Source organism: Paenibacillus humicola, assembly GCF_028826105.1.
In the GTDB taxonomy this organism is placed as follows: Bacteria; Bacillota; Bacilli; order Paenibacillales; family Paenibacillaceae; genus Paenibacillus_Z; species Paenibacillus_Z humicola.
This window is the reverse complement of the sequence record NZ_JAQGPL010000001.1, coordinates 1,060,199-1,117,254: the sequence shown is the minus strand read 5'-3', so window position 1 is coordinate 1,117,254 and position 57,056 is coordinate 1,060,199. Positions and strand designations below refer to the sequence as shown.

55 protein-coding genes, 2 riboswitches and 1 other annotated feature (2 of these 58 running past the window's edge) are annotated in these 57,056 nt (G+C 60.4%); of the genes, 16 read left to right on the top strand and 39 right to left on the bottom strand.

From position 1 onward, the window contains the following. From PD282_RS05390 to PD282_RS05375, 4 genes are all read right to left on the bottom strand, one after another. Positions 1-552, bottom strand: partial view of a Cof-type HAD-IIB family hydrolase gene (locus PD282_RS05390; protein ID WP_274649315.1) — the 5' portion only. 222 nt of this gene lie to the left of the window's left edge; only the first 552 of its 774 coding nucleotides appear in the window; its start codon is at positions 550-552; its stop codon lies beyond the left edge, outside the window. Between the two features lie 294 nt (positions 553-846). Next, the gene (locus PD282_RS05385) at positions 847-1,122 is read right to left on the bottom strand and encodes a MoaD/ThiS family protein (RefSeq protein ID WP_274649314.1); all 276 of its coding nucleotides are present in this window, start codon (positions 1,120-1,122) and stop codon (positions 847-849) included. After that, entirely contained in the window at positions 1,119-2,222 is a 1,104-nt protein-coding gene (locus PD282_RS05380) for a WD40/YVTN/BNR-like repeat-containing protein (RefSeq protein ID WP_274649313.1), read from the bottom strand. Before PD282_RS05380 ends, PD282_RS05385 begins: the two co-directional genes overlap by 4 nt. Positions 2,223-2,431: 209 nt before the next feature. Beyond that, positions 2,432-3,382 carry a LysR family transcriptional regulator gene (locus PD282_RS05375; protein ID WP_274649312.1) on the bottom strand — a complete coding sequence of 317 codons (951 nt, stop codon included), beginning with the start codon at positions 3,380-3,382 and terminating at the stop codon, positions 2,432-2,434. 105 nt (positions 3,383-3,487) lie between these two features. Here PD282_RS05375 and PD282_RS05370 point away from each other — a divergent pair, with 105 nt between their 5' ends. After that, positions 3,488-3,859 carry a CidA/LrgA family protein gene (locus PD282_RS05370; RefSeq protein ID WP_274649311.1) on the top strand — a complete coding sequence of 124 codons (372 nt, stop codon included), beginning with the start codon at positions 3,488-3,490 and terminating at the stop codon, positions 3,857-3,859. After that, complete coding sequence (locus PD282_RS05365) at positions 3,860-4,540, top strand: LrgB family protein (RefSeq protein WP_274649310.1); 681 nt, start codon at positions 3,860-3,862, stop codon at positions 4,538-4,540. A 35-nt stretch (positions 4,541-4,575) separates the two neighbouring features. Here PD282_RS05365 and PD282_RS05360 read toward each other — a convergent pair whose 3' ends face one another. From PD282_RS05360 to PD282_RS05350, 3 genes are all read right to left on the bottom strand, one after another. Next, on the bottom strand, positions 4,576-5,847 hold the full coding sequence (locus PD282_RS05360) for a multidrug effflux MFS transporter (protein ID WP_274649309.1): 1,272 nt from the start codon (positions 5,845-5,847) through the stop codon (positions 4,576-4,578). Between the two features lie 141 nt (positions 5,848-5,988). Then, complete coding sequence (locus tag PD282_RS05355; RefSeq protein WP_274649308.1) at positions 5,989-6,732, bottom strand: SDR family oxidoreductase; 744 nt, start codon at positions 6,730-6,732, stop codon at positions 5,989-5,991. A gap of 338 nt (positions 6,733-7,070) precedes the next feature. Further along, positions 7,071-7,673 carry a TetR/AcrR family transcriptional regulator gene (locus PD282_RS05350; protein WP_274649307.1) on the bottom strand — a complete coding sequence of 201 codons (603 nt, stop codon included), beginning with the start codon at positions 7,671-7,673 and terminating at the stop codon, positions 7,071-7,073. 196 nt (positions 7,674-7,869) lie between these two features. Here PD282_RS05350 and PD282_RS05345 point away from each other — a divergent pair, with 196 nt between their 5' ends. Together PD282_RS05345 and PD282_RS05340 are read left to right on the top strand one after the other, a co-directional pair. Further along, a complete protein-coding gene (locus tag PD282_RS05345; protein ID WP_274649306.1) occupies positions 7,870-8,967 on the top strand; it encodes a citrate/2-methylcitrate synthase in 1,098 nt (365 codons plus the stop codon). Between the two features lie 404 nt (positions 8,968-9,371). Then, positions 9,372-10,346 carry an aldo/keto reductase family protein gene (locus PD282_RS05340; RefSeq protein WP_274649305.1) on the top strand — a complete coding sequence of 325 codons (975 nt, stop codon included), beginning with the start codon at positions 9,372-9,374 and terminating at the stop codon, positions 10,344-10,346. A gap of 175 nt (positions 10,347-10,521) precedes the next feature. Here PD282_RS05340 and PD282_RS05335 read toward each other — a convergent pair whose 3' ends face one another. The 5 genes from PD282_RS05335 to PD282_RS05315 all read right to left on the bottom strand — a co-directional run bounded on the left by PD282_RS05335 (position 10,522) and on the right by PD282_RS05315 (position 18,561). Then, a complete protein-coding gene (locus PD282_RS05335; protein ID WP_274649304.1) occupies positions 10,522-11,148 on the bottom strand; it encodes a hypothetical protein in 627 nt (208 codons plus the stop codon). Positions 11,149-11,312: 164 nt separating this feature from the next. Then, positions 11,313-13,082: an allophanate hydrolase gene (gene atzF, locus PD282_RS05330; protein WP_274649303.1), complete on the bottom strand. Its 1,770-nt coding sequence runs from the start codon at positions 13,080-13,082 to the stop codon at positions 11,313-11,315. Next, positions 13,045-16,920, bottom strand: coding sequence for an ATP-binding protein (locus tag PD282_RS05325; RefSeq protein WP_274649302.1), 3,876 nt, complete (start codon positions 16,918-16,920; stop codon positions 13,045-13,047). The genes atzF and PD282_RS05325 overlap by 38 nt, the downstream gene beginning before the upstream one ends. A 200-nt stretch (positions 16,921-17,120) precedes the next feature. Next, positions 17,121-17,774 carry an urea amidolyase associated protein UAAP2 gene (locus tag PD282_RS05320; RefSeq protein ID WP_274649301.1) on the bottom strand — a complete coding sequence of 218 codons (654 nt, stop codon included), beginning with the start codon at positions 17,772-17,774 and terminating at the stop codon, positions 17,121-17,123. Positions 17,775-17,844: 70 nt separating this feature from the next. Then, positions 17,845-18,561 carry an urea amidolyase associated protein UAAP1 gene (locus PD282_RS05315; RefSeq protein ID WP_274649300.1) on the bottom strand — a complete coding sequence of 239 codons (717 nt, stop codon included), beginning with the start codon at positions 18,559-18,561 and terminating at the stop codon, positions 17,845-17,847. Positions 18,562-18,634: 73 nt separating this feature from the next. Continuing rightward, positions 18,635-18,761: riboswitch (guanidine-I (ykkC/yxkD leader) on the bottom strand. A gap of 156 nt (positions 18,762-18,917) precedes the next feature. Next, positions 18,918-19,018: riboswitch (guanidine-I (ykkC/yxkD leader) on the top strand. Between the two features lie 91 nt (positions 19,019-19,109). Between PD282_RS05315 and PD282_RS05310 the strand changes: the two genes are divergently transcribed. Then, positions 19,110-20,447, top strand: a complete 1,338-nt coding sequence (locus tag PD282_RS05310; RefSeq protein WP_274649299.1) for an APC family permease — start codon at positions 19,110-19,112, stop codon at positions 20,445-20,447. Between the two features lie 36 nt (positions 20,448-20,483). Here the strand turns inward: PD282_RS05310 and PD282_RS05305 are convergent, their stop codons facing one another. The 14 genes from PD282_RS05305 to ilvB all read right to left on the bottom strand — a co-directional run bounded on the left by PD282_RS05305 (position 20,484) and on the right by ilvB (position 38,152). Continuing rightward, on the bottom strand, positions 20,484-22,523 hold the full coding sequence (locus tag PD282_RS05305; RefSeq protein WP_274649298.1) for a molybdopterin-containing oxidoreductase family protein: 2,040 nt from the start codon (positions 22,521-22,523) through the stop codon (positions 20,484-20,486). Positions 22,524-22,771: 248 nt separating this feature from the next. Further along, positions 22,772-23,536, bottom strand: coding sequence for a sulfite exporter TauE/SafE family protein (locus tag PD282_RS05300; protein ID WP_274655054.1), 765 nt, complete (start codon positions 23,534-23,536; stop codon positions 22,772-22,774). A 333-nt stretch (positions 23,537-23,869) separates the two neighbouring features. Continuing rightward, on the bottom strand, positions 23,870-24,640 hold the full coding sequence (locus PD282_RS05295; RefSeq protein WP_274649296.1) for a hydroxypyruvate isomerase family protein: 771 nt from the start codon (positions 24,638-24,640) through the stop codon (positions 23,870-23,872). Between the two features lie 372 nt (positions 24,641-25,012). Beyond that, positions 25,013-25,588, bottom strand: coding sequence for a sulfite oxidase-like oxidoreductase (locus tag PD282_RS05290; RefSeq protein WP_420832273.1), 576 nt, complete (start codon positions 25,586-25,588; stop codon positions 25,013-25,015). 215 nt (positions 25,589-25,803) lie between these two features. Beyond that, entirely contained in the window at positions 25,804-27,321 is a 1,518-nt protein-coding gene (locus tag PD282_RS05285) for a leucyl aminopeptidase (RefSeq protein WP_274649294.1), read from the bottom strand. A gap of 60 nt (positions 27,322-27,381) precedes the next feature. Beyond that, positions 27,382-28,755, bottom strand: coding sequence for an ATP-binding protein (locus PD282_RS05280; RefSeq protein ID WP_274649293.1), 1,374 nt, complete (start codon positions 28,753-28,755; stop codon positions 27,382-27,384). A 382-nt stretch (positions 28,756-29,137) separates the two neighbouring features. Next, positions 29,138-30,934, bottom strand: coding sequence for an anti-sigma factor domain-containing protein (locus PD282_RS05275; protein ID WP_274649292.1), 1,797 nt, complete (start codon positions 30,932-30,934; stop codon positions 29,138-29,140). Continuing rightward, a complete protein-coding gene (gene sigI / locus PD282_RS05270; protein ID WP_338045160.1) occupies positions 30,931-31,821 on the bottom strand; it encodes an RNA polymerase sigma factor SigI in 891 nt (296 codons plus the stop codon). Before sigI ends, PD282_RS05275 begins: the two co-directional genes overlap by 4 nt. Positions 31,822-31,854: 33 nt before the next feature. Next, a complete protein-coding gene (locus PD282_RS05265; RefSeq protein WP_274649290.1) occupies positions 31,855-32,280 on the bottom strand; it encodes a hypothetical protein in 426 nt (141 codons plus the stop codon). A gap of 164 nt (positions 32,281-32,444) precedes the next feature. After that, complete coding sequence (locus PD282_RS05260; RefSeq protein ID WP_274649288.1) at positions 32,445-32,993, bottom strand: peroxiredoxin; 549 nt, start codon at positions 32,991-32,993, stop codon at positions 32,445-32,447. A gap of 236 nt (positions 32,994-33,229) precedes the next feature. After that, on the bottom strand, positions 33,230-34,309 hold the full coding sequence (gene leuB, locus PD282_RS05255) for a 3-isopropylmalate dehydrogenase (RefSeq protein ID WP_274649287.1): 1,080 nt from the start codon (positions 34,307-34,309) through the stop codon (positions 33,230-33,232). 261 nt (positions 34,310-34,570) lie between these two features. Next, positions 34,571-35,563 (bottom strand): ketol-acid reductoisomerase, encoded by a 993-nt coding sequence (gene ilvC / locus PD282_RS05250; RefSeq protein ID WP_274649286.1) that lies wholly within the window; start codon positions 35,561-35,563, stop codon positions 34,571-34,573. Positions 35,564-35,918: 355 nt separating this feature from the next. Then, complete coding sequence (gene ilvN / locus PD282_RS05245; RefSeq protein WP_274649285.1) at positions 35,919-36,410, bottom strand: acetolactate synthase small subunit; 492 nt, start codon at positions 36,408-36,410, stop codon at positions 35,919-35,921. Continuing rightward, positions 36,407-38,152 (bottom strand): biosynthetic-type acetolactate synthase large subunit, encoded by a 1,746-nt coding sequence (gene ilvB / locus PD282_RS05240; RefSeq protein WP_274649284.1) that lies wholly within the window; start codon positions 38,150-38,152, stop codon positions 36,407-36,409. The genes ilvN and ilvB overlap by 4 nt, the downstream gene beginning before the upstream one ends. A gap of 705 nt (positions 38,153-38,857) precedes the next feature. Here ilvB and PD282_RS05235 point away from each other — a divergent pair. Continuing rightward, the gene (locus PD282_RS05235) at positions 38,858-39,334 is read left to right on the top strand and encodes a GNAT family N-acetyltransferase (protein WP_274649283.1); all 477 of its coding nucleotides are present in this window, start codon (positions 38,858-38,860) and stop codon (positions 39,332-39,334) included. On the opposite strand, the gene PD282_RS05230 is transcribed toward PD282_RS05235, so the two are convergent. The 7 genes from PD282_RS05230 to PD282_RS05205 form a co-directional block, all read right to left on the bottom strand. Next, positions 39,328-39,696: a hypothetical protein gene (locus PD282_RS05230; protein WP_274649282.1), complete on the bottom strand. Its 369-nt coding sequence runs from the start codon at positions 39,694-39,696 to the stop codon at positions 39,328-39,330. The two genes, PD282_RS05235 and PD282_RS05230, sit on opposite strands and share 7 nt — an antisense overlap. Before the next feature lie 220 nt (positions 39,697-39,916). Continuing rightward, the gene (rplT, locus tag PD282_RS05225) at positions 39,917-40,276 is read right to left on the bottom strand and encodes a 50S ribosomal protein L20 (RefSeq protein WP_274649281.1); all 360 of its coding nucleotides are present in this window, start codon (positions 40,274-40,276) and stop codon (positions 39,917-39,919) included. A gap of 46 nt (positions 40,277-40,322) precedes the next feature. Then, the gene (gene rpmI / locus PD282_RS05220; protein ID WP_274649280.1) at positions 40,323-40,523 is read right to left on the bottom strand and encodes a 50S ribosomal protein L35; all 201 of its coding nucleotides are present in this window, start codon (positions 40,521-40,523) and stop codon (positions 40,323-40,325) included. Positions 40,524-40,551: 28 nt separating this feature from the next. After that, positions 40,552-41,046 (bottom strand): translation initiation factor IF-3, encoded by a 495-nt coding sequence (infC, locus tag PD282_RS05215; protein ID WP_274655050.1) that lies wholly within the window; start codon positions 41,044-41,046, stop codon positions 40,552-40,554. A gap of 68 nt (positions 41,047-41,114) precedes the next feature. Beyond that, positions 41,115-41,285: a sequence feature (ribosomal protein L20 leader region), on the bottom strand. A 97-nt stretch (positions 41,286-41,382) separates the two neighbouring features. Further along, positions 41,383-42,621, bottom strand: a complete 1,239-nt coding sequence (locus PD282_RS05210; RefSeq protein WP_274649279.1) for a glycosyltransferase family 2 protein — start codon at positions 42,619-42,621, stop codon at positions 41,383-41,385. Positions 42,622-43,450: 829 nt separating this feature from the next. Further along, on the bottom strand, positions 43,451-43,879 hold the full coding sequence (locus tag PD282_RS27440; RefSeq protein ID WP_476703959.1) for a glycosyltransferase: 429 nt from the start codon (positions 43,877-43,879) through the stop codon (positions 43,451-43,453). 10 nt (positions 43,880-43,889) lie between these two features. After that, positions 43,890-44,138, bottom strand: a complete 249-nt coding sequence (locus tag PD282_RS05205; protein WP_274655489.1) for a hypothetical protein — start codon at positions 44,136-44,138, stop codon at positions 43,890-43,892. Here PD282_RS05205 and PD282_RS05200 point away from each other — a divergent pair. After that, positions 44,086-44,265, top strand: coding sequence for a phosphatase PAP2 family protein (locus tag PD282_RS05200; protein ID WP_274655048.1), 180 nt, complete (start codon positions 44,086-44,088; stop codon positions 44,263-44,265). The genes PD282_RS05205 and PD282_RS05200 overlap by 53 nt on opposite strands. On the opposite strand, the gene trmB is transcribed toward PD282_RS05200, so the two are convergent. Both trmB and PD282_RS05190 read right to left on the bottom strand, forming a co-directional pair. After that, on the bottom strand, positions 44,184-44,969 hold the full coding sequence (gene trmB, locus PD282_RS05195; RefSeq protein WP_274649278.1) for a tRNA (guanosine(46)-N7)-methyltransferase TrmB: 786 nt from the start codon (positions 44,967-44,969) through the stop codon (positions 44,184-44,186). The genes PD282_RS05200 and trmB overlap by 82 nt on opposite strands. 225 nt (positions 44,970-45,194) lie before the next feature. Then, complete coding sequence (locus tag PD282_RS05190) at positions 45,195-45,398, bottom strand: hypothetical protein (protein WP_274649277.1); 204 nt, start codon at positions 45,396-45,398, stop codon at positions 45,195-45,197. Between the two features lie 318 nt (positions 45,399-45,716). On the opposite strand from PD282_RS05190, the gene mnmL reads away from it, so the two are divergent. From mnmL to PD282_RS05170, 4 genes are all read left to right on the top strand, one after another. Continuing rightward, the gene (mnmL, locus tag PD282_RS05185) at positions 45,717-46,682 is read left to right on the top strand and encodes a tRNA modification radical SAM protein MnmL/YtqA (protein ID WP_274655047.1); all 966 of its coding nucleotides are present in this window, start codon (positions 45,717-45,719) and stop codon (positions 46,680-46,682) included. Between the two features lie 3 nt (positions 46,683-46,685). Further along, positions 46,686-47,291, top strand: coding sequence for a tRNA 5-(aminomethyl)-2-thiouridylate-methyltransferase MnmM (gene mnmM, locus PD282_RS05180; RefSeq protein WP_274649276.1), 606 nt, complete (start codon positions 46,686-46,688; stop codon positions 47,289-47,291). 222 nt (positions 47,292-47,513) lie between these two features. Further along, the gene (locus PD282_RS05175) at positions 47,514-47,906 is read left to right on the top strand and encodes a VOC family protein (protein WP_274649275.1); all 393 of its coding nucleotides are present in this window, start codon (positions 47,514-47,516) and stop codon (positions 47,904-47,906) included. 46 nt (positions 47,907-47,952) lie between these two features. Beyond that, positions 47,953-48,921 carry a type I phosphomannose isomerase catalytic subunit gene (locus tag PD282_RS05170; RefSeq protein ID WP_274649274.1) on the top strand — a complete coding sequence of 323 codons (969 nt, stop codon included), beginning with the start codon at positions 47,953-47,955 and terminating at the stop codon, positions 48,919-48,921. 121 nt (positions 48,922-49,042) lie between these two features. On the opposite strand, the gene PD282_RS05165 is transcribed toward PD282_RS05170, so the two are convergent. After that, positions 49,043-50,326 carry a glycosyltransferase family 39 protein gene (locus PD282_RS05165; RefSeq protein WP_274649273.1) on the bottom strand — a complete coding sequence of 428 codons (1,284 nt, stop codon included), beginning with the start codon at positions 50,324-50,326 and terminating at the stop codon, positions 49,043-49,045. 208 nt (positions 50,327-50,534) lie between these two features. Between PD282_RS05165 and PD282_RS05160 the strand changes: the two genes are divergently transcribed. The 3 genes from PD282_RS05160 to PD282_RS05150 are packed head-to-tail and all read left to right on the top strand — an operon-like array spanning position 50,535 to position 52,003. Further along, entirely contained in the window at positions 50,535-51,248 is a 714-nt protein-coding gene (locus PD282_RS05160) for a glycosyltransferase family 2 protein (RefSeq protein ID WP_274649272.1), read from the top strand. Between the two features lie 18 nt (positions 51,249-51,266). Next, positions 51,267-51,629, top strand: coding sequence for a DUF2304 domain-containing protein (locus PD282_RS05155; RefSeq protein WP_274649271.1), 363 nt, complete (start codon positions 51,267-51,269; stop codon positions 51,627-51,629). Next, positions 51,626-52,003 carry an EamA family transporter gene (locus tag PD282_RS05150; RefSeq protein WP_274649270.1) on the top strand — a complete coding sequence of 126 codons (378 nt, stop codon included), beginning with the start codon at positions 51,626-51,628 and terminating at the stop codon, positions 52,001-52,003. The genes PD282_RS05155 and PD282_RS05150 overlap by 4 nt, the downstream gene beginning before the upstream one ends. Before the next feature lie 78 nt (positions 52,004-52,081). Here the strand turns inward: PD282_RS05150 and PD282_RS05145 are convergent, their stop codons facing one another. Together PD282_RS05145 and mgrA are read right to left on the bottom strand one after the other, a co-directional pair. Continuing rightward, positions 52,082-52,885, bottom strand: coding sequence for a LysM peptidoglycan-binding domain-containing protein (locus PD282_RS05145; RefSeq protein WP_274649268.1), 804 nt, complete (start codon positions 52,883-52,885; stop codon positions 52,082-52,084). A gap of 188 nt (positions 52,886-53,073) precedes the next feature. After that, the gene (gene mgrA / locus PD282_RS05140) at positions 53,074-54,063 is read right to left on the bottom strand and encodes an L-glyceraldehyde 3-phosphate reductase (RefSeq protein WP_274655045.1); all 990 of its coding nucleotides are present in this window, start codon (positions 54,061-54,063) and stop codon (positions 53,074-53,076) included. Between the two features lie 256 nt (positions 54,064-54,319). On the opposite strand from mgrA, the gene PD282_RS05135 reads away from it, so the two are divergent. Together PD282_RS05135 and PD282_RS05130 are read left to right on the top strand one after the other, a co-directional pair. After that, the gene (locus PD282_RS05135) at positions 54,320-54,481 is read left to right on the top strand and encodes a hypothetical protein (RefSeq protein ID WP_274649267.1); all 162 of its coding nucleotides are present in this window, start codon (positions 54,320-54,322) and stop codon (positions 54,479-54,481) included. After that, a complete protein-coding gene (locus PD282_RS05130) occupies positions 54,478-55,785 on the top strand; it encodes an MFS transporter (protein ID WP_274649266.1) in 1,308 nt (435 codons plus the stop codon). The genes PD282_RS05135 and PD282_RS05130 overlap by 4 nt, the downstream gene beginning before the upstream one ends. 13 nt (positions 55,786-55,798) lie before the next feature. Here PD282_RS05130 and PD282_RS05125 read toward each other — a convergent pair whose 3' ends face one another. Then, positions 55,799-57,056 carry the 3' portion of a B12-binding domain-containing radical SAM protein gene (locus tag PD282_RS05125; RefSeq protein WP_274649265.1) on the bottom strand. It continues 569 nt past the right edge of the window, so 1,258 of the gene's 1,827 nt are visible here — the last part of the coding sequence; the start codon falls outside the window, past its right edge; the stop codon is at positions 55,799-55,801.

Below are 57,056 nucleotides of genomic sequence, written 5' to 3'. Positions count from 1 at the left end.
CTTCGAGCCGTCCTTCGGCATGACGTCCATCGAGACGGGATGCCAGCGGACGAAGCGGAGAACGCCGTATTTTTGCCTGTATGCCGCTTCTTCCGCTTCGGTGCAGAACAGCAGCGTCTGGTAAATGTCCCTGCCCTGCCCGTACGCCGGATCGAATTCGGGCAGCCCCATCCGCAGCGAATGGAAGCCCTGGTCGATCCGGTCGTGACGGGGCACGTTCGCCCGCATCCCGTGCTCGTCCTGGTAGACGAGCGGATGGCCTGATGCGGCGGCATCTTCTGTTATCGCCCGCAGCACATCGGGCGGAATCGGGTTCCGGTGAAACGGCTCGTTCCGGAACACCGCGTACTGCCCGTTCAGGCTGACGAAGGAGTCGATCCCCAGCTCGTCCCGCAGCGCTTTAAACATGAACGGCGCACGTCCGGTCGCGATCGCCAGCACATGGCCCGCCTCCCGAAGCTTCCCGATCGCCTCCTTCGTCGTGGCCGGCAGCCTTTTCTCCTCGTCGAGCAGCGTTCCGTCAATATCGAAAAAAATCAGTTTCCGCAGCATGTCTTCCTTCTCTCCCTTGTCCGATGTCTCTCTTTTTTGTGCATGAAGCCATTATAGCGCAAATTACCCGGCGCAGGCGCAAGGAAGACGGAAAAAAGCCCGGCGGCCCGCGGAAAAGCGGGCCAAACGGGCTTGAAAGACTGCGGAAGCGGCTGCGTCTTCGCGAAGCCGGCTGCCGCCGGTACGGCGAGCCGGACGGGTGCACCGGACGCGGGACTTGCCGCCGTACAGTGCGCCAGACGACGCCAGGCTGGCCGCCCGATTCGGCGCGCCGGCAGGTGCCCGGAAGCGAGGCTAGCCGCCCGAAACCGCCTGCAGCACGAGCAGCCTGTCCCCTTCCCGCAGCGGGATGCGCCGGTCGGCCAGCCATGCGATGTTTTGATCGTTGTAGTAAAGCAGGACATGCGGACGCAGCTCGCCGGATTCGCGGTAAAGATGATGGCGCAGCAGCGGATAATCGCCGAGCAGCCGCTCCAGGGCGTCTTCCAGCGTATCCGCTTCCAGCCGAAAACGGCTGCGCCCCCCGGTGCAGTCCGCAAGCAGGGACGGGACGCTGACTTCGATGCTCATTCGTCGACCCGCCACGTTTTGACCGACAAAATGCGCGACAGCAGGCCAGGCAGCCGCTTCCACGTCACGCCTCTGTCGAGCGAGCAAAACAGCTCGCCCGAGGTGGTGCCGAAATAAAGCCCGTAGTCGTCCAGATCGTCAAGCGCCATCGCGTCCCGCAGCACGCTGACATGGCGCTGCTCGTCCGGCACGACGTCGCCGACGGGCAGCCACTCGCGCTCGTCGCGGTGGCGGCGGTACACGAGCATCCGGCCGTCCCTCATCGTCCGCTGCTCCGAGCTTTCCAGCGGAATGATGAACATGTCGCCGCCCGGCGACACGCAAAACGGAAAACCGAACGGCATGTCGCCTTCCTTTATCGTCAGCCCTTCCTCGATCGGGTACCAGCTTGCGCCGCCGTTGTCGGAGCGGAACACGCCGCAGTGCTCCTGCATGTAAATCGTCTCGGGATTCAAAGGGTCGGCGGCCATTTTATGAATGCAGTAGCCGACCTCCGGATAGGGCTGCCCTGTGGGCACCCGGCCCAGGCCTTCGTTGCTCGGGCTCCACGTCTCGCCGCCGTCTTCCGAGCGGAACACGCCGACGGCCGACATAGCGACCCGGATGCGCCGCGGGTTGCCCGGGTCGACGATCACCGTATGCAGGCACATGCCGCCTGCGCCCGGGAACCAGCCGGGTCTGGACGGGTGCTTCGTCAGGCCGTCCAGCTCGTTCCAGGTCAGGCCCGCGTCGCGGCTGACGAACAGCCCCGCCTCCTCGGCGCCGGCGTACAGCGTATCGGGCTCCGACGGAGCGCCGGGCGCGATTTGCCAGATGCGGTTCAGGCTGAAGCCCGTCTCCGCCGCGTATTTGGGGCCCTGCTCCACCTGCGTCCAGGTCGCTCCGAGGTCGTCGCTGTACCGGATCGTCGCCCCGTAGGCGGCGTGCGAGGTGCCGGCAAACAGCCGTTTGCGTCCGCCGCGGCTGTCGCCGAACACGCTGTAGGCTTCCCAGCCGGACAAATACGGGCCGTCCAGCCGCCACTCCGATCTGCTTTCGTCCGACGAGTAAATAAATACGCCTTTATTGGTGCCGACCAGAACCTTGATTCCCTTCGCCACGCGCAGCCCTCCTTCGAAATTAAAACGCTTTCATCGGGATGCGAATATATATTCGCCTTTTATCCGGAAAACCCTTTTTCCGAACGATGCTTTTTATTGCCAAAACGAAACGGACCGTTCTCCGTTTCGGAAAGCGGCCCGTTTCGTTCGGACGGGGAAACGCAAACTCCGCGGCTGACGAAAGGTCCCCTGCAGCCCCGGTATCGCACTCAATTGCCCGCAAAATCCGTCTTCCGCCCTTCCGGTAAAGGCTGAAACCCGGCATTCTCAACGGCCGGCCCGGCGAGCGTCGTTTTCGCAAACCGGATCCATTCCTTCGCGGCAAACGACAGGTAACCCTCCTTGCGCCAAATCAGCGTGACCCGCCAGGGGATTTCGGGGCCGGTCAGCGCCACGGAATGCACCCGTTTCGGGTCGAGCCCCGCGCAAATCGTTTCGGGAAGCAGCCCGATGCCCAGTCCGCCGGCCGCCATCTCTGCAATAAAATCCCACTGCGAGCTTTCGACCAGCACCCGGGGCTGGAAGCCCGCGCGGGCGCACTCGGCGAGGATGCGGTCGTGCAGCGCGAAATCTTCGCGAAACAGAATAAACGCTTCTTCCGCCAGATCGGTCATGGCGACCTCCCGCCGGTCCGCCAGCGGATGCCGCGGATGCACGACGAGCATCAGCTTTTCGTCCAGGAAAGGATACAGCTCGAACAGGTCGGGGCTCACCGGGAGCAGTACCGCCGCCGCATCGAGGCTGCCAGCCGCCACCTCTTCCTCGAGCTTTTTCGAGCCGTCCTCCATCATATGCACCGCAATGCCCGGATACCGCTGCCGGAAGCCGCTCATGACGCCGGGGAAAAATTTCGAGCCGACCATCGGCGGCAGACCGATGCGAATGCTCCCTTTCCTCAGCTCCGTGAGGTCGTGCAGCTCGGCGGTCAGGCTGCCGAACGACTGCACGATTTCCTGCGCCTGACGGGCGACGATTTGCCCGGCATCCGTCAGCTCCATGCCTCTTTTGCCGCGGATAAACAGCCGGACGCCGAGCTCGTCCTCCAAATTTTTGACCGTTTTGCTGATCGTCGGCTGGGTAATGTGAAGCGCCTCGGCCGCTTTCGTGAAGCTGTTTCGGCGAACGATCTCGAGCACGCACTGCAAATCTCGGATGTCCATTATTCCGCCTCTTTCCATGCCATTTTGGAATGTTTTTGATTCGATATATTCATTTTACCAATGAAAATAATTGATGTAAACTTCAGTTAAACGGAGGTGGTTCCGATGCGCGGTGCTTTGAAAATCGTCATGCAAATCGGTTTTTTTATCGGCGTTTCCATTCTGATGGACAGCTTGGTGCGGGCGCTTCACTGGAAGGTGCCGGGGAGCCTGCTGGGCATCGGGGTCGTCTTCCTCCTGCTGCAAACGAAAATCGTCAAGGTCGGCTGGATCGATGCGGGGGCAAAATGGCTGCAGGCCGAAATGCTGCTGTTCTTCATCCCCTCGGCCGTCGGCATGCTTCAATATAAATCGCTGATCGCCGCAAACGGCGTGCGCATCATGGCCGTCATCGTCTGCAGCACGTTCGCGGTCATGGCCTGCGCCGGACTCGTTGCGGACCGGATCGCCAAACGGAGAGGAAAGGAGAGGGTTTGAATGCTGCCGGTTTTTAGCTTCATCTTGACCGCGATCGTCTACTGGGGGGCCAAACGACTTTATGTCCGCGTTCCCCGCGCCTATTTGTCGCCGCTGATCGTGACGCCGGCACTCGTCATCCTGATCGTTCTGTGGGGCGAGGTGCCTTATGCCGATTACAACACCGGGACGAAATGGCTGACGGAAATGATCGGCCCCGGTACCGTCACGCTGGCGGTGCCGCTGTACAAAAATTTGGGCATGCTGAAAAAGCATGCCGCGGCGATTACGGCAGGCGTCCTGTCCGGCGCGATTCTGGCCATTCTCACGTCGATTCTGCTGGCGAAGGCGTTCCATCTAACGACGAGTCTCACGGAAAGTCTGGCTCCCCGTTCGGCGACGACGCCGATCGCCATGGCGGCGGCGGGCGTCATCGGCGGCATACCGAGCATGACGGCCGTGTTCGTGCTCATAACGGGTATCCTCGGCGTCGCCGCCGGGCCGCTCGCGATCCGGCTGCTGCGCATCGAGCACGAGGTCGGCCGCGGCGTGCTGCTCGGCACCAGCTCGCATACGGCCGGCACGACGAAGGCGTTCGAGTTCGGCTCCGCCGCCGGCTCAATCTCGAGCATTGCGATGATTATGACGGCGTTCATCACGTTTTGCGCCGCGCCGTGGATCTTGACAGCGCTGATGCGGTAGCTTCGGCCGCTGAGCCGTTGAGGGCGTCCCGCAGCCTATCGGCTGACCGGGACGCCCTTTTCGTTGTGCCGGCTCGGCTTTGCGCGGCGGGTCCGCGATAAGGCGAGATAGCTGGCGACGGCGCCCGCTTCCGCCGCCGCCACGACGATGCCGAGCGGCAGCGCCGTCCCGCTGCCCGCGACGCCGACGAGCGGCGCGGCCGCCCCGCCGAACACGAACGACAGCAGTCCGAGCAGCGCCGAAGCGCTGCCGGCCTGACCGCCCTGATTTTGCATCGCCAGCGAGAAGGTCGACGTCGAGACGACGCCGACGCTCGAGATGACGAGGAACAGCGCCGGCAAAATCGCCGGCAGCCCGAGTCCGAAAACCGCCGCGGCCAGCAGCAGCGCGCCTCCTGCGGCGGCGGAGGTCAGACCTGCGGCGAGCAGCCGGCGCTCGCCGATCCGTCCGGCAAGCCGTCCCGTCGTCTGGCTGGCCGCAATGATGCCGAGCCCGTTGACGGCGAAGCAGACGCTGAACATTTGCGGCGATAAGCCGAAAAGGTCCTGCAGCACGAACGGCGACCCCGAGATGTAGGCGAACATCGCCGCCATGACGAGCCCCTGCGTCAGCGCGAGGCCCATGAACGTCCGGTCGCGCAGCAGCCTGCCGAACGCCGCCGCGGTGGCGCCGGCTCCGCCGCGCATCCGCCTGCCGGGAGGAAGTGTCTCCGGCAGGCCGATCAGCACCGCTGCCAGCATCGCCGCGCCGACGGCGGCGAGCAGCGCGAACACGCCCCGCCAGGAGGCGGCTTCCAGCAGCTGGCCGCCGATGATCGGGGCCAGAATCGGCGCGGCGCCGTTCACCAGCATGAGCAGCGCGAAAAATTTAGTCAGCTCCGGGCCCGAATACAGGTCGCGCACGACCGCACGCGAGATGACGATTCCCGCCGAGCCGGCCAAGCCCTGTACGAACCGCAGGGCGATGAACGCACAGGCGGTCGGCGCGAAGACGCACAGCACCGACGCCGCCGCATAGACGATCAGTCCCGCGGTCAGCGGCGCCCTCCGTCCGCGCTGGTCGCTGAGCGGCCCGGCAAGCAGCTGGCCGAGCGACAGGCCGAGCATGCAGGCCGTCAGGCTGAGCTGGGTCAGCGACGTGCTGGCATGCAAATCGCCGGCAATTTTCGGCAGCGCGGGCAAATACATGTCGATCGACAGCGGCCCGAACGAAGCGAGCGCCCCGAGAATGATGGCGAGCTGCAGCCGCCGCGGCGGTCGGGTCTTCCGTGCGCCCGGAGCCGATTTCGTGAACGCGTCAGGTTCCATTGTTGAAGCTCCTTATTTAAGGTCAATATCTTTTTCATTACCTAAAGCGTAACGCAAGCGGGTGCCGGCGGCAATAAAAACGGATAAACACGCCCGAATGCCGGTTTATCCGCTGTCGTAGTTATCGTTATCTTTCAACCTTTAGATAAAGCCGCCGTTAACCCGGATCGTCTGTCCGGTAACCCACTGGGAATCCGGTCCGGCCAGAAACAGCACCACATTCGAAATGTCATCGGGCTCGCCCAAACGCCCAAAGGCGTTCATGCTGCCTACGCTCCGGATTTGCTCCGGCGTCTTGCCGACCGTGAACAGCTCGGTATTGACCGGACCGGGAGCGACCGCATTGATCGTAATGCCTTTCGGGCCCAGTTCCTTCGCCAGCTGCCGCGTAATCTGCTCGACGGCTCCTTTCGTTGCTGCGTACGCGCTGTAGGCCGGAAACATTTGCCCCGTCACGGACGTCGAGAAATTGATGATGCGCCCGTTCGCGTTCATATGCCTGGCCGCCTGCTGGATGGCGAAATAAGTGCCTTTGACGTTCACCGCGTACTGCCTGTCGAGATCCTCCTCCGTGATGTCGGCGAGCGGCTTCGTAATCATGATCCCGGCGTTGTTGACGAGGATATCCACCTGCCCGTAAGCCTCCAGCGTCTGCCGGAACAGCTCCTCCACCTCCGCAATCCTGCCGATGTCCGCCCGGATCGCGGTCGCTTCCCCGCCTTTCGCTTTGATGCCGTTTACGACTTCCTGCGCCTTCTCCGGACTGCTCGCATAGTTCACGACCACCTTCGCGCCGGCGAGCGCCAGCGTTCCCGCAATATCCCGTCCCATTCCCCGCGATGCGCCCGTTACCAGAGCGACTTTACCGTTCAAATTTGCCGTCATTGCGATCTCCTCCTTGTGATTGGCCGGTTCGAGCCCCCGTGCCGGGCAGCATTGGACTTCATCAGTCTCCGGTTATTTTGAAACCGAAGCCGTTAATCCATTCCCCCGATACCGCGATCCGCATATCGGCATCGTGCTTGGCGACGTCCGGCACCGGCTCTGTTTGGTGTTTTGATTATATATAAACTACAATCAGATTTCAAGTATCAATTTTATGATTTTGTCATTCCAATTTTAAAAATCACGTACCGGATGGATTGGATTTCTTGTTAGACGTCTTTTAGGCGGCAAAAAGCCCTCCCGATCGCGAAAACGGAAGGGCCTGCAGGGGCCGGCGGTTATTTGGGCGGAAAAGCCTCGATTCCGCCAAGCAGCAGCTTCCAAACGGCATCGAAATCCGCATCCGTCCGTTCCGCCGTCCATTCGCGGAAGTGGGCGGGATGATGAAAGCGCGAGGTTGCGAAAAAAATCGCCCTGGCCGTGTCCGGAGAATCGACGGCTTTGAATTCTCCCGAGCGGATTCCGCCCTCGAGAATTCCGGCGATCTGCCCGATCAGCCGGTTCACATGGGATTCAATCATCCCGGACGCGTCCGCCGTTACGGCTGCATACATCGCAAACATCTCAGGGTCTTCGCCGGCGAAGGTCCGCTTGCTGCCGATCAGCGTTTCCAGCCATAAACGCAGCCGCGAGGCGAAGCTCCCGTCCGTACCGCCCGCGATTTCCGCCAGCGGCTCCGCGATGCTTCGCGTCAGCCAGCGCTCCGTTACTGCCTCGCGCAGCTCGGCCTTGCTGCCAAAATGCCGGTACAGCGTGCCGTGGCTCACCTGCAGCGCGCGCGCGACATCCACCACGGACGTTTTATCCGGTCCGAAGCGCCTTAACACCTGCTCGGCGGCATCCATAATGTGTTCCCTGCTTAAAGGCTGATCGTTATTCATGACCATCCGTCCTTCTCTCCGTGTTTCCCTTACTATATCAGAACGATTTCGAAGGAACAATAATATAAATCTGTTAGTTGTATTTTGATGATAATTTATTTTTATAATCTCGATATAAAATCAAAAATTCTATCTATCGAAAAGAGCTGTTATGCTGATTTTAATCCGCCGTTCATGATAAGGAGAGATGGAGCTTATGCTGAACAAGAAAACCGGGTTAGAGGACGTTGTCGCCGCCGAAACGGAAATTTGCCACGTCGACGGCATTCACGGCGATCTGATTTACAGAGGATATCGCGCAAAAGAGCTGGCGCTGCGCTGCTCGTTCGAGGAAGCGGCCTTCCTGCTGTGGCGCGGCCATATGCCCGGAGATGCGGAGCTCCGGGCATTCTCGGAGCGGTTGGCCCTTTTCCGCGTTCTCCCTCCCGCGCTTCGAAAACTGCTCGACGCCATGCCAGCCGAAGCGCCGGCGATCAGCGTGATGATGGCAGCCTGCGCGGCCATGGCGGAAGCCGGCTTGGATCGGCCGCCCTCGGAGGAGCAGGCGCTCCGCATAACGGCGCTGCTGCCGGTTATTCTGGCGTACCGGTACCGGTCGGTCCGCGGAATCGCCTGGAACGACCGGCCGGAGGCGGCCGGCCACGTCGATCACCTGCTGCGGCTGCTGCTCGGCCGCGCTCCCTCCGAAGCCCACGTCCGTGCCATGACCGCTTATATGGTGCTGACGATGGAGCACGGGCTGAACGCTTCGACGTTTGCCGCGAGGGTCGTCGCTTCCACCGAATCCGACCTTTATTCGGCCGTCGGCGCGGCGATCGGCGCCATGAAAGGCCCGCTCCACGGCGGAGCGCCGGCCGGCGTTCTCGCGCTTCTGGACGATATCGGCACGAAGGAGCGCGCCGAGCCGTTCCTGAGCGAGCTGCTGGAGCGCGGGCGGAAACTGCCGGGCTTCGGTCATCGCGTTTACAAAACGACCGACCCCCGCGCCGAAGCGCTTCGGGAGGTTGCCGGATCGCTCGCCTGCGGCGACCCGTGGCTTGACCTCGCCGTTCACGTCGAGCGGACCGGCGTCCGGCTGCTGCGGCAGTTCAAGCCCGGCCGGGAACTGTATGCCAACGTCGAGTTTTATGCCGCGGCCGTCATGCGTGCCGCGGGTCTGCCGCCGGAGCTGTTTACGCCGGTGTTCTCCGCCGCGCGCGCCGTCGGCTGGACCGCGCATGTGCTGGAGCAGGCGGCGAATAACCGTATATACCGGCCGCAATCCGTTTATGTCGGGCCGATGCCCGCAGAATAGCTATGCGCAGACTGCGGCAGATCCTGCGTTGCTTGCCCTGCAGCCGATGCCCGCAGGTTAGGCATCCACAGGCTGGGCAGCGGCGGCCGTTTTCGACAGTTCCCGGAACGGCCGCTTTCTCGCCGATGCTTGTCCTGCGCCAGCGCCTCGCCGGCGTCCGTATGCCGAAGGCGTCGCAGCAGTGAACGGCGGGATCGCTCCCGGCTCCGGCTTACATCAGATCCATGGAGCGCCGGGGTGACCCTGCACCTGCCTGGACGACGCTTCTTCGCCCGCTCCCCTCCCCGCCATGCGCTAAACTGCATGTAACTTAATATAGAAAACTTCCGTTCTTCATCGCGCCGCAGCCTTCACGTATACTTATACTTGTCCAATACCGAAACGAAAGGGGAACCACGGCAGCGATGAAATACAGAAACGTTGGAGCGAGCGGCCTGAAGGTCAGCGAGATCAGCCTCGGCAGCTGGCTCACCTATGGGACGGCTTCCGAGCAGGAAGCGGCAGACGCCTGCATCAGACAGGCATTTGAAAGCGGAATCAACTTTTTCGACACGGCGAACGCCTACAACCGCGGCGAAGGCGAGAAAGCCATGGGGGCGGCGCTGAAGCCGTATAAACGATCGGATTACGTGCTGTCGACGAAGGTTTATTTTCCGATGGGAGACGGGCCGAACGACAGGGGATTGTCCCGGAAGCACATTATGGAGCAGTGCGAAGCCAGCCTGCGACGTCTCGGAACGGATTATATCGACATTTATTTCTGCCATCGCTACGACCGCGGCGTGCCGCTTGAAGAAACGCTGCGCGCGCTCGACGATCTGGCGGCTCAAGGCAAAATTTTGTACGCCGCCGTCAGCGAGTGGTCGGCCGCCCAGCTCGCGGATGCCGCTGCCATTGCCGGACGGCTGAATTTGCGGCCGATTATTTCCAACCAGCCGATTTACAACATGTTCGAGCGGTACATCGAGCGCGAAGTTATTCCGGTTTCGGAACAGAAAGGCATCGGCCAGGTCGTATTCTCGCCGCTCGCGCAGGGCATTTTAACCGGAAAATATTTGCCGGGCCAGCCGCTGCCCGCGAACAGCCGCGCCGCCAACAAAGCGGTCAACCACATCATCAGCAGCTATTTGAACGATAAGGTGCTGCGCTGCGTGCAGGACTTGAACGAGCTGGCGCTGCAGCAAGGCATCACGCTGTCGCAGCTGGCGATCGCCTGGGTACTGCGCCTTCCGAACGTCAGCACCGCCCTGATCGGAGCCAGCAGCCCGCAGCAGATCGAAGAGAATGTGAAAGCTGTCGACGTTGAGCTGTCGCAGGAGACGCAGGACGAAATCGAACGCATCCTGAAGCAGGTCGCCGGCTTCTCGCCTGCCCGCTGACCGTCGTTCCTTCATCGTTCAACAAGTGCTTTGACCGCATGTGAAACAAACCCGGACTCCCGCCTGCCTTGAGGGAATCCGGGTTTGCTGCTTCTCGCCTCCGCGTTGCCGGCAGCGTATTCGCAAACACGCGCCGCAGGCGGAAACCTGCGGCGCTTGTTTGTTGGACTTGGAGTTACTCCAGCCCGTGCTCTTTGCGGATGCGGTACAAGCCTTGAATGACCGGCTCGGCCGGATCGCGGTTCAGCAAATGCTGCGCCAGCAGAAAATGAAGCGGCATCGCGCAGACGTTGTTTCCTTCGACGATCGACGGGAAGCCGGCTTCGAGGACCGGGCCGTGCTCCTGGTGAAAATCGAGATCGACATATACCTGCTCGGGCTCAAATTCCTCCCGGATCGCTTTGGCGCAGTGAGGCACGATATGGCCGTCGAACAGCGCCTTCGCTTCGTCCTCGTTTTGCGGCGGCACCGGGAGCAGGCGGCTCTCCCCGCTGTTCATAATATCGACGAAGAAGGAAGACAGCCACAGGGCGGGATCGGCATTATTGCGGAAAGTCGAAATCAGCTCGTTCATGAAAAAACCCACGGCATAATCGTTCCCCTCCGGGGTTTTCAGCTCGAACGTAAAAATCGGTCCGTACAAGGCGTGACCCGCGACGTGACCCGAAACCTCGCATTCCTCGAACTGGGATTTGAGCGCCTGGACGCCATGGTGGAATAACGCCTCGGCCAGCTCCTGCAATTCCGCATTACGCGTTTCTTCCTGCCGGTCTTCCGTAGTTTGATCGTTGTTTGACGTCATGAACGAATCCCTCCTGCCCTTCATCATACCATTTCAGGGGGCAAAGAGACAGCCCGGCAGTGCAGGATCGCCCATACGACCGGAATCCCGCGCATGAGAAAACGGCCGGAAAGGCGAGTCCGGTGAATGGAAACGCCGGCACCGGGAGCCGTACGGGACGCGCATTACGCCCGGACGGCGTCCCTCCAGCCTCCGAAGGCGGTAATATTCTCTGACAGGTCTTCCGCATAGCCTTCGCAAATAAAGCCCGGCACTTCCGAGCCGTCGGCAAGCTCGACTTTGCCGATGCCGAGCGGTCCCGGGATAGAAGCCGCAAACTCGCCGAACCGGTCGAGCGGCATCTCCCAGATTTCCAGCCGGATCGCCCCGCCGCCTGCCTCCGACTTGATCAGTCCGGGCTTGGCCGGCTCGGTCGGCAGCTTCAGCAGCTTGTATTTCGCGGTCGTTACATCCTCGCGGACAAAACGGGCGCCGCAGCCGAGCATTTGCTTCTCCAGCGGAAAGCCGCGCATATGGAGGCCGCACACGGCAACCGGCGTCGTTTTGATTTTGCTGCTGCCGGATGCTGCCGGCGCTGCAAGGTATTCGGCGTTTGGTTCGCCCAGCAGCGAAGCCGTGCCGGCCAGCAGCCCCTCGCGGTCGGCGAGCGCAAAAAGCGTCACGCCGAACGGCAGTGCGGGGGCCGCTTCGCCGGCCGGAATCGCCGCCGCGCACATGCCCAGCAGATTGCAGTGATTCGTGTAGCGCCCCATGTCACGGTTCGTCGCGACCGGATCGCGGCGCACCTCCTCGCGCGTCCAGGTGCCGCCCGCCGTCGGCAGCACGAGGACGGCATCCTTCAGCAGGGCCGCCGTCCGAAGACGGGTCGCCTGCAGCTTGTGCATCGCCCGGAACAGCTCCGAAGCGCTGCGCTCCGCACCCGAGCGCAGGATGCCTTCCGTCACCGGCAGCGCCTCGCCGGGGTGCGTCTCGATAAATTCGCCGAGCCCCGCCCAGCGTTCCGCCACCCAAGGCCCTTCGTACAGGACGGCCGCCGCTTCGGACAACGGCTCGGTGTCGACATATTCGACCGGCAGGTTCAGCCCCTCGATCCGGCGGACGACGGCCGCCCAGGCCGACGCGTATTCCTGCGCAAATGGGCCGAAGAAAGACGGCGTCTCTTTCGGCAGGCAGATCTTAAGCGGCAGGCCGGCTTGCGGGGACGGCACTTTCCGCGACCACGGGTCGCGTTCGTCCGTGCCGCGCGCGGCGGCGTCCACAGCGTAAGCCTCCTTCATGCTGTGCGCGAAAACGGTGACGCAGTCCAGGCTTTCGCAGGCGGGGACAACGCCCCGCAGCGGCCACGCGCCGAGGCTCGGCTTGAAGCCGACGAGTCCGTTCAAGGCTGCCGGCACGCGCCCGGAGCCGGCCGTATCGGTGCCGAGCGCGAAGGCGGCCTGGCCGCGCGCCACCGCCACGGCCGAGCCGGAGCTCGATCCGCCGCTGATCAGCTCCGGCCGGAGCGCATTGTGCGTCTCGCCGTACGGGCTTCTCGTGCCGACGAGCCCGGTCGCGAACTGGTCCAGATTAGCCTTACCGACCGGAATCGCCCCGGCGTCCAGCAGCCGCTTCACGACGGCCGCATCCTCGGCGGGCATCCGGGTAAACGCCGGACAGGCGGCGGTTGTCGCCATCCCGACAACGTCGGTGTTGTCCTTCACCGCAAACGGAATGCCCCACAGCGGGGCGTCCGCCGGGTCGATCGCTTTCAGCCGTTCCAGGTACGGACGCATGCCCGCTGCGGAGGGCGGCGTAATCCAGATGTTCATCGCGGCGTCCCGCTCGCTGCGGCGAACGATCTCCTCCGCCACGTCCTCGGGCGTCAGCCGTTTGTTCAAATAGTTTTCCCGCAGCCAATCAATGGACAGCTTGCAGGGAATCGTCAGCTTCTCCATGCTCCGTCTCCTCCAATACTTCAAGCTTTCGGATGTACGCCACCGGCTGGCCCGGCTGAACGCCGTCGCCGGGGTTTACGAATACGGCGATCACTTCGCCGTCGCACGGGGCCTGCTGCATAAACTCCATCTTCATGCTCTCCTGAATCATGATCGGATCGCCTTTCTTCACCTGCTGCCCCGGCTTGGCCAGCACCTTCCACACGCTGCCCGGCATGGAGCAGCGCATGGCGACCGCGCCTTCCGGCAGCGTCTCCTCCTGCTGGGGCTTCGGCGGTTCCTGCTCGGATACGTATTCGGCGAGGCCGAGCGCCTTCCAGCGCTCCCGTTCTTCGCGGAAAGCATGGCGCTGCTTATCCCGGAATTCCCGGGCGTTCTCTTCGATCGAGTCCAAAAAGCGCAAATAGTCGCCGAGATCGAACGTCGTCTCTTCGATTTCCGCTTCGAACCGGCCGCGCACGAAATCGTCGCGCAGCTGCGTCAGCTCCTCCGCCTCGACGGGATAAAAACGAATCTGGTCAAAAAAGCGGAGCAGCCACGGTTTGCCCGGTTTGAAGCTTTCGGTAGCGCGAAGCTTGTTCCACATCTGGATCGTGCGCCCGACGAATTGATAGCCCCCCGGCCCTTCCATGCCGTAGACGCACATGTAGGCGCCGCCGATGCCGACGGCGTTTTCCGGCGTCCAGGTGCGGGCGGGATTATATTTGGTCGTGACGAGCCGGTGGCGCGGATCGATCGGCGTCGCAACCGGCGCGCCGAGATAAACGTCGCCGAGCCCGAGCACGAGATAGCTCGCGCCAAACACGATTTCCTTCACCTCGTCCGTGCTTGAAAGCCCGTTGATCCGCCGGATAAATTCGATATTGCTCGGGCACCACGGCGCGTCCGGGCGGACGTTCTGCTGATAGCGGTCAATGGCCAGCCGGGTGGACGGGTCGTCCCATGACAGCGGCAGCTTCACGATCCGCGACGGCACGCGGATCGATTCGAGCGGCGGCAGCGCCCGGTCGATTTCCATCATCCGGCGGGCCGCTTCCTTCACCGTCATCAGAGAAGAATTGAGGTGCACCTGCAGGGAACGAATGCCGGGCGTCAAATCGCGAACCGGGATCGTGCCATCCCGTTCAATCGCCTGCATAAGCGCATGCACCTGAAACCGCAGCGTCAAATCGAGCTCCATCGGGCCGTATTCGACGAGCAGGTTCTCGTCGCCTGCGCAGCGGATCGTAACCGGGAACCGCCGGCCCGTCTCTTCGCCTTCGCGGGCAAGCACCGGGTATTCCGGCGAAATCGCCGGCCGGTCCGCCGGAACCGCCGGCGCCGTCCATTCGTCCGCGCGGTTTTCGCCGATCAGCGCAAGCAGGCGCTCCTGCTCCTGCCGCAGCGTCTCTGCACGTTCCAGCGTCAGCAGCTCGAACCGCACTTTGTCGCCGGGATGCAGCTGGCCGAGCTTCCAAAATTCCGCCGATGCCGTCGTCGCCGGGCAGACGAACCCGCCGAGGCTAGGGCCGTCGGGGCCGAGCAGGATCGGCATGTCGCCGGTCAGGTCGAGCGTGCCGACGGCATACGCATTGTCGTGAATATTCGACGGGTGCAGCCCCGCTTCGCCGCCGTCCTCGCGGGCCCAGCGCGGTGCCGGCCCGATCAGCCGGACGCCGGTGCGCGAGCTGTTGAAGTGCACTTCCCATTCGGTCTCCGACAGCTGCTCCAAATAACCGGGCTGCAAAAACTCCGTCGTGCAGTGCGGCCCGGGGATAACGCCGATCGTCCAGGTGCGGGCGATCGCCGGCCGGCAGCCGGCCGGCAGAGGGCGCTCCGCCAAGGTGCCGGGCGCGCTGGCGGACGGTTCGGCCGCCGCGCGGTCATCTCCCGCACCTGCGGCCGTTTCGCCTGCCGCTCCGGCCTCAGCCTGCCTCGCGCCTTCGCGGCCGCTTCCGGTGTCATGGCCCGGCGCTTCCGCTTCTCCCGCCGGGTGCGCAAAGGCCGCGCCGCTAGGCGCCTGAGCTTGCCCTGCCGCTGCGGCTGCCGCAGCCCGGCGCACGGTGAGCACGTCGCCCGTGCGCAGCGCCCGGCCGCCGTGTCCGCCGAAGCCGCCGAGCGTGAACGTCGATGCGCTGCCGAGAATATCCGGCATGTCGAAGCCGCCTTCCACCAGCAAATACGCGCGCATTCCCTCCGCCGCTTCGCCGAAGGAGAGCGTCTGCCCCCGGCCGGCGCGGACGGCCGCATACATCGAAACGGGCCGACCGTCCAGCTCCGGCTGCATGTCGGCGCCGGTCACGCAGAACCGCGCGTCGCCGCGAAAGACGTACGACCCGCCGCGCAGCGTAAGCTCGAGCCCCGGCGCGCCTTCGTCGTTGCCGAGCAGCCGGTTGCCGATCCGGAACGACAGCGGATCCATCGGCCCGCATGGCGGCACGCCGACATCCCAGTGCCCGGTCCGCCCCGGGTAATCCTGTACCGTCGTCTGCACGCCGCCGTCCAGCACTTCGATCGCCGGCTCGGCGGGCGCGAAGCCGCCGAGCAGACGGGTATAGACGTTTCCGCTCAGCACGTCCGGCTCGCCGAGCAGCGCCTGCAGGTAGTGCAGATTCGTCGTCAGGCCGTACATCCGCGTCTCGCTCAGCGCCGCGGCCAGTTTGCGAATCGCATCCTCGCGGCTTTCGCCGTGTACGATGATTTTCGCCAGCATCGGATCGTACAGGGTTGTGACGGTCATGCCGTCGCGGACCCACGTTTCGTTCCTCGCATGAGCGGAAAATACGGCCCGGTCGAGCTGTCCGGCACTCGGCCGGAAATCGCGCAGGCAGTCCTCGGCGTAAATGCGCGCCTGGATGCTGTGCCCGCGCGGCTTCCGGACAAGCGAGGCGATGCCGGTCAGTTCGCCGGCCGCCTCGCGCACCATCCACTCGACGAGGTCGATGCCGAGCACCTCTTCCGTAACGCCATGCTCGACCTGCAGCCGCGTGTTAACTTCCAGAAAATAAAAAGCCTTCTCCTTCGGATCGTACAGAAACTCGACCGTTCCGGCGCTCCGATAGCCGACCTCGGCGGCGAGCCGCCTCGCCGCTTCGAACATGGCTGCACGGACGTCTTCGGGCAGGATCGGCGCCGGGCTCTCCTCGATTACCTTCTGGTTGCGGCGCTGGATGGAGCAGTCGCGCTCGCCCAGCGCGACGGCTTCGCCGAACGCGTTGCCGAATATTTGCACTTCGACGTGGCGGGCCCGCTCTATATACTTTTCCAGGAAAACGCCGCCGTTGTTGAAATTCGCCTCGGCCAAATGGCGGACGCCCTCATAGGCGGCGCGCAGCTCGCCTTCATTGCCGCAAATGCGCATGCCGATGCCGCCGCCGCCCGCCGTGCTTTTTAACATGACGGGGTAGCCGATGCCCTCCGCTGCGGCGAGCGCCTCCTCCAGCCGCTCGATCAGCGGCGTGCCCGGAAGCATCGGCACGCCCGCCCTGCCGGCGATTTCCCGAGCCGAATGCTTGAGGCCGAACAGCTCCATCTGCTCCGGCGACGGCCCGATAAAGACGATGCCGCGCTCTCGGCAGGCGCGGGCGAAGTCTGCATTCTCGCTTAAAAAACCGTACCCCGGATGAATCGCCTGCGCCCCGGTTTCCTCGGCAACGCGCAGGATCAGCTCGGCGTTCAGGTAGCTGTCTTTGGCCGGTCCTTCGCCGATCGGCACCGCCTCGTCGGCCATATCGACGTGCAGACTGTCCTGATCGGCCTTCGTATACACGGCGACGGAGGCGACGCCAAGACGGCGCAGCGTCCTTTCGATACGGACGGCAATCGCTCCGCGATTGGCGATAAGCACTTTCGTAAACATGGTCACCACTCCCCTATGAACCTTGCGTATCTATTTCAGTCTCTTTTATATCCCGTCGCGATGTCAGCATAGCTCCCGCCCGGCGGTATCCCGCAGACGCTCGTATCATCCTTGCCACCCGGCGGTATCCGGCCGCCGGCCGTCCATGCATCTATGCCGTCCACTGCCGAACCGCCTGATCGCTTATGCTCGAGAGCCGCCTAACAATCCCAGATGAGCACACGCACGGGCGTCGGATTGTACGCGTTGCACGGATTGTTTAGCTGCGGGCAGTTGCTGATAAGCGCGAGCGTGCGCCGGATCGACTGCAGCTCCACATAACAGCCGGGGGCGGACACGCCGTCCGCGAATTCCAGTCCGCCTTCGGGCGTGACCGGCACATTCATAAAAAAGTTTATGTTCGGCGCCAGATCGCGCTTCATGAAGCGCCCGCCTTCATAGCCGGCCAGCTGTAGCATGAACGTATCGCGGCAGTTGTGCATATGCAGCTTCTCGTGCGCGTACCGGACCGTATTGCTCTGCGCCGAGCAGGCTCCGCCGATCGTGTCGTGCCGGCCGCACGTATCGGCTACGATGCGCAGCAGCTCCGCGCCGGATTCCGCCAGCAGCACCGAGCCCGCCGTCAAATAAATATTGCGCTGTCCTGCGATTGTCTTCGCTGCGCTGTACCGGTCGTCCGGATTGTCGGCATCGTAAAACAGCGTATCCGCCGCCTGATTCCCTTCCAGGTCCACAATCCGCAGCACCTGGCCCGGAAGCAGCTCATGCATCCAGCCGTCCCCCGCCATAATCGTTTTGTCGTAAATCGCCTCCGCGACATTCCGCTCGCTTTCCACGCGATTAAAAACCGCCATCGCCGGTTCCTCCTTCAAAAATGGTTTCGTATATGAAGCAGCCTGCTTAAGCTTCGCCCTGTTCAGCCGATCAGCGCATCAGAGCGTAATAGTCCCACGTATTCTCGTAAGCGCGCCGGTTCTCCGGCCGGTAATGTACGCAAAGGTCGTCTTCTCCGATCGGCGGCGCGTTGAACGCCTCGATCCGGACCGGTCCGGACGGGTATGCGGTCGACGGATCGAGCGGGTGCGGCGTGTTGGACAGCACGACGAGCGCATCCATCTCGATGCGCAGCGTGACGCTCGCCCCTTCCGGACAATGACCGCTCATAAAATGCATGCCGCCCGCTTCGTCGACGACGATCTTGGAGAACAGATTCACCACGGGCACAAGATCGCGGACGCCGAGGCCGCTTCGCGTCAGCTCGACGGTCAAATTCTCCCGGCCGCTGCGCAGCCAGCCGTTTCGCTCCCGCTGATACGTCGACTCTCCGTATTTGGCATCCGTCTCCTCGCGCGTCGTGTAGCCGCCGAGCGGATCATGCCAGCCCAGACTGTCTTCCGTAATGGCGGCGAGCACGCGCCCGTTATCGCTCATCAGCACATTGCCCTTCGTCAAATGCGCCGTATGCTGCGCCTTCAGCGTATCCGGCATGTTGTAGCGCTCCGTAAAATCGGCGGCGTTATAAAGCAGGAGCGAGACGTTCGCGCCCGCCCGCAGCGCCGTAAACGTAAGCAGCTTGCCCCTTCCGACCGTTCCAGACCATTTGCCTCCGGCCTCGATCGTTTTGTCCCAAATGCGGTTCATATCAAGCGCCTCCTTCGAGATGGTGGTAAACAAAAAGGAGATATCAAGCCAGGACGCCAAGCGTCCCGATGATATCTCCCAGGCTTTTATCCTTCCGTGTCGTCCTTCGGGCTTCCGGCGGAAGCCGCCCGAAAGTGCTGGACGGTTTACTCTCGGACCAGTCCCGGCTTCGCGCCGGCGGAACCCTAGTAAACAATTTAATACGTATGCGGTTATGTGAATTAAATTAACACCGATGACCGGAACTGTCAACATAAAAGTTCGTCAGCTGCCCATTTTCAATCTCAAAACATTTGGCGTTATATTTTCGAACACGTATTTACAAATCCAAAAATACGTGTTATATTCCCTAACATAAAATTGTTTTCTAGGGTTCCGCGGCTGCACCGGCCGGTCTGGTCCGAGAGAAAACGCACGGCCGCGGCCGTGTACACGGAGGGACAAAAGCCCGGGAGGATATCAATTTCGTTGATATCTCCAGGGCTTTTATTTTTTCCGTTCATCCGCCGGACGCGGCGGAGCAGGAAAAATGAAGGAGAGTCGACGTGATGAAAACGGAAGTAAAGCTGAACCAGTCGTTAACCTTGTTCAAGGTTGTTTATCTCGGACTTGCCTGGATGACGCCCATGATTTACTTTTCAATCTACGGCATCGCTTACGATTCCTCGGGAGGAATGCTGACACCGGCGTATATGCTTGCATTTGCGGCGATCTTTTTTACGGCGTACAGCTACGGCATCATGTCCAAAACGTTTCCGACCTCCGGCTCCGCCTACACGTACGTCCGGAGGAGCATCCACCCCTACCTCGGCTTCCTGGTCGGCTGGGCGCTCCTGCTCGATTATTTGTTTTCCCCGCTCATCGCCTGCTTGACCTTCGGCATTTATTTACACGCGCAGTTTCCGGCCGTTCCGTCGTATGTGTTTATCATTTTGCTGAACGTGGCGGCATCCGCCGTCAACATTATCGGCATCAACTTCTCCGCCAACTTAAGCCGGCTGTTCGTCCTGATCCAGCTTGTGTTTATCGCGGTTTTCTGCGCTGTCCTGATCGGCAGGCTTTCCGGCAGCTTTGATCCAATGCTGCCGTTCACGCACGGAGATGTTTCGCTGGCCACCATTATGACCGGCGCTTCCGTCATTTGCTTCTCGTTCCTCGGCTTCGATTCCATCACCACGATGTGCGAAGAGACGATCAACGCCCGCAAAACGATCCCGCGCGCGATCATGATCATCATTTGCAGCGCCATCGTCATGTACGTCGTTCCGTCTTATTTGACGCAGCTCGTCTTTCCGCATCTGACATTCGTCAATCCGGATTCGGCCGGGTTCGAGGTCGTGAAGCTGGTCGGGGGCACCTTGCTTTCGTCGATTTTCATTACGGTGCTCTTTTTTGCCATCTTTACGCAGGGGCTTTCATCGGTCACGAGCGTATCTCGCCTGCTGTATGTCTTTGGCCGCGATTCCATCCTGCCCAACCGGATTTTCGCGTATCTGCATCCCAAATACCGGACGCCCGTCATCAACATCGTACTGGTCGCCGGGGTGTCTATGTTCGCCCTCGTCATCAGTCTCGATACGGCCGTCAAATTCGTCAATTTCGGCGCGCTGACCGGCTTCGTCTTCGTAAATCTGTCCGTCATCGCCAAACGGTACATCAAAGACCGGGAACGGTCGTTCAAGCAGACGCTGATGTATCTCGTCTTCCCGCTGACTGGCGCCTGCTTTATCGGCTGGCTGTTGTCCCTTCTGAACGCTTCCGCGCTCTGGATGGGCGGGGCGTGGCTGCTGCTCGGCGCGATTTACCAATTCGTCCGGTCCCGCACCGCCCGGTCCGCCAAGCCGGTGGTCCAGGAATACGGCGAGCTTACGTCCCCCAACGTCTAATGCCGCCCGAAGATATAGCCGGACCGGCTCCAAACGCTACGGAAGCGCCTTTTCCACGTGCACCCTGCCGGAGAAAAAGACAGCTCCGCCGCCCATATCGGCGATCCGGTCCGGCGTAAGCGCATTGACCGCCCGGCTTTTCCCCTCGGCATCGGCCCAAAGCCCTTGGCTGACGACGACCCCCGGCAGGACGTCGACTCCCGCCGCGGCGCGCAGCCGGCATTCGCCGCGCGCGTTCCAGACGCGGACAAGGTCGCCGTCCGCAATTCCGAGCGCGAGGGCGTCGCCGGCATTCATCACAAGCTTCGGCTCTTTCTCCATTGCCGCATGCTTCCCGTTGTTCGAAAACGTCGAATTCAGAAAATGATGATTCGCCGTCGGGATGAACAGAAACGGCCCTTCGCCATGTTCGGCCAGCGGCGTATAGGTCGGCAGCGGCGGATAGCCGTCCCTCTCCATCGCGGCGGAATACAGCTCGATTTTGCCGCTGGGGGTGCGTAATTGCCCCGGAAATAACGGCTTGACGTCCGCTTTTATATAATGCCGCCGTTTTAAAGCCTCGAACGTAATGCCCGTCAAATACGGGTTGTCCGGGGCATCCAGCGCCTGCCGGATCATCTCCGCTTCCGAATCGCGCAGCGCCTCGTCCGTAAAGCCCATCTCCGCCGCCAGCAGGCGGAAAACTTCGACGTTCGGCCGGCTCTCGCCGTGCGGCTCGATCACCGGCTCCTGAAGCTGCACGTAATGATGCCAATACGAGTGATACAAATCCGTGTTTTCAAAAGATGACGTCGCCGGCAGCACAAGATCCGCATAACGGGCCGTCTCGGTCATGAAAAGATCGTGAACGACCGTAAACAGATCCTCGCGCGCGAGCCCTTCCCGCACCTTGTTCGCGTTCGGCGCGACGATGGCGGGATTCGAATTGTACACGTACAGCGACCGAATCGGCGGATCGAGCTCGAGCAGAGCTCTGCCCAGCTCGTTCATGTTAACCGCCCGGGCCGGCTTCTCCCTCAGGTCCGGACGTCTCAGCGCATTCGTGTTCGGCGCGACGTAGCCGCCGTTGCCTTTGATCGCGCCACCTCCCTTGTGCAGCCAGGCGCCGGTCAGCGCCGGCAGGCAGGCGATCGCCCGCACGTTCATGCCGCCGTTATCGTGATGCTGCAGCCCGTTGCCGATCCGGATGAACGAGGGAACGGCCTGTCCGTACATGCGGGCCAGCTTGACGATATCCGGCGCGGGCACGCCGGTAATCGCCGATACCGCCTCCGGATCGTACTGCCGGACATGCCTCCTCAGCTCCTCGTGACCGGTCGTATATTCCCGCAAAAACGGTTCATTGATCCAATTTTCGGCGAACAGGACGTGCATCAACCCAAGCGCGAGAGCCGCATCGGTGCCCGGCTGGATCGGGATAAACCAGTCCGCCCAGCGGGCCGTCCGGTTCCGGTGCACGTCGATGCAGACGACGGTCGCGCCCGCCCGGCGCGCCTTCTCCGCCAGCACGACCTGGTGCATGTTGGTGCTGACCGCATTAATGCCCCACATGACAATCAGTTTGGCATGCACGGTATCTTCGGGGTCCGTGCCGAAGCTGCCGCCCATCGTATATTTGTAGCCGGCGGTGCCGGCGGCTTCGCAAATCGTGTACAGCAGCTCGCTTGCCCCGAGCCGGTTGAAGAAGCGCCGGTCCATGCCCTCCGTGCCGATCCGCCCCATATTCCCGTAGAAGCTGTACGGGAGAATGCTCTCCGCGCCATGCTCCGCGATCAGTTCCTTCCAGTGGCCGGCTATCGTTCGCAGCGCTTCCTCCCATGTAATCCGCTCGAACCGCCCCTCGCCTTTGACGCCGACGCGCCTGAGCGGATATTCCAGCCGCGCCGGGTCGTAGATCCGCTCCGCCATCCGCCGCACCTTGCCGCAGATCGCGCCCTGTGTCGCGGGATGCTCCGGATCGCCTTCGATACGGGTAATTTTGCCGTTTTCCTTATGAATGAGCAGACCGCATTGGTCCGGGCAATCAAGCGGGCATACGGACGGAAACACGCCGGATCGCTTGCCGATGCCGTTCATCGCTCCAGCTCCTTCCTGATGATCAAGTACATGCTGTTTCATTATAGCGTATTTCGTCAACCCGGTCCGCCGCTTCCTTCCGCCCGTAATGGCGTGCTGTCCTGCCGGACCAAGACGCCCGTTCTCATGGCAGCCGCATCTCCCTTCACACAAAAAAAACGGGCCAGCCGAAACACCGGTTGACCCGCTTATACGAAGTTCCCCCCGCCGGAGAATGCTTGCTTCACCGCCGTTTACATCCAGCCGCTTCAAATCAATTTAACGCCGCTGATCAGGAGCAGCGCCGCCAGCACCGTCCGCAGCGGTTTCGACGGCACCTTCGCCGACAGGCTGCTGCCGATAATGACGCCGGGGACGGAGCCGATCAGCAGATTCGCGGTCAGCCCGTAATCGATATTGCCGAGGCCCGAGTGTAGGATGGCGGACAGCGTCACCAGCAAAAACGCGTGCGCGATATCCGTGCCGACAAGCTGAGAACCGCTCAGCCGGAATAAATAAATCATGGCGACGGCGAACAGCGAACCCGAGCCCACCGACGTCAGGCCGACGATAAAACCGAGTACGGCGCCGATTAAAATTAACAGCATGCGTTTATCTTCAATCGGCTTCAGCTGCCACCGGTTGTCGCCGAGCTTTTTGTCGAGCAGCTGCCGCAGCAGCGTAATGACGGATACGATGATCAGAATGAAGCCGAGCACGTGCTTCAGCACCGTCTCGCCGTCGTCGAAGACATGACTGAGCAGGTAAGACGCGCCGACGCCGAAGACCGCGCCGGGCAGGCTGCCGAAGGCCAAATATTTGACGATCTTGAAGTCGATCGTCTTCTGGCGCCAATGCTGGATCGTACCGAAAAATTTCGTAATTGAATTATAAAGCAGGTCTGTCCCGACCGCTATACTCGGATTAATGCCGATCAGCAGTAAAATCGGCGTGAGCAGCGACGCTCCGCCTACGCCGGTTAAACCGACTAGAAATCCGACCAGCAGCCCCATCGTGACGATTTGCCAACTTATTTCAAGCATTGCAAGCACTCTCCATCGATTTGAGGATAGGGTATGTAAGCCTAAGCCTAAGCCCATTAGCCATCGTATGACGAACATTCCGGCATGGTTTGGGCGGCCGCCGATTTTTAAGAAAGAAGAAACGGCTGCACGGCCCTTGCCTAATCCCAACCTTGCTTCTCGGAATAATTATAAATTGATTGCCGGAAAATGAAAAGAGTTTTTTTCGCCCGAAAACGGTTACCATGCAAAATAATGTTGGCCTATCCATTGCGTGGGGCTGCGGCGATATAAAAAACCCCCGTCCGGCCATCCGTTTGCCGCGGGGGAATGAAAACTCGCTCGTTAGGCCAAATGACCGAACTCCTCCAAAAACCGCCGGAGCGTCTCCTCGGCATCCGCCGAAGGAAAATATTCAAGTCCGACAAAACCGTCGTAGCCGGTGCTTTTGACGGCCCGCAGCACATTCGCGTAATGGATCTCGCCGGTACCGATCTCGTGCCGCCCCGGGTGATCGGCGATATGGAAATAATCGATGACGTCCATGTTGCTTTTGATCGTCGGGATCAGATTGCCTTCGGTAATTTGCTGGTGGTAGACGTCGTACAGCAGCTTCACGCTGCGGCTGCCGACCGCCCGCACGAGCCAGGCCCCCTCCTCCGCCTTCTCGAGGAAATAGCCCGGATGGTCGACGCGCGTATTAAGCGGTTCCAAAACAAGCGTAATGTCCGATTGCTCCAGAATCGGCGCCGACAGGCGAAGACCTTCGACGAGCGAGGCCGCCTGACTTTCATGGCTCGCCCCTTCCAGCGCGTTGCCCGCCTGACTGATGAGGTAGCGGCAGCCGAGCCGTTTTGCCGCTTCCACGCTTTCCTTCAGTCCGGCAATATATTCGGTGCGCCTCGACGGATCTACGAGCGGAACGAACCTTGTGCAGATCGAGCCGGCTTCCATGCCGTACTCGTCCGCGGCCTGCCTGACGGCATCCAAATCCTCGTCCCACCAGCCCCACATCTCGTAAGCCCGGTACCCGATCGCCCCCGCCCTTCTGATTTTATCCGCCGTCGTCAGCTTGTCTCCCCGCATCACTGCAGGAATAGAAACGGAAAATTTCATGACTCTCCCTCTTTCGATTCAATTCTGCTGCTTCTCCCATCTTATCATCCGGAAAATGTTTTGAGATATAAAAGATTTGTGTATGAGCATAAAATCATCAGGGTATCCGTCTCTCCGACACGTGTTAGTTGATATCCGTTTATCCGGCGGCTCTTCGTAAAATGGCGCGGGCAAAAGCGGACTCCAGCGCGCGCGGGCAGGGTGCTGCCGAGGCATGACCTCATCCCGCCGGCCGCATGCCGAAAAAAGAGGGCTGCTTCCCTAAAGCCATTTGGCTTCGGGGAACAGCCCTTGTTTTTGACGCGGTAAGCGGGCCCGAATGCGCCGGGACCTGCAGGATCGCACGATAAGACGCCACGCTTTTAGCGCCGATTAATCAAAATCGTATCTTTGTTCGAGCCAAGGATCTCCGTACATGCTGTAGCCATTTTGCTCCCAGAAGCCCGGCTTGTCCGCAGCCATAAACTCGATGCCGCGCAGCCACTTGGCGCTTTTCCAGAAATACAGATGCGGGACGACCATGCGCACGGGATAGCCGTGCTCCGGCGTCAGCAGCTGCCCGTTATGCCGCATGGCCAGAAACGACGTGTCGAGCATAAAATCCGCCAGCGGCAAATTCGTCGTCCAGCCGTGCTCGGCATGCAGCATGACATAGTTGGCGCCGTCCTTCAGCTTCACCCGCTTCATCAGCTCCGATACGGCCACTCCCTCCCATACGTTATCCAGCTTCGACCACGTCGTGACGCAGTGAATATCGTTGCGGAACTCCCGCTTCGGCAGGGCCATAAACTCCTTATAGCTAATCTGGACCTCTTCCTCGACCAGACCGAAAATGCGCAGATCCCATTTGCCCATGTCATTGTAATACGGCACGCTGCCGTGGTGCAGAACGGGGAAGCCTTCGGTTACGCGTTGGCCTGGCGGTACGCGCTCTTGAATCGTGGACACGAACAAATCACTCCTTCTGGCGACAGTCCGCAGGGCGGCTGTCCATTGAATGGCAATCCAAGCTTGCAGCTTACGGCAAGCGGCGCAGTACTGCATGGCAGCGGTCGATACCGGCAGAAAAAGCTACCCGGCATGGCATCCTGGACGACGCCCCGGGTGAATGCTGAGGCGGCCTGACGGACGCGACGGCCCCGTCATAACGGCGCCGGTCGGCCTCAGTCCGTCAGCAGCTCGCCAAGCGTCCGGACCATCACGCCGGTTGCGCCCTTCGGCTCCCAGACGCGTTCCCGGTCCAGCCAGGCCGTACCGGCGACGTCGAGGTGGACCCAAGGCCGTTCCTCGGCGAACGCCCCGATAAACAGGCCGCCCGTAATCGTGCCGGCGAGCCGGCCGCCGCTGTTCTTCATATCCGCGGCGTCGCTGTCGAGCTGGCGGCGGTATTCGGGGTAGGCCGGAAGCGGCCATATGCGCTCCCCGGCCCGCTTGCCTGCGAGCACGACCTGATGCATCAGCTGCTCGTCGTTCGTCACCGCGCCGGTGGCGACGTTGCCGAGCGCGACGGTAACGGCGCCGGTCAGCGTGGCGACATCGACCAGCTTCGTCGCGCCGCGGCGAATCGCCGTGGTCAGGCCGTCGGCCAGCACAAGGCGGCCTTCCGCGTCCGTGTTGACCACCTCCACGGTAATCCCGCTCATTGTGGTCAGCACATCGCCCGGCTTCAGCGCGCGGTCCGATGGCATATTCTCGGCAGAAGGTACGACGGCGACGACATTGACCTTCGGCTTCAGCTCGCCGACGATCCGCATCGCGCCAAGCACGGCGGCTGCGCCGCCCATGTCGGAGATCATCGCCTCCATCCCTTCCGCCCGCTTCAGCGAAATGCCGCCGGTATCGAAGGTGATGCCTTTGCCGATCAGCCCGTACGTCTCCGCCTTGTTATCCGGCGCGCCTTCATAATGCAGCACGATCATGCGCGGCGGATTGGCGCTGCCCTGGCCGACGCCCAGGAGGCCGCCCATCCCCTGCTCGGCGGCGGTCCATTCATCGATGACCTCGCAATCGAAGCCGTATTCCATGGCGAGCGACTCCGCCTGCTCGGCGAGCAGCTCCGGCGTCAGCCGATTGCCCGGCAAATTCGTCAAATCGCGGGCCAGCGTCACCGCCTCCGAAAATACGGAGCCCCGGCGGATGCCGGCTTCCCATTCCGCGGCCGCGTCATCAGGCTCCGCCGCGCCTGCGGCCGGCGTGAACGCTACGGCCCGAACGCTCGACGCTCGTTTTTCGTGATCCTTCTTCTCCGTCCTGCGCGTAAACAGTCCGAGCGCATACCCTTCAGTCAGCGCCTGCGCCGCCTGACGGAGCGTATATTCCTGCGAGCCGGTCATGACGGCATGGGGCACGAGCTGCTGCACGGCGGCCGCCTTCAGACGCCTTGCCGCTTTGGCCGACGCCGCAGCCGCATCGCGAAGGCCGTCCGCCGACAAACCGGCATGAGCGATGCCCGTATAAATGACGTAGGCTGCCGGGAGCAGCCCCAGCGTCGGCAGACAGAGCGTCTCCATCGGCTCCGCCCTGAACAGCTCCTTGGCATAGTGATCGCGCAGCGCGAGATCGAGCTGCGGATGGATCCATTCCGCGTCCGCCCGCTGCAGCTCCTCCTTCGTCACGAACTGCACGACCGTATCGAAGGCGCCGGCCTCCGCGGCACCGCCATATGTAAACCGAACGCTCACTTGTAATTGTCTCCTTTCCCAATAAAAAAAAATCGGGGTTCTACCCCCGATTCTAACGGTTTACCCAACCAATGGCAAATAGATCTTGAACTCGGTTCCTTCCCCCGCGCTGCTCGTCACGCGGATCGTTCCGCCGTGATTGCGCAAGATGCGGTAGCTGACGGAAAGACCGAGTCCCGTACCGGCCGCCTTCGTCGTGAAGAACGGATCGAACAGCTTCGATTTCGTCGAGACGTCCATTCCTTTGCCGTTGTCGCGGACCGTAATTTCCGCGAAACAGCCGTCCCGCCTGGTCACAATGTCGATGCGCCCGCCGCGCTCGTCCTCCAGCTCGCTGATCGCATCCATCGCATTGCGCACGATATTCAGGATCACCTGCTTCATCTGCTTGACATCGATGGAAATCGTCAAATCCTCGTCGTAGGACTCGAACAGGATTTGGCAGCCTTTCATGTGCGCTTCGCTTTCCGACAGCAGGATTACCTCCTTCAGCAGCGACGAAATGGCGACTGTCTCCTTCATCGGCGCAGAAGGCTTCGAGGAGTTCAGAAACTCGTAAATGATATCGTTCGCACGGTCGATCTCGGCCAAAATGATGCGGGCGTACTCCTCCTTGCCGAGCTGCAGCAGATGCGGCCGGAGCAGCTGGATAAATCCGCGGATCGACGTCAGCGGATTACGGATTTCGTGGGCGATCGCCGCGGCGATTTTGCCGAGCATGGCCAGCTTGTCGTTCTGGTACGCCGTCTGCTCGATCTGCTTATATTCCGTGACGTCCTTGACGCTGAACAAATAATCGCCGTCCAGCTGATCGCCGTATGTCACCGTGACGAGCAGATGCTTCCCGCTGGCATCCTGAAATTCAAAATACCGGCTTCGCTTCAGCAGCATATCCCTGTACAACCGCAGCATGGTGCGCCGGGTGCCCAGCTTCAGGCCGGGGTGCATGAACAGGTCGCGAAGCCTGCAGCCGATAAGCGTTTTGCGGGGAATGTCGAGCAGCTTGGCCATTTGAAGATTAATAAAGGACAGGATGCCGTCGCTGTCGAAAATCGCGATGCCGCTGTCCATATGCTGAAGCACGTTTTCATACTTGTTTTTGACCATCCGGACCGAACGATGCGAATTCAGCAGCATGTCCCGCATTTCGCTGAACCGCTGCTCGGGCGTTTGTTCAGGCTGCACACGGAAACGGAAGGCGACCATCAGCTCGATCAAAAAGATGAACGATCGGCTGTACAGCTGCAGCGCCTCTTCCGATTCGACGTTGGCGACAAGCGTCTGCATCGATTCCTCATGTATAGCAATAATATCTTCCGGGTGAATGCCATGGAGCGATTTACCGATTTCCGTTGCTTCAAACAGCGAAGCTTCGCTGCCGCTTCGAATATATTCGGCAAGCGCCGGAAAATAGCGCTTTCGAATCGCCTGCATCTCTTACTCCTCTCCTGCGGCAAACGGCGGTAAATCGATCCGGCGCGCGGTACGAGCCAATTGCGGAACGTTACCGTCGTTCCCCGTAGACCAATTTTTGGCCCGCAGCGGGTTCATACGAATCGATCCCCGAAGACTTTCGTGAAAGAAAAAACGGCTGCCGCCATCTGCGAACCGGCACGCCGTCGGATTATCCGTACCATAGGGATAGACTCATCACCATCATAGTAAGGCTTGCTCGCGACTGTCAACAGGAGATCCTGTCGAAAAAAGTCTCTTTGTCCCGCTGCGCCGAATGGCCGCAGCGGTCGTTTCCGTTTGTCGCCGCTGAGGCAGCGGTTCTGCGGCTACTTCCCGCAATTCCAATCCGGGTGTGACGGCTTCAAAGGTTTGCCGCTTGCTTATCCGCCAAATCCGGCTGTTTTCCCGGATTGCCATGCTGCCTACCCGGAGAATCCGGCTGCCCAGGGCGGTCCGGATTGCTGTGCTTTCCAGGAGAATCCGGCTGCCCAGAACGATCCGAATTTCCGTGCTGCTTGCCCGGAGAATCCAGCCCGCCAGGACGATCCGAATGCTTGCCCTGAGAATCCGGCAGCCCAGGGCGGTCCGGATTGCTTTGCTTGCCCTGAGAATCCGGCCGCCCAGGGCGGTCCGTTTTTTTCGGTGTTTCTCTTTTTTCCGGGTTTACCCGTTTAACGTCAGTATGGCGGCCATCCGAGACGTTTTTAACGTCCCCATGCCCGCCTGACCGGTCCCCGACGCGGGCGTCCGCCCCGGTCTTCTCCGGTGAGGAGCGAAGGTCGCTCCCCTTTGAGTTCGTATTCGATTTGCCCGAGCCGCCGCTGTCGTTTCCGTTTTTATCCGGCCTGTCCCGGCCCGTCTTTTCTCCGCCGCCGCCCAGCTGCCCGCCGCCGTTCCGGTTCGTCCAGCCCGGCGAACCGTCAATCTCCGGTTTTTCCGGTCGTATGCCGCCCCATATTCCGGCGGGCGGTTTCATGCCCGGCAGCCCGTCAGGCTCCGGGTTTTTCGGGCGCCAGTCAGCCCATAGACTCGCCGGCGGTTTAACGCCCGGAAGACCGGTCTCCCAACCAGTCTTTCGCCCGTCCCCCGCATTTGGTTGATCGCCCTTCGATTTCCCATTCGAAGGGCCGTGCCCGTCTTCGGGCGACGGCTTGCCGCCGCGTCCCCTGCCGTCATCCTTCTGGCCCGTCGCAGACTTGTGCGGTCCGGATCCGTCCCTGCCTTCTCCCTTACCGGACGGATGCCCCGGCTTCGGCGGTTTGTCCTGCTTCTCCTGCTTCAGCAGCTCCGACAACCGCTGTTTCTGCTGCTCAAACTTTTCGTCGCTGCCGCTCGTTTTTGCGTGCACGGTATCCGGCTGCTTCGGAGCCGCATCCTTTTTCGGTTCGTCCAAAACCGCCTCCAGCCCGCCGAGCGGCTCCGTCGCATCATCGATCGAACGGGTTTCCAGCTCCTTGAGCGGTATATTGTAGCCGTTGCTTTTCGCCAGCAGGTACACCGCCATTTTGCCGGCGGAGACGCCCTGCTTGTTCGCCTCGTCGCGCAGTTCTTTAGGGGCCGAAAGCGTCGTCACGTCAACGTGAAGCGGCTCGCCCTCCTTCGGACTTTTCTGAAGCGACTTGCGTACGGCGTCGTCGACTTTCTCCGAAAGCTTCGCTTCGAAATCGGACGAGTGATTCTTGTCGACAACGACCGTCGTGATTACGACATCGCCCTCTCCGTCATGAAAATAGGAGCTGTCTTTGACGCGGCCCATTATTGCCGACGCCACCGTTTCGACCGGCTGGCCCTTATACGGAAGCCCTTTCGTAATGACGGCGCCGTCGCCGTTCACCGCCCTCAGCTCCATGACGCGGTCGTCTTCGCCGACGCCGAGCTCGACGCTCGGATTGATATCCATCGTTAGATAGGCGACGACGGGGGAGCCCGAGGCGTACTGCTTGACGAAAACGGGGACGCAGAGCAGGAGGATGACCGCAGCCGCGCCGATCAGCGCACTGTGCAGCGTCCTTGGCCTGCGGTAGGCTGCCGGTTCGGCGTACCGGATTTCTTCGCCGACAACGGCCGTTTTGCTGGCGGGCACTTTGCGAAACTGACCGTCCGGCGTCAATACGACAAGGTGACGTTTGCCGATCTCCATCACGATACCGCGATTCATGCCCTTGCTCCCCTTTCCTCATCCGCCTTCGGGTCCGGCATTGGCTGCAAATACTGCTGCAGATACGGAAAATCCCCATGATGTAACAGCGCGATGGCGATAATATATTTTCGGTTTCGTTCAATTGTTTTGCGCGAAACGCCGGCGAGCTCGCACAGCTCCTTGACCGGCAGCTTCTGCGACGCCTGCAGCGTCTCGAACAGCGCATTCCGTCCGGCAAGCAGCAGGCCGATCGAGACAAGCAGCCTGCGCGAATCGGTATGCTTCGGCGACAGCTCCGGCAGCTCGGCGAACGATATGCCGAAGCGGCCGAGACGTTTATGATAATCGGCGATTTCGAGCCGTCGTTCGCCGGCTTCGCGATCCGCCTCGTAACGCTGCATCGCTTCCTGAATTTCGATCGGATTGACCGTCTGTTCCTCTTCGTCGATCATGTCGAAGGAGCTGTACGGGATCGTATGAGAATGGCGCTGCTCTTTTCGGACATGGTCAATAAGCCTACGCCGAATGACCGTTTCGGCAAAGCCGAGAAACGATTTTCCTGCATGGCTGGCATATTGGCTGATCGCCTCGTCGAACGCGCTGAGCGCAATGCTGAATTCGTCGTCGCGCGCAGGATCGATATATCGTTTGCAAAACCGGCTCGTAACCTTGACGATATACGGCTTGTAAGCCTGAATGAATTCGTCGCGGGATGCTTCGCCGGCCCGTATCCGCTCTACAATAGCTTCCGGAGCGTCCGGCCCATCTTCATCTGGAGGCTGCTGAACCGGACCTTGCTTACCGAAAAAGCGTTTGATCAGGACGAGTAGCAACCGCTCCACCTCACAATGATAGTTTTCGTGCTGCCTGACGGACTTGAGGGGGTGCAAACAGCCGCTCGGCAAAGAAAAAGCCTCCCTCGGCGGGAGGCGTTGGCATCAACAAAACCCTTCGGACGTACGCCGTTTCTGAAGCTTGTTGCGGCGCTGATTCAGCACACCGAGCCGTTTCTTCAAAACGGCTTCCCACTCGGCGTCCCCGATTTGTTTGGCAAAGCTGAGCAAGTCGAGGGCCATGTCGATCTGATTGTGAACCACATCCATCGGATCCTCGTTCTCGTTATTGACGCAGTTTTCGAACAGGTTCTTCCCCGCTTGGTCGACATACTCCTTGAAATCGACCTCCGAAGCGTCGTCCCCATGCGCGTATTCGGCCAATATTTCATATTCGTTCTCAATTTGATGATGAATCTCGACACGATGGCAAACCGGACAAAACAAGATCGGAACGTTATGGATATGCGTGCGAAAATGCTTCAGCGTCCCGCTTGTGCCGATCATGCTTGCTCCGCAGCAAAAGCTCATGCTCCCGTACCTCCTTCCGTATTACCCGATCCGAACCCCTTAGAACCATACTTACACATATTCGGGGTCCATGCGCGAAATTCCTGCTAGCGCGAGGCCAAGCGGCAATAGAAAAACCCGGAAACCGCTGTTAGGCGGCTTCCGGGCCATGTTCGAGCCTTCGATTATTTCGCAACCAGATGCTTGTCGCCCGGTTTCCAGTTGATCGGGCACAGACCGCCGGATTGCAGCGCCTGCAAGACGCGCAGCGTTTCTTCGACGCTGCGGCCGATGTTGTTGTGGTTAACGACTTGATACTGAAGCTCGCCTTCCGGATTGATAATGAACAGGCCGCGCAGCGCGACGCCTTCTTCTTCGATCAAGACGCCGTAGTCGCTCGCCACTTTCTTCGTAATATCCGAAGCAAGCGGGAAGTTCAGCTTGCCGAGGCCGTTATCGTTGACCGGCGTATTGATCCAGGCGCGGTGGCTGTGGATGCTGTCGACGCTTACGCCGAGAATTTCCGTATTGAGCTTGCTGAACTCGCCTGCCGCTTCGCTCAGAGCGGTAATTTCCGTCGGGCAAACGAACGTGAAATCGAGCGGATAGAAGAAGAATACGAGCCATTTGCCTTTGTAGTCCGAAAGGGACACCTTCCCGAATTCCTGTCCGTTGCCGAGCGCCGTTTCCATGGTGAAATCCGGAGCCGGACGGCCAACCAAACGTTCTGCCATGATCCAATTACCTCCCGTTATCGATAAGTATAATCGAAGTTCGCGCAAAAGCAGGGCGCTCGCGAGCCGCCGGGTTTTCCGCGAATCTCCGCTGCGGGTACCGGACGTTTCAGCCCTGTAAATCAAGCTGCTCCGGTTCCGTACCGCTTGTCACGAGGTGACTTCGTTTAAAATCGTACCACTACTTTATAATCCAGTCAAGATTGAAATCAGTATTTATTAATAATTATTTTAATTTATTTTTTCATACCTGCGACGATCAAATCGCCCATCGCCGAAGTGCCGATCGCCTTGCTCTTGTCGACCGCGATATCCCCTGTGCGATGGCCGGCGTCCAGCACCGATTTGACCGCCTCTTCGATCGAAGCGGCCGCCTCGTGGTAGCCGAACGTCAGGCGGAACATGAGCGCGACGGACAGAATCGTCGCGATCGGATTGGAGACGCCTTGACCGGCAATGTCCGGCGCCGAGCCGTGCACCGGCTCGTACAGGCCGAAGCTGCCTTCGCCGAGCGATGCGGACGACAGCATACCGATCGAGCCCGTCAGCATCGCCGCTTCGTCGCTCAAAATATCGCCGAACATATTCTCCGTTACGATAACATCGAAGCTCGAAGGGCGGCGCAGCAGCTGCATGGCGCAGTTGTCCACCAGCACATGCTCCAGCTCCACATCCGGATATTCCGGTGCGATCCGGTTGACAACCTCGCGCCACAGACGCGACGTCTCGAGCACGTTCGCCTTATCGACCGACGCCAGCTTCTTGCGGCGCGTCCGGGCGATTTCGAACGCCTGGCGCACAATGCGCTCCACTTCGGCCGTATTGTAAACGCACGTATCGACCGCTTCCTGGCCGCCGGCCCCCTCGCGGCGGAATTTCTCGCCGAAGTAAATGCCGCCCGTCAGCTCGCGCACAACGATCAGATCGGTCCCTTCAAGCACCTCCGGCTTCAGAGTCGACGCTTCCTTCAGGCAGTCGAATACTGTAGCCGGGCGGATGTTGGAGAACAAACCGAGCGCTTTGCGGATGCCGAGCAGGCCGGTTTCCGGACGCAGCTCCTTCGGATTGTTGTCCCATTTCGGGCCACCTACGGCGCCAAGCAGCACCGCATCGGCCTTTTTGCAAATATCGAGCGTTTCCTGCGGCAGCGGCGTCCCTTTCTCGTCGATGGCGATGCCGCCGAACAGGCCGTGCTCGGTCTCGAATTGATAACCGAACAGCTCCTCGGTTTTTTTCAGCACTTTCAGCGCCTCGCCGACCACTTCGGGACCGATTCCGTCGCCCGCGATGACCGCGATTTTTTTTACGTCTGCCATTCCCTGTTACACTCCTTTAACGTCGATTGGGCCGCCTCGCGGAAAGCCCCGTATGCCTAGCTGCTTCGGGTACTGCCGCGGGAAGCCCGCTCCTTCGGGTTCTGCTCATCGGAGCTCGTTCCTTTTATCCTGTCAAAACAGAATCATCCCGGGCGATCGGACGCGCTGCCTTCCCCGTTTGCGAAAAAGTCGGCTGCGCATCCCGTTCGTCCGGGACGGCAAGCAAATCTATTCGATGGCCGGATCGTCCGGCCGCCTAACTTACTTCTTGATCCAGTGCATCAGCTCGCGCAGCTGCGAGCCGACCACTTCGATCGGATGCTCCGCTTCGCGGCGGCGGGTAGCCGACAGCATCGCGCGGTTCGACTGGTTCTCGAGAATGAAATCGCGGGCGAAACGGCCGGACTGGATGTCTTCCAGAACGGCTTTCATCGCTTTCTTCGTTTCATCCGTTACGATGCGCGGACCGGTGACATAATCGCCGTACTCGGCCGTGTTGGAGATGGAATCGCGCATCGTCGCCAGGCCGCCTTCATACATCAGGTCGACGATCAGCTTCAGCTCGTGCAGGCACTCAAAATAGGCCATTTCCGGCGCGTAGCCCGCTTCCACCAGCGTTTCGAAGCCGGCTTTGACAAGCGCGGTTGCGCCGCCGCACAGCACGGCCTGCTCGCCGAACAGGTCGGTCTCGGTCTCTTCGCGGAACGAGGTTTCGATGACACCTGCGCGCGTGCAGCCGATTCCTTTCGCATAGGCAAGTCCGATCGCTTTGGCATTGCCGGTCGCATCCTGCTCGATGGCGATGAGGCCCGGCACGCCGAAGCCTTCCACGTACGTGCGGCGAACCATGTGGCCCGGCGATTTCGGAGCGACGAGCAGCACGTCCGTGTCCTTGCGCGCCACGATTTGGCCGAAATGCACATTGAAGCCGTGGGAGAACATAAGCGCCGCGCCCTGCTTCAGGTTCGGCTCGATTTCTTCCTTGTATACTTTCGCCTGCGTTTCGTCAGGCATCAGAATTTGCACGACATCGGCCAGTTTAACCGCTTCGCCGACGGACAGGACTTCAAAGCCGTCGTTTCTCGCCTTGTCGGCGGATTTGCCCTGACGAAGGCCGATGACAACCTTCAGGCCGCTGTCGCGAAGGTTTTGCGCCTGTGCGTGACCCTGGCTGCCGTATCCGATGACCGCAATCGTTTTGCCCTGCAGAACGCTCTGGTCTGCATCTTTTTCATAGTACAACGTAACTGCCATAAGTAAATGATGCCTCCTTTTAATGGACCCTTTAAGCGGGTGAGCAGGAGGGGAAGCCCATGCGGCCGGCGCTGGCCGTCCGCTTTGCTGGCACCCGCCGCATGACGGCTTGTCCGAAGCCGGCAGCGCGAGCGCCCCCCGAGGATGGCCTTCCCCCGCTTGCTCACCCGCTCAAAGCGGGCATGCATGACGCAAAGCCGCCGCCGAAGCGGCAGCCCTGCGATGCTGACCAAAAAATAAACAGCCTCTCTTAAATTACACCCATGCACCGATCATTGCAACCGGTTGATTTTGCTGGCTGCCGCGGCAGCGTGAAGCCGCATCGCGCCCGCGGCTCCGCGCGGCGGGCGGCTTGTCACTTCGCCGCAGCGTTGCCCCGGGTCATCGCCGTCACGCCGGTCCGCGACAGTTCGCGGATGCCGTACGGCTTCAGCAGCTCGATCATCGCGTCGATTTTCTCCGTATCGCCGACGGCCTGCACCATCAGCGAGTTCGAGCCGATGTCGACGACCGATGCGCGGAACGTCTCGACGACGCCGAGAATTTCCGGCCGTGCCGCCGGCTCGGCGTTCACTTTGATCAGCGCGAGCTCGCGGCCGACCATCGGATGCGAGCTCAGATCCACGACTTTGATGACGTCGATGAGCTTGTACAATTGCTTGGAAACCTGCTCGAGCGTATGATCGTCGCCGCTCGTGACGATGACCATGCGTGACAGTCCGGGCTCCTCGCTTGTCCCGACGGTAATACTTTCGATGTTGAAGCCGCGGCGTCCGAACAGGCCGGATACACGCTGCAGAACGCCGGGCTGGTTGTTTACGAGAACGGAAATCGTGTGCTTCTTCATTCGTCATCCCCCATTAACATTTCGTCGATCGTCGATCCCTGCGTAACCATCGGATACACATTCTCTTCCTTGCGGACGACGAATTCGACGACGGCGGGTCCCGGATGATTCATCGCCTCGGCCCAGGCGTCGCGCGCTTCCGCCTTGTTCGTCGCGCGGAACCCTTTGACGCCGTAAGCTTCGGCCAGCTTGACGAAATCGGGGCTGCCGGAGAGGTCGATATGGCTGTAGCGGTTCTCGTAAATGAGCTCCTGCCACTGCCGGACCATGCCGAGCACCTGGTTGTTCAGGATGACCACCTTGACCGGGATGTTGTTAATGGCGCAAATCGCCAGCTCCTGCGCGCACATTTGCATGCCGCCGTCGCCGTTGATCGACACGACGAGCCGGTCCGGATGCGCCATCTGTGCGCCGATCGCCGACGGGAAGCCGAAGCCCATCGTGCCGAGACCGCCGGACGTTACCCACGAGCGCGGCTTGTTGAACTTGTAATACTGCGCCGCCCACATCTGGTGCTGGCCGACGTCGGTCGTCACGATCGCATCGCCGTTCGTTTCTTCGTGAATCATTTCAATGACCCACTGCGGCTTAAGCACCGTCTCGGAGTCGTTATATTTCAGCGGCTTCTCCGCCTTCCAAGCCGCCAGCTTGGCGCGCCAGGCATCCGCCTTGGCCGCGCGCTTCACATCCTTGTTCGCCATTTGGAGCGCCGTCTTCACATCTCCGACGATCGGGATGTCGGTCGGCACGTTTTTGCCGATTTCGGCCGGGTCGATGTCGATGTGAACGATTTTCGCATGCGGAGCAAAGCCGGCCAGCTTGCCCGTCACGCGGTCGTCAAAACGCGCGCCGATGTTAATCAGCAGGTCGGCGTTCTGAATCGCCATGTTCGCCGTGTAGGTTCCGTGCATGCCGGGCATGCCGACCCACAGGTCGTTGCCGCTCGGGAATGCGCCGAGTCCGAGAAGCGTCGTCGTCAGCGGGATTTCCGCCTTCGTAATAAATTCGAACAGCTCTTCATGCGCGCCGGAATACACGACGCCGCCGCCCGCAATGACGAACGGACGTTCGGAATCTTCGATCGCCTTCAGCATTTTGTCGATCTGCAGCTTGTTCGGCATGACCGTCGGGTTGTAGCCGCGGATATTCACTTCGGTCACGGGACGGAACAATGCGGAATGCGCCGATACGTCCTTCGGAATATCGATCAGGACAGGACCTTTGCGGCCCGTATTCGCGATATGGAACGCCTCGTGAATGATGCGGGGCAAATCCTCGGCCGTGCGCACCAGATAGCTATGCTTTGTAATCGGCATCGTAATGCCGGTAATATCGGCTTCCTGGAAAGCGTCCGTCCCGATCAGGGATGTCGCGACATTGCCGGTGATGACGACAAGCGGAACCGAGTCCATATACGCAGTGGCGATTCCGGTAACGAGATTCGTCGCGCCCGGTCCCGATGTGGCGATGCAGACGCCCACCTTGCCGCTTGCCCGCGCATAGCCGTCGGCCGCATGAATGGCCCCCTGCTCGTGGCGGGTCAGCAGATGGTGGAAATCCGAGAATCCGTGCATGGCGTCGTAAATGTACAGCACGGCGCCGCCGGGATAACCGAACACGCATTCCACACCCTCAAGCACCAAGCTGCGAAGCAGCATTTCCGAACCGGTGATGACCTCGGGTTTGCTCAGTTTTTCCATCAATTCTTCTTTTGACCTCAGCGTTGCACTTTGCGCGACCATCAAGTCGTCCTCCCTTCTCTTCAAAAACAAAAAAAGCCCTTCGCCCTTGGACGTCTGATACGTCCAGGGACGAAAGGCTGATCTTCCGTGGTACCACCCGGCTTTGCCGTATGCCTCGCAGCATGCGGCCTCCACAGGTACGAACGGCGTGCACGCAAACGTTCATACCTTGGCACCTTAACGTGTGCCCTACGATTTCCCCTAATACGAACGGCGCCGGCTTTGAACCGTAACGGAAGCCCCAAGACTCCGGAATCGATTCGCTTGTTTAGCCGTCCTTTTCAGGGAAACAGCTCCGAGGTGAGCTCGTTGAAAAGGGATTTTGGCGACGGTTGCAGCTGATCCGTCCGCTCTCTGAGCAAAAGAGCCCTTAACACTTCGTCCTCATCACAGCAGATAGCAATATTGGCTTAACGTTTATTATATGCTTTGCTTCCGCCCCCGTCAAGAACCAACCCTCGCGCCGGTCAAAACGTTATGTACGAACCGCCGGTATTGGCAACCGCCGCCGCGCGGGCATACGATAACGTATGCGGCCGACGGGCGGCTGCCGGCCGATGGCGGCGTTCGTCCGCTCGCTTCAGGCTGCGGGACGAAGCCCGCCCCGAATGCGGCGCAGACGGCAAATACAGGGGATACGGCCCGGCCATACCCGGCATAAAGCCGCATATGCAAGCGAGAAACAAGCCGAAAGCAGGGCTGATTATGATTCGACTCAGGCGTCCCCGCACGGACGACGCGGAAATTATCCGCCTTATCAAAAAGGAGCTTATCCCGCTGTCATACACGTCGAACCCTCGCGACGCACAAGTGATCCGCGAAATCCCGAAGCGTCTGCGGCGCGGCGTTACCTTCGTCGCCTCCCGCACGAAGACGAGCGTACCGTTCGGATTTCTTCACCTGTATACAATCGGCGACATGCTTGTCTACGATATGCTTGCCGTCCACCCGGATCACAGGGGCAAACAGCTCGGCACGAAGCTTATGCTCTGTGGCGAAGCTTACGGTCTCTCCCAAAAGTGCCGGACGGCGCGGCTGTTCGTCGACGAAGGCAACGGCCGGGCGCACAAGCTGTACGCCCGGCTGGGCTACGATACGGTCCGTTATTACCCGGAAGTGCGCTGCTACGAAATGGCGAAAATGCTCCTCCCCGGCGGTGCAGCCTGGACCGGCGGTCAATAAAAGAACTTGTTATTGGGCTGACAGCAAGGGCTGAAGCCGCCGTAAGGACCGACCGGACCAAAACCGGGGCCGAAGCCGGGGCCGAAACCGGGACCGAAGCCGGGGCCGAAGCCGGGGCCAACACCCGGAAAACCGCCATATGCGTATGGGAGCGTGCCGATCGCGAGCAAATCGAACAGTACGAGCGGCAGCACCGCTTTCGTGTGGACGGCTTTACCTTTGTCGCTGCCCGTCGGACGCAGAAAAAGCTTGTTTTGATGCACTTTGACGAGCTTGCCCGTTGCGATCGAGCCGTCCTTGCGGACCGCATAGACCGTTTTCCCGACCAGCTTCCGAACCCGCTCTCTGGAGATGCGCTTCATGCGTATTCCCTCCTTCCCGTTGTCCTATAACGTATTCGGGAGGCGGACGCTTCGACTGTACGGCTGTCCATGCCGGTCAAAAGATAGGTCGGTACGGATGTCTCCGAGGTCCATGCGCGGTGCGGCAAAAGACTTTGGGGCGGATGGTCAGGCGCGGTATATCGAAACGCAAAAACCGCGCCCCGAACGGGGAACGCGGTTTTTGATACGATACGCGGCTTTACGCGTTGACTTTCTCTTTCGCGATCGAAGCGAGCGAATTGAACGCACTGATGTCGTTCACGGCAAGGTCGGCAAGCATCTTGCGGTTGACCTCGACGCCGGCCTGCTTCAGGCCGTACATAAATTTGCTGTAGGACAGGCCGTTCTGGCGCGCAGCGGCGTTGATGCGGACGATCCACAGCTTGCGGAAATCGCGCTTCCGCTGACGGCGGTCGCGGTATGCGTAGAGCAGCGATTTCATCACTTGCTCTTTTGCGGTTTTAAACAGGCGGTGCTTCGAACCGAAGTAACCTTTCGCGAGCTTCAAAATTCTTTTGCGACGACGTGCGCGGACGAATCCGCCTTTAACTCTAGCCATGAGTGAAACCTCCCGTATGTTGGTTAAGCTGGAATGTCAGTGCGAGCTATTTCAGGTTGGAAAGGCCTTGCTTGATGCGGCGCACGTCGCCCGGAGCCATGAGCGGCTGCGTGGCCAGCACGCGCTTCTGACGGCCGGATTTGCCGGAAAGAAGGTGGTTGCGGAACGCTTTGTAGCGTTTCACTTTGCCGGTACCGGTAATTTTGAAGCGGTCTTTGAGACTGCTGTGCGTTTTCATTTTAGGCATGTGGTGAATCCTCCTCTGGGAATGGTCGTTAGTTGTTTTTGGGGGCCAAAATCATGATCATGCTGCGGCCCTCGAGCTTCGGCACGCGCTCGACGACGCACAGCTCGGCGACCTCTTTGGCAAGCCGGTCGAGAATGCGCTGGCCGATGGAGGCGTGCGTAATTTCGCGGCCGCGGAAGCGGACGGAAGCTTTCACCTTATCGCCTTCGTTCAGAAACTTCACGACGTTGCGGTACTTCACCTGATAATCGTTTTCCTCAATGTTGGCGCGGAACCACACCTCTTTGACGTCCACGATTTTCTGATTTTTGCGCGCTTCCTTCTCCTTCTTCTGCTGCTCGTAGCGGAACTTGCCGTAATCCATGATGCGGCAAACGGGCGGCTTCGCCGTCGGAGCGACGTTGACCAGATCCATGTTCAAATCGATCGCCATCTGCAGCGCTTCGCGCAGCGGCTTGATGCCGATCTGCTCGCCTTCCGCGCCTACGACGCGCACTTCTCTTGCCCGGATCTCATCGTTGATTTGATGTTCCCTGCTAATAACCTGCCACCTCCAAAAGTATTCGTTCGCATGCGCCGGCTGACGCTAACCAATGAAAAAAAATGCGGGCCCGCACGGACCCGCATTCCATTAACCAAGATTGTCGGCTTATCAAACCCGCAGCCCGAAAATAAATTCGCGCCGCAGCCCGTTCAATCATCGATTCGCAAACCAGCCGGCTGCCGCCGTCAGGTGAGAAGCGGGTGCTTCTGCTTGTGCGTGAAAAATCAACCAAACCCTATCACCGAATTACTATACCACAGGCATTCCCAGGCTGTCAACGATTCATTGACGGAAGAAATCGCCCGGAGCCCCGGCTCAAACCTGCTTGCTCTGCACTTCTTCCAGCCGGATGACGCGCGTATGCTGCGTATGGCTCCACGTTTTGTTGTTTTGCGTAAAAAAGGCGTAGAACGTGATCGGCAGCCAAGACAGCTGGAACACGGCCATCGAGAACAGATGCAAATACATCCTCCACGAACGGACCCCTTCGAGCACCATCACGAACGGGAACATAAAGACGGTCAGCGCGATGGCGGTGCCGGCTACCCACCACGGCAAGTAATAATAGATCGAGGTGAACACGTTGTCCGCCGGGATCAGGTTGTCGACATACAGCATGACGGTCACGACAAAGCCGATAAACGTGTTGTAGGCCGAGATCGAATACAGCGCCGCGTCGAATTTGACGAAGCTGCGCTCCTTGAAGCTTGCCCACAAAAGCGGGAAAAAGTAATGTCTTGCGACGGTGAAATGCCCCTGCATCCAGCGAAGACGCTGGCGGGCCGAAGCTTTGAATTTAAGCGGCTTCTCGTCGTACACCTTCGCTTCGTAGTTGAGCACCGGCTTGATGCCGCGCTGCACGCAGCGCATCGAAAACTCGAGGTCCTCGACGAGGCTCGTTGCGCCCCAGCCCATTTCCTTCAGCAGGTTCGACTCGAAGCACATGCCGGTTCCGCCCAAATAGTTGGCCATGTTCAGGTTGCGGCGGGAAAGCTGCCACAGCCGGTTGCAGTACCAGTACGTGATGGCATAAGACGCCGTCACCCAGGAATCCTCCGGATTTTTCGTATCCAGATAGCCTTGGATGACTTTGTGGCCTTCGCACAGGTCGTTGTTCATGTGCTGCAGGAAGTCCGTGTTGACCAGATTGTCCGCATCGAACATGACGACCGCGTCGTACTGCTTCGGCATCGCCCACAATTCCTTCAGCATCCACTCGATCGCATAGCCTTTGCCGCGAAGATGCAGGTTTTTGCGTTCGCAAGCGTGCACGCCGTACCGGCGGGCGATATCCGCGGTACCGTCCGTGCAGTTGTCGCAAATAACGAAAATATCGTAAAGTTCTTTCGGATAGTCGAGATTTTTGAGGTTTTCGATCAAGGCCCCGACCACTTGCTCTTCGTTGTGGGCAGCGACAAGAACGGCGAACGATTTTTTCGGGTTATGACGCAGGTGCTTCTTCTTTCGCACGATGCCGAAGAGGGAGATCACGAACTGATAAACGCCGACGAACGCCAGAAAAATCTGCAACAAAATAACAATCGTATTGACCATGTACAATTACTGCCCCCTTAAGACCCCATTTTTCATATTCTCTCTTTTTCATTACGATTTCGTTTTCAAAGTTCATGGATGCGGTTTGCCCTTTTTACTGTGCGCGGCCCATTTTTTAGTAGTCTTGTTTATGCCGCGGCTTTAACTGATTTTCCACACATTGCCCTCGTTTGTCAAAAGCCGTTATGCGGCCTTATCTGCCTGTTAAACGGAGAAAAACGCTTGCACGGCGGATGGATAGATAGGAAGCATGCTTTTTCTGTGGTTTCAACCTTATTTTCATCCATTTACGTAAAAAACATGTCCTTACCTCAATTAACGACTGGAAAATGAGAAAAGTTTCATTCTCGCCTGCTTTCCGATGTGACGAAACGGTGAACGAAACGACGCTTTTTCGGCGTATTCGAACGCCTCCGGCAGCGCCCCGAAGATGCCGTCCCACGACTGGCGGCGGCTGTACGCAAGCCCTCCGGCGGCCAGTCTCGCCGCAGCGAAACGCTCCGAAAGCAAGCCCGGCGCTGCAAGCCGGGCAGGCCGGCAAAGCCCAGGAATTGCGCCGGAATGTCTTCCTGCGCGGCACGCCGATTCAGCGCTTCCGCCGACGGCCCGTCACCCGCAAGCACCAGACCGCTTCGGGACAAAAGTCCCGCCGGAATTTGGCGAACGCCGACAGCGCAGCGTCGACATTTTTCTCCGGGGGCGAGCCGGCCGGCATTCAGCATAACGAACCGGCCTTTGCGAAATGCCGCGCCGGCCAAGCCAGCCGCTGCAGTCGACGGCGGGTTGATAAGCCGCCGTATCGATCCTCCCGCTTCCCAACGAACTGTCTTCATCCATCCCATCCTTTGTCCTTCAGGTCGACCAGCGCGGAACGGGAACGATGAAACCAATTTATATATCTCCATAACATCTTAACCATCCATTGCACATTGTAAAACGGGAGATAGCGGTCAAAATGCGTATGATACGAGACTACGAGCGGAAGACTCGTACTTTCGGCCGTAACGGATGCCGGCCATGCCGAGGTTGAACGAGCGGCGGCGTGGACAAGCGTGGGGCGAAAATCGTGAAGCGCATTTGCGGATATGGGCGGATTGGGCAGCGCCAGCCGGCATTCGGGATAGCGGAAAAAAGGCAGACTGGCCAAACGCCGAACGGACGGCGCCTCGCCTCCCGGACCTCGCATGGCGGGATCGGGTTTGGGGACAGTGTAAACGACTTCTGTTAGCCCGGCATCAAACCGGGATGAACGGATCATGAATACTCCCCTAGCATCCCGATGATACGGGGCGAACAATGGCGCGGTACGATAAAGCCAAACGAACACCGGGATGGAGGAGGATGTTATGGAACGGATCGTCGAGCGGCTGCAAACGGGCGAGCGCAAGCTGTTGGAGTGGGCGAACCGGAGACCGGCCCGCCCGGCGGCCAACGTGCCGCGCATTCGCCTGGCCGACGCCGTGGCTGCTGGCCGCCGGCCCGGCCTTGCTGCCGGCGCTTGTACCCTCCGCGCTCATACTTGGGCTCTCCGTCGCCTGGTCGCGCATGTATCTCGGGCTGCACTACCCTTCGGACGTCGCCGCGGGCGCGGCGCTCGGCGCGCTTGCCTCTTCGCTCGTCTCCGCCTTCTGGCCGTTTTCCTGATCGTTCAGCCGTTTTGCCGCCCGGTGCGCGGCGATGGCTTCAGCGCCAATTACGACCTCGACGCGGTAAATGGGATTGCCGCGCTCGATGAATTTCGATTCGTATTCAGTCAGCACGAGGTCTTCGCGCACGCCTCCGCGGTGCAAATCGAGCGAGATGTGCCGCATGTGCAGCTCCATGTCGGCGAAGCTGTTCAGCGAAAATTCGAAGAGCGGCAGCGAGTCGGTTTTAAAATGAATTTCCCCGCGCTCGTTCAAAATTTCCACATATTTGGACACAAAGCGCGGATGGGTCAGACGCCTGCGCGCATGCTTGGTTTTGGGCCACGGATCGCTGAAATTCAAATGAATGCGCTCAATCTCTCCCGGCGCGAACATCTCATCGATCCGCTCGATATTCGCGCGCAGCAGCGCCAGGTTCGGCGGATCGTCCGCGCCTCTCGCTTCCCAGGCGGCCCGCGCCTTCTCGCCGGCGCGCCTAATCAGCTCGTCGTACATATCGACGCCGATGAAATTCAATTCCGGATTCCGGACGCTCATTTCGCTGATGAAGCGTCCCTTGCCCATGCCGAGCTCGACCACGATCGGACGATCGTTGCCGAAAAACTCGCGCCAGCGCCCCTTGTGCGGCGCCGCGTCAAGCACGACGAGCTCGGGCTGCGCCTCCAGCTCTTCGCGTATTCCTTTTCTTCCTCTAAGACGCATCGTCGATTGACTCCTTACAACGGATAAAATGATATTTTCGGGTCCCCGGACAAGCGTTCCGAAAACAGCTTGTTAACGGAGTATATTTTGGGGGACGGTTGAAGCTCGTCCTTTATTGTGCCGGACATCGCGGCGCTTGTAAAGCGCCCCTGCCGCTTGCGGGCAAAACAAAGGCCGAAGTCGCGCGTGTGAAGCGCTTCCCCGGCCGTACGGCTTCGTGCGTATTCAGTTGAGCAGCTGCGGCGGGATGCCCGGCCCGTGCTCGATATCGTACTTCTCTTCCAGCACCTCGTTCAGCTTCTTGCGGGCGGAAACCTCCACGTTATGGTTGCCGTGGAAACGGATGCCGGCCAGCGCCATCAGCTCCTTGACCGTCAGTTCGACAGTCACCTTCTCATCACCTTGCGGAATTTTGACCTGCGTGTTCATTCCTCATCACCTCTTATTGTTACTTTTTCCAGAAAAACGACGGACTATAACAAGAGATTGGATGATGGTGAAAATGCGGCTATTCCTTGAATTGTCGCATTTTTAATATAACACATCGTGTAAGGTTTTTCAAGCCCGCAGCCAAAAAAAGTTTGCCCGGATTTCCAGCTCGAAAGCGGCAGCGAATCCATCTGCCGGCCCGTTCGGACGTTTTTGTCCGGGGCACTCCGGAGGCATGGCGCTCAGCGTTTTTTTTCGTTACAATTGGAGGGAATGAACGGACATCTTTGGAACCGGACCCGGAAGGAGCTGACCGGTATGCAGACGGATACGGAATCGCAGGCGGCCGCCGCGCCGCGGCTGTGGGGCGAGAAACGGTTTCACACGTGGAATTACGAGATGCGCGGACGGTTTGGCTGCAAAGTGTTCAAGGTCATGCTGGACGCCGGGTTCACCTGCCCGAACCGGGACGGGACGATCGCAGCGGGCGGCTGCACCTTCTGCAGCGCGCGGGGATCGGGCGACTTCGCCGGCAGCCGCAGGGACGACCTGGTCACGCAGTTCGGCAAGGTGCGCGACCTGCAGCACCAGAAATGGCCCGAGGCGCGCTATATCGGCTATTTTCAGGCTTATACGAACACGTATGCGCCGGTAGCGGAGCTGCGCGAATATTATGAAGCGATTCTCGCCCAGCCGGGCGTCGTCGGGCTGTCGATCGCCACGCGGCCGGACTGCCTGCCGGACGATGTCGTCGATTATTTGGCCGAGCTGAACGAGCGGACCTACCTGTGGGTGGAAATGGGGCTGCAGACGGTGCACGAATCGACGTCGGCGCTCATCAACCGGGCCCACGATACGGCATGCTACCTCGACGCCGTCCGGCGGCTGCGGGAGCGGGGCATCCGCGTGTGCGCGCATATCATTTACGGCCTTCCGCAGGAGACGCACGAAATGATGATGGCGACCGGCCGGGCCGTTGCGGATATGGACGTGCAGGGCATCAAAATCCACCTGCTTCATCTCATGCGCAAAACGCCCATGGTGAAGCAGTACGAGGCCGGCCTGCTGCGCTTCCTGGAACGGGACGAGTACGTGAAGCTGATCGTCGATACGCTCGAGCTGCTGCCGCCGGACATGATCGTGCACCGGCTGACCGGCGACGCGCCGCGCGACCTTCTGATCGGGCCGATGTGGAGCCTGAAGAAGTGGGAAGTGCTGAACGCCATCGACGACGAGCTCAAGCGGCGCCAAACGTGGCAGGGCCGGCTGCGGGAGGCGAGGTAAAAGGTGGGCTTCCTGTCCGTGCTCGGCATGGCGCAGCGGCTTGTCGCCGAGCGGGTGTCGCCCGGCGACGCCGTCGTCGACGCGACCTGCGGAGGAGGCGTCGATACGCGCTTTCTCGCCGGGCTTGTCGGCCCGCACGGCATCGTCTACGGCTTCGACGTCCAGCCGGAGGCGCTTGCGCGCACGCGCGGCCGGCTGTCCCCGCTCGCGGCGGAAGGCCGGCTGCCCGGGCTGCGGCTCGTGCTCGGCAGCCATTCCCTCATGGCGGAGCACGTCGACCGCGCACTGCACGGCCGCATTTCCGCCGTCATGTTCAACCTCGGTTTCCTGCCGGGCGGGGAAACCGACAAAACGGTCATTTCCCGGCCGGAGACGACGCTTCCGGCGCTTGACGCTTCGCTGGCGCTGCTGCGCCCCGGCGGGGTGCTTACGGCCGTGCTGTACCCCGGCCACCCGGGCGGGCGGCAGGAGGCGGAGGCAGTCGAAGCCTGGGCCGGCGCCCTGCCGCAGTCGCTCGGACAAGCCATGCTGTACCGGATGGCGCAAAAGCCCGACGCGCCGTATTTGGTCGCTGCCGAGAAGAAGGCGGCGCCCGTTCCGGCGGAATAGAACGGCGCGGGCACGGCAGCCGGCCCCCGCCTATCTTCCCGCGCTTTGCGGGAAACCGCTCTGCCGTTCCTGCCTCGCCGGCCGCATGCGGCTGCCCGTCCGCCGTTATGCAGTGAAACACCGCACACTGGAGCTGCCGTTTGCAGCGGCTCGGGTGGGGCGGCTTCCGGAGCTGAACGCGGTACAAAATCTGATTATCATTTTATATGGGAGGAATCGTTCATGACTGTACACAAGCTCGAGCATGTCGGCATTATGGTTACGGATATGGAGAAATCGATCAAATTTTACACGGAAATTGTCGGACTGCGGCATTTGCACACGATGCTCCATTCCAACGGCGTTGTCAAGCTCGGTTTTCTGACCGGCGCAGACGGGCAGGAAACCCAAATCGAGCTGATCGAGCGCGCAGGCGGCGACCTGCCGGCCGAAGGCCGCACCCATCACGTCGCGTTTACGGTCGATGACGTCGAGGCGGAATTCGAGCGCATCAAAGGGCTGAACGTGCCGCTGCGCGACACCGAAATTACGACGCTGCCGAACGGCGCGCGCTATTTCTTCTTCTACGGGCCGGACGGCGAGTTTTTGGAAATGTTCCAGCCTCCCGCGAGTTAAAGGGAAGGCCACACCATACAGAGATCGAGCAAGGGAGAGAATCACCATGACGCAAGCGTACCCGCTTCAATTTAAACCGGAGATGAAAGAACGGATCTGGGGCGGCCGGGCGCTCGAGCGTTTCGGCCTTGAGCTGCCGGACGGTCCGATCGGCGAAGGCTGGATGATCGGCGACCATCCGAACGGCACGACAAAGGTCGTCAACGGCGAGCTTGCCGGCCTCGGGCTGGACGAAATCCGCGAACGGTTCGGCCGCGACTTTTTCGGCACGAAGGGCTTTTCCGAGCGGAACGGCCGCTTTCCGCTGCTGATCAAGCTGCTCGACTGCAACGACGATTTGTCGGTGCAGGTGCATCCGACCGACGACTACGCCGGGCTGCCGGAGGGCGAGCTCGGGAAGACGGAGATGTGGTATGTCCTCGATGCCAAGCCGGGCGCCAAAATCATCTACGGCTTGAAGGACGGCGTGGATCGCGCCGCGCTTGCCGCCGCTATCGAAGCCGGCCGCGTAATGGACTGCCTGCAGGAAGTGCCGGTTCAAGCCGGCGACGCCTTCTACATTCCGGCCGGAACGGTGCATGCGCTGTGCGCGGGCGTCGTCGTCGCGGAAATCCAGCAAAACTCGGATACGACGTACCGCCTCTACGATTACAACCGGCCGGGCCTCGACGGCAAGCTCCGCGAGCTGCACATCGAGGATTCGCTGAACGTCATCGCTTATGAAGGCGCGGGTGCGGCGCGGATGAAAACGGACGGCGCTCACGCCGGCGAATGGCTGAAGATCGCCGAGTCGCCTTATTTTATAGTAGAGAAAGGCGTCGTCCGCGCACCGTGGAAGCTGTCCACAACGCCGGAGAGCTTCGTCATCCTCGTCGTCGCCGAAGGCGAAGGCGCAATCGGCTGGGATGGCGGAAGCCTCGATGCGAAAGCGGGCGAATGCTTCCTGCTGCCGGCGAATCTCGGCCGCTATGAGCTGAGCGGCGCCATGACCGTGCTGAGAAGCGTAACGCCTTAAGCCTCCGCAGTCCTTGAAGCCCATAAAGACCTCCGATTCGGCGTCCGATACAGCGCTCGAATGGGAGGTCTTTTTTACGATCATGTTCCCTGGTGCGCGTGGCGGCGCATGACGGCCGGCGTTAAAGATTGGCGGGTTCGGCCTGACGGGCGGAACGTCTGCGGCGGATCCAGTCGGCGAGCGAGCCGAGCGCGGAGGCCGCAAAAATCGTCAAAATCCACATGAGCGGATAGCCGTATCGGCCGAACGTCACAAAGGGAAGGTGGATGAACCAGAAATAGAGAAACGGGAGCAGCAGCGGCATGAGCTGCTTGAACCGCCGCTGCGCCAGCGATGCGGCGATGCCCGCGAAGCCCGCGATCACGTACATCACATGGAGCGTAACGACCGCCGGCCGCGGCAGTCCCGGCACCGGCTTCGAGTAGAACGGGCCTTCGAACAGCCCGATCGTTTTGCCGACCGTAAACCAGTAAGCGTACCGCAGCGGATCGTGCGTAAACCCGTAGGCGATCAGCCGCTTCGCCGCTTTTTTCTCCCAGCTGTTGCTGCCGGCGAACAGCCGGTTGCCCGCGTATTCGGGATACTGCTCGAAGAAGCCCTGCGGCGGCGCCTGCCTCTTGATGAGCGCCCCGAGCAGCATCGGATTTCCCGACGAATTCGTAAACGGAATGAAGGCGCGGAAATCGGCATAGTTGCGTACCCACCACGGGGTCAGGAGCAGGAGACTGCTGACCCCGACAATGGCGGTGCATTTGACGAACTGCCGCCAGCCGTACTTGTGCGCCAGCCAAATAAGAAAGAGGCACAGCGGATAGAGGCAGCTTTGCGGCTTGACGTAGCAGGCGAGTCCGAGCAGAATGCCGACCAGCGCCCAGGCGGCGCCCGTTCCCGATTTCAGCGCATAGAGCGTGCCGCAGACAAGCAGCAAAAAGAGAAGCTTGAACGTCGATTCGGTCAAAATCGCGCCCGAAGCGAACAGGTCCGGCACGTAGCACGCCGATAAAAGGGCGGCGAGCAGCGCCGTCCTCGTGCCGAGCAGCGCACGCGCGGCGACGAACACCAAATAAACGGACGCGGTCTGCATCAGGCATTGCAGCAGGCGAAAAGCCGTCACCGCGCCGTCGCGGTCCAGGAAGGCCATAAACCCGCTCAGCATAAGCGGGATGGCCGGCATGATGAAGTCCGTCGGCGCGCCGCCGCTGTTATAGACGAGCGTATGCCGTTCGACGAGCATTTGCGCCGCGTAAATATATTTCACGTCGTCGTTGTTTCGTTTCTCGTAGGAGCCGAGCAGAAAATGATCGCCGCGCCACAGCACGACCGCGGCGTTCGCGAGCAGCACGGCCGCCATGACGGCCATGACGAGCCTGCGCACCGCCGGCGTTTCGGATCGAATGGAAAACAATCGGACGGGCTCCCTCCTGATGTTCCGATTTTCTGATGTTCTGATTTTGATATCCCCATTTTCCGGTGGTACGGATTCGTAAAGACCAAGCTTTATATAGCCTTGATTAAAATTGCCCGATTTAAACCTCGTACTGCCCGGGCGCCGTCTATTTTGGCCGGTATATGACCATACTGGCTAACACATGACATGCGAGGCGGGTAGATCCATGCCGTTTATCCCAACCGAACAGAACCGCAGCATTCTCGTCATCATTCCCGCTTACAACGAAGAGGCGGCGCTCTCTCGCACGGTCCGGGAGCTGAAGCTGCATACGCCTTACGATTTTGTCGTCATCGACGACGGCTCAAAGGACCGCACGCCCGATATTATCCGGAGCGAGGGGATGCCCTCCCTGCGCCACGCGGTCAATCTCGGCATCGGCGGCTCGATGCAGAGCGGCTACAAATACGCCGACCGGCTGGGTTACTCGTATGCGATCCAGCTCGACGCCGACGGGCAGCACCGGCCGCAGGACATCGCCAAGCTCGTGGAAGCGGTCCGGACCGGCGATTTGGACATGGTGATCGGTTCGCGCTTCCTTAAGCCGAGCGGCTATCGCGGCAGCGCGGCAAGACGGATCGGCATTTATTATTTTCACCTGCTCGTCCGGCTGCTTACCGGCGTCCGAATCACCGATCCGACCTCGGGGTTTCGCATTGTAAACCGCCGGACGATCGAGCTGTTTTCGCGCGCCTATCCGACCGATTATCCGGAGGTCGAAGTGATCGTCAGCCTGGTCAAGCGCGGTTTTCGGGTGAAGGAAATCCCCGTCGACATGCGGAGCCGCCAAGGCGGCGAGTCGTCGATCAACTGGACCAAATCGATGTATTATATGATGAAGGTGACCCTGTTCTCATTGATCCGCAAAAGCTTCTCATAACGAAAGGACCGCCGTTCCATGAATCAGTTTGTCGCCATTTTGATCACGCTGTGTTTTTTCGGGCTGATCGTGTATTTCACGGCGACCCACAAGCTGCGGGACCGCTATGCGTTCCTGTGGCTGGTCGTCGCGCTCGCCGGCGTTGCGGCCGCGCTTTGCATCCCGCTGCTGAACCGGATCGCCGGGCGGATCGGCATCGCGTATATGCCGGCGTTCGTCTTCCTGATTACGATCGTCTTCATCCTGGGGCTGCTTGTCCGGCAGACGATCGGCTTATCGAACCAGGCAGATAAAATCAAAACGCTGACGCAGGAGTTTGCCGTGCTGGAGAAAAAGCTGCTTGAGCTTCAGCCGGAGAAGGGCGGTGAACGCCGCCTGTGACGCTTGTTCAGTTTGCGCTTATAGCGGCGAATACGCTGATGCTGGTGTCCGGCCAGTTTTTGTGGAAATACGGGCTGATGCGGCAGACGAGGCCGTTCGAGAGCGTTCGGACCGTGCTGGAGCTGCTGTTCTCCCCTTACATCGCCGGCGGGCTGTTCATTTACGGCTGCGCCACCGTTCTTTGGCTCTATATCGTGTCCAAGGTGGATCTTGGCTACGCTTATCCGGTTCAAAGCCTGGCTTACATCCTCTCCATCGTCGGCGCCTATTATTTGTTCGGCGAACCGCTGTCGGCCATGAAAATCGCGGGCTGCCTGCTGATTCTGGCCGGCGTCGCCTGTATCGGCCTGTCCGCACGTCTGACCGTTTCGTAAAAACATGAAGCGGATGGAAAAATGCCGTCCCGGCCGAATGTCGGCAGCAGGACGGCATTTTTATACGGAACGCTTGCGTCAGAAACGGACCGGCACCTCGACCATGTCCTGAATGCTGCCGTCGCGGGCGCTGCGCGTGTATACCAGCAGCGTGCCCGTGCGTGCGGCGGGCGTCTGGGCGAAACGGAGCTCCGCGTTAAACCGCCCGAACGCCGGCGCGCCTTCGGCGGCTGTCACGAACCGCTCCGGAATAACAGAGCGGCCCGATGCATCGCGAAGCTGGTACAGCACGTTTGCTTCGAAGGCGCGGGCCACGCCCGACAGCTGCTGGCCGGAGGCGATCGTCGCGCCGGGCATCGGCTCGAAAACGGCGATATTCGTGGAGGACGGGTACGGAACCGCCAGTTGGAAGCCCGGATACAGCACGTCCGGCGACCAGCCCGGCCGGCCGCGGTTCGCCCGCGCGAGCTCGCTCATGGATGCGCCGAACCGGCGCGAAATGCCGTAGAACGTATCGCCCGGCGCAACCTCGTACACGAAAGCGGGGACGAACAGCTGCTGGCCGACGCGAATGAGGTTCGGATCCTGCAGCTGGTTGAGCGACGCCAGCATGTCGGCGCCGGCGGAAAACCGCTCGCCGATGCGGAACAGGTTGTCGCCCTGCGCGACCTGGTACAGCACGGCGCTCGTCTGCGACATGCCCGGCAGCCGGAGCAGAAGCAATTGCCCGGGATAAATGAGGCCCGGGTCGGTAACGGGCGGATACAGCGCATTGGCCTGTGTAATGGCAGGCACGTTCGTGCCGTATCGGTTGGCGATCGCATACAGCGTATCGCCGGGGAGGACGGTCACCATCAGATGGGTTCCCGGAGAAATCGGCATCAGCAACGCAACTCCTGTCGTCTGGGCTGATAACTAGGGTATGCCGGTTGCCCGGCCGGGGTGAACGTTCCGGGACGCTTTCGCGCTTCGCGCTGCCTTGCAGGACGACAAAAAAAAGTCCGGACGCACGCGGCAGCCGCCGCATACGCCGGACTTCGAGATGCTTCTCGCCGTTCCGCCGCTTCGATTTACTTCAGAATCGTCTCGATTTGCTCCAGCTCTTCGCTCGAAAAATCGAGATTGTTCAGCGCCGCCACGCTGTCCTCGACCTGGCTCACCTTGCTGGCGCCGATCAGCGCGGACGTAACTCGGCCGCCGCGCAGCACCCAGGCGAGCGCCATCTGCGCGAGCGACTGGCCGCGCGCCGACGCCAGATCGTTCAGCCTGCGCAGCTTGTCCAGCAGCTCGGCGGTGATGTTCTTCTCGCTGAGGAACCGGCTCGAGCCGCCTGCGCGCGAATCCTCCGGAATGCCGTTCAAATATTTGTTCGACAGCATGCCCTGCGCCAGCGGGCTGAACACGATGCTGCCGACGCCGTTCTGCTCGAGAACGTCCTGCAGTCCGCCTTCGATCCAGCGGTTCAGCATGCTATAGGACGGCTGGTGGATCAGAATCGGCGTGCCAAGCCGGTTTGCGATCTCGATCGCCGCTGCCGCCTGCTCGGCGTTATAGTTGGAAATGCCGGCGTAAAGCGCTTTGCCCGAACGGACGATATGGTCGAGTGCGCCCATCGTTTCCTCGAGCGGCGTATCCGGGTCCGGACGATGATGATAGAAAATATCGACGTAATCGAGCCCCATCCGCTTCAGGCTCTGGTCCAGCGAAGAAACCAGATATTTGCGCGAGCCCCACTCGCCGTAAGGCCCCGCCCACATATAATAGCCCGCCTTCGTCGAAATAATCATTTCGTCGCGGTAAGGCTTGAAATCGCCCGCCATCACCCGCCCGAACATTTCCTCCGCCGAACCGGCCGGCGGCCCGTAGTTATTCGCGAGATCGAAGTGCGTGACGCCCAAATCGAACGCCCTGCGCAGCATAGCCGCGCCGTTCTCGTATGTATCCGTCCCGCCGAAATTGTGCCACAACCCCAGCGAAATCGCCGGCAGCTTCAAGCCGGATCGTCCGCAGCGGTTGTACTTCATGGAAGCATACCGCTCTTCACTTGCCTGGTAGACCACGTTGATCGCTCCTTTTTGTCGGGTTGCACCCGGCATCTCCGAATTCCGAAGCCGGCTGACCGCAATCGTTTTGACGCAAAAAACGATGATGTGCATGTCTATCATAACACGCCCGTTCCGTTCCGGACTACCGCGTCCTGCCTCCCGGACGGTTCGATTTTGCCGTCTCAGCTTTACAAGGCGTCAGAAGTTGCAATTGCAACGCACCGGCAGCGGGAGTAAACTGAGGGCATAGAAGGTTGAGGAGGAAGAACGGATGAACGACGACAGCCATTCGCTTTCCCGCCGGACGCCGCGGCCGTGCCGCTGTTCGCACCGGTACGCCGGAGACCGGCGGAAGGCCCGGTGCAACGGCGGGGAATCTTTGAATACGCTTTACCAGCGGGACGGGCGAGGCCGGGAGGCGTTATCCGAATGAATATCCGCGCCGCCGGCGGGCGGCTCGTCGATCGCCACTTTCATGCGCTGACCCACCGCAATTACCGCTATTTCTGGTACGGGCAGTGCATTTCCCTGATCGGCACCTGGATGCAAAATATCGGGCAGTCCTGGCTTGTGCTGACTTTGACCGGTTCGCCGTTCCTGCTCGGTTTGGTCGGAGCGGTTCAGTTTCTCCCGATCACCTTCCTATCCTTGTTCGCCGGAGTCATTATCGACCGGTATCCGAAGCGGCGCATCCTGCTGATCACCCAGTCCGTTTCGATGTGTCTCGCACTCACTCTCGCCGTGCTCGTCTTTACGGACACGGTCCGTTACGGCTATGTGCTTACGGTGGCGTTTCTGCTCGGCCTGACGAACACGTTCGATTTGCCGACCCGCCAATCGTTCAATATCGAGATCGTCGGCAAGGAAGATTTAATGAATGCCATCGCGCTCAACTCGACCACCTTCAATTTGGCGCGCATCCTCGGACCTTCGATCGGCGCGCTGATGATGGCGTATTTGGGGACCGGCTGGTGCTTTTTGCTGAACGGACTCAGCTTCGTCGCCGTCCTGCTCGGCCTGCTTCGAATCGAGGCGAAGCCTTATGTCCGGGCGAAGAAAACGGGCATCGGCCTGATCGCCGAAATCAAGGACGGCATCCGTTATATGGCGGGCGATCCTTTGCTGTCGCAAACGATTCTGCTCGTAACCGTAATCGGGACGATCGCCTTTAACTTCAACGTGCTCATTCCCGTCTTTACCAGAACGGTGCTTCATTTGGACGAAAAAACGTACGGCGGGCTGATGTCCTGTCTCGGCGCGGGGTCGCTGATCGGCGCCGTGACGGTCGGGCTGCGCAGCAAGATAGGCCCGAAGCTCAAGGTGAGCGTCGTCTGCAGCATCGTCATCTCGATCGGCCTGTTTCTGATCGGACTGAGCGGCTCCGTCATGGTCACCGGCCTGCTGCTGCTCGCTACGGGCATATGCACAATCGCCTTCTCGACGAACAGCAACTCGCTCCTCCAAATGAATGCCCGGGACGAATACCGCGCCCGGGTCATGAGCGTCTATTCGCTCGTTTTTGCCGGTTCGACGCCGCTCGGCAATCTGCTCACCGGTTACGCGGCCGACCGTTTCGGCGCGGACAGCGCCTATATGCTGTGCGGACTGTCCTGTCTCGTTCCATGTCTTGCCATCATCTTGGTGTACCGCAATAAACGAAAAGCCGCGGCGAAGTTCGCAGGGGCGGGCGGGCCGGCGGTTCAACAGGCGGCGGAACGGCTCGCCGAACCGAAATAGCGCCGGCACCGGATTAGCCGGTTCTCGCCTCCCGGCCCAGCTTCATGGCAAACGTCTTCGCGGCGGCTCCCGCACCGCCTCCGCCGAAGCCGCCTCCGTAGACCACGATGAGCAGCGTCTCCGATTCGGCGCTGACGGCGCCGCTTTGCATATACCGGTCCAGATCGAACGGCAGCCGTTCGATGACCGCATGCTTGTGCAGCTCTTTCTCGCCCAGACCGAGCGCGGCGAACGCGGCGGACACGTCCTGCGGCCGCTCGGCCAGCCGCTTCATCCAGCCGTTCCACTCCGGCCGGTCCATCGTGAAATCCCACCACACCTTGCGCGGCTTGTAGTTGTGATTCAGGAAATAGTCGAGTTTCATCAGGCCGAGTGCGGCGTCCGGACTCCAGCCTATGCTTCTTCCGTTCGTTTCTTCATGCCTCGTATATTCCGTTAGGAACGCCCACAGCCTTGCGAACAGGTCCTCCAGCTGGTGGCCGATCTTCTGCCAGCCGCGGCTTTCCCAATAATCGCCGAACTGCTGGAAGAAATCGAACGGTGACGGGAATGCCCGCTCCACCAAATAAAGCAGCGCATGATCCATCCGGTGCGCGTTCCAATATTTCTCCAGCACATCCTCGACCCGCTTGATCCGCACAATATCCGAGAACGGCAGCAGATCGTTGCCGAGTATTTCGTACGGTGCGCGGTCCATGTAAATATAGCCGTATTTGTCCGCGTCATGGCGCAGTCCGGTGCCGCGCAGCATTTTCAGAAAGCCGAGCTGCAGCTCTTCCGGCCGGAGCGCAAAGACGTCGTTGAACGTTTTGCGGAACGTGTCGTAATCCTCATGCGGCAGCCCGGCGATCAAATCGAGATGCTGGTCGATTTTGCCGCTTTCCTTCACCTTGGTCACCGTGCGCGTCAGCTTCGCGAAATTTTGCCGGCGCTGCACCGCTTCGTTCGTCGGATCGTTCGTCGACTGCACCCCGATCTCGAAGCGGAAAATGCCGGGCGGCGCATGCTCGGCCAAATAATCGAGCACCTCGGGGCGCATGATATCGGCCGTTATTTCGAACTGGAACACGCAGCCGCGATGGTTTTCGATCAAAAACCGGAATATTTCCAGCGCGTAATCGCGTTTAATATTAAACGTGCGGTCGACGAATTTGATCAGCTTCGCCCCGGACTCGATGAGAAATAGCAGATCGGCCTTCGTCCGCTCCAGATCGTAATAACGCACGCCCACCTCGATGCTCGACAGGCAAAACTGGCAGCTGAACGGACAG

Coding starts and splice junctions, on each gene's coding strand:
- PD282_RS05210 (WP_274649279.1), bottom strand. CDS start 42,621: ATGGTCAATACGATTGTTATTTTGTTGCAGATTTTTCTGGCGTTCGTC.
- leuB (WP_274649287.1), bottom strand. CDS start 34,309: ATGGCAGACGTAAAAAAAATCGCGGTCATCGCGGGCGACGGAATCGGT.
- PD282_RS05175 (WP_274649275.1), top strand. CDS start 47,514: ATGACTGTACACAAGCTCGAGCATGTCGGCATTATGGTTACGGATATG.
- mnmL (WP_274655047.1), top strand. CDS start 45,717: ATGCAGACGGATACGGAATCGCAGGCGGCCGCCGCGCCGCGGCTGTGG.
- PD282_RS05275 (WP_274649292.1), bottom strand. CDS start 30,934: ATGAATCGCGGTATCGTGATGGAGATCGGCAAACGTCACCTTGTCGTA.
- ilvC (WP_274649286.1), bottom strand. CDS start 35,563: ATGGCAGTTACGTTGTACTATGAAAAAGATGCAGACCAGAGCGTTCTG.
- PD282_RS05280 (WP_274649293.1), bottom strand. CDS start 28,755: ATGCAGGCGATTCGAAAGCGCTATTTTCCGGCGCTTGCCGAATATATT.
- PD282_RS05190 (WP_274649277.1), bottom strand. CDS start 45,398: ATGAACACGCAGGTCAAAATTCCGCAAGGTGATGAGAAGGTGACTGTC.
- ilvN (WP_274649285.1), bottom strand. CDS start 36,410: ATGAAGAAGCACACGATTTCCGTTCTCGTAAACAACCAGCCCGGCGTT.
- PD282_RS05310 (WP_274649299.1), top strand. CDS start 19,110: ATGAAAACGGAAGTAAAGCTGAACCAGTCGTTAACCTTGTTCAAGGTT.
- PD282_RS05145 (WP_274649268.1), bottom strand. CDS start 52,885: ATGCCGATTTCTCCGGGAACCCATCTGATGGTGACCGTCCTCCCCGGC.
- PD282_RS05315 (WP_274649300.1), bottom strand. CDS start 18,561: ATGAACCGCATTTGGGACAAAACGATCGAGGCCGGAGGCAAATGGTCT.
- PD282_RS05135 (WP_274649267.1), top strand. CDS start 54,320: ATGAACGACGACAGCCATTCGCTTTCCCGCCGGACGCCGCGGCCGTGC.
- trmB (WP_274649278.1), bottom strand. CDS start 44,969: ATGCGTCTTAGAGGAAGAAAAGGAATACGCGAAGAGCTGGAGGCGCAG.
- PD282_RS05355 (WP_274649308.1), bottom strand. CDS start 6,732: ATGACGGCAAATTTGAACGGTAAAGTCGCTCTGGTAACGGGCGCATCG.
- PD282_RS05375 (WP_274649312.1), bottom strand. CDS start 3,382: ATGGACATCCGAGATTTGCAGTGCGTGCTCGAGATCGTTCGCCGAAAC.
- PD282_RS05155 (WP_274649271.1), top strand. CDS start 51,267: ATGAATCAGTTTGTCGCCATTTTGATCACGCTGTGTTTTTTCGGGCTG.
- PD282_RS05385 (WP_274649314.1), bottom strand. CDS start 1,122: ATGAGCATCGAAGTCAGCGTCCCGTCCCTGCTTGCGGACTGCACCGGG.
- PD282_RS05265 (WP_274649290.1), bottom strand. CDS start 32,280: ATGAGCTTTTGCTGCGGAGCAAGCATGATCGGCACAAGCGGGACGCTG.
- rplT (WP_274649281.1), bottom strand. CDS start 40,276: ATGGCTAGAGTTAAAGGCGGATTCGTCCGCGCACGTCGTCGCAAAAGA.
- PD282_RS05320 (WP_274649301.1), bottom strand. CDS start 17,774: ATGGCGGTTTTTAATCGCGTGGAAAGCGAGCGGAATGTCGCGGAGGCG.
- PD282_RS05370 (WP_274649311.1), top strand. CDS start 3,488: ATGCGCGGTGCTTTGAAAATCGTCATGCAAATCGGTTTTTTTATCGGC.
- PD282_RS05235 (WP_274649283.1), top strand. CDS start 38,858: ATGATTCGACTCAGGCGTCCCCGCACGGACGACGCGGAAATTATCCGC.
- ilvB (WP_274649284.1), bottom strand. CDS start 38,152: ATGGTCGCGCAAAGTGCAACGCTGAGGTCAAAAGAAGAATTGATGGAA.
- PD282_RS05160 (WP_274649272.1), top strand. CDS start 50,535: ATGCCGTTTATCCCAACCGAACAGAACCGCAGCATTCTCGTCATCATT.
- PD282_RS05295 (WP_274649296.1), bottom strand. CDS start 24,640: ATGAAATTTTCCGTTTCTATTCCTGCAGTGATGCGGGGAGACAAGCTG.
- PD282_RS05325 (WP_274649302.1), bottom strand. CDS start 16,920: ATGTTTACGAAAGTGCTTATCGCCAATCGCGGAGCGATTGCCGTCCGT.
- PD282_RS05305 (WP_274649298.1), bottom strand. CDS start 22,523: ATGAACGGCATCGGCAAGCGATCCGGCGTGTTTCCGTCCGTATGCCCG.
- PD282_RS05360 (WP_274649309.1), bottom strand. CDS start 5,847: ATGGAACCTGACGCGTTCACGAAATCGGCTCCGGGCGCACGGAAGACC.
- PD282_RS05335 (WP_274649304.1), bottom strand. CDS start 11,148: ATGACGTCAAACAACGATCAAACTACGGAAGACCGGCAGGAAGAAACG.
- PD282_RS05205 (WP_274655489.1), bottom strand. CDS start 44,138: ATGAGCGCGGAGGGTACAAGCGCCGGCAGCAAGGCCGGGCCGGCGGCC.
- PD282_RS05350 (WP_274649307.1), bottom strand. CDS start 7,673: ATGAATAACGATCAGCCTTTAAGCAGGGAACACATTATGGATGCCGCC.
- PD282_RS05170 (WP_274649274.1), top strand. CDS start 47,953: ATGACGCAAGCGTACCCGCTTCAATTTAAACCGGAGATGAAAGAACGG.
- PD282_RS27440 (WP_476703959.1), bottom strand. CDS start 43,879: ATGATCCGTTCATCCCGGTTTGATGCCGGGCTAACAGAAGTCGTTTAC.
- PD282_RS05340 (WP_274649305.1), top strand. CDS start 9,372: ATGAAATACAGAAACGTTGGAGCGAGCGGCCTGAAGGTCAGCGAGATC.
- rpmI (WP_274649280.1), bottom strand. CDS start 40,523: ATGCCTAAAATGAAAACGCACAGCAGTCTCAAAGACCGCTTCAAAATT.
- PD282_RS05260 (WP_274649288.1), bottom strand. CDS start 32,993: ATGGCAGAACGTTTGGTTGGCCGTCCGGCTCCGGATTTCACCATGGAA.
- PD282_RS05365 (WP_274649310.1), top strand. CDS start 3,860: ATGCTGCCGGTTTTTAGCTTCATCTTGACCGCGATCGTCTACTGGGGG.
- PD282_RS05130 (WP_274649266.1), top strand. CDS start 54,478: ATGAATATCCGCGCCGCCGGCGGGCGGCTCGTCGATCGCCACTTTCAT.
- PD282_RS05230 (WP_274649282.1), bottom strand. CDS start 39,696: ATGAAGCGCATCTCCAGAGAGCGGGTTCGGAAGCTGGTCGGGAAAACG.
- PD282_RS05345 (WP_274649306.1), top strand. CDS start 7,870: ATGCTGAACAAGAAAACCGGGTTAGAGGACGTTGTCGCCGCCGAAACG.
- atzF (WP_274649303.1), bottom strand. CDS start 13,082: ATGGAGAAGCTGACGATTCCCTGCAAGCTGTCCATTGATTGGCTGCGG.